54 protein-coding genes (1 of these 54 running past the window's edge) are annotated in these 57,671 nt (G+C 37.0%); 12 read left to right on the forward strand and 42 right to left on the reverse strand.

Features of this window, described 5'->3' with window-relative positions:
* The 7 genes from HND50_05180 to HND50_05210 all read right to left on the reverse strand — a co-directional run.
* A partial coding sequence (locus tag HND50_05180) for a hypothetical protein (protein ID NOG44600.1) occupies positions 1-140 on the reverse strand: 140 nt, incomplete at its 3' end.
* Positions 141-270: 130 nt separating this feature from the next.
* Positions 271-3,240, reverse strand: a complete 2,970-nt coding sequence (locus tag HND50_05185) for a T9SS type A sorting domain-containing protein (GenBank protein ID NOG44601.1) — start codon at positions 3,238-3,240, stop codon at positions 271-273.
* A gap of 7 nt (positions 3,241-3,247) precedes the next feature.
* Positions 3,248-3,511 (reverse strand): hypothetical protein, encoded by a 264-nt coding sequence (locus HND50_05190; protein ID NOG44602.1) that lies wholly within the window; start codon positions 3,509-3,511, stop codon positions 3,248-3,250.
* Positions 3,508-3,900 (reverse strand): group III truncated hemoglobin, encoded by a 393-nt coding sequence (locus tag HND50_05195; GenBank protein NOG44603.1) that lies wholly within the window; start codon positions 3,898-3,900, stop codon positions 3,508-3,510. The genes HND50_05190 and HND50_05195 overlap by 4 nt, the downstream gene beginning before the upstream one ends.
* Positions 3,901-3,912: 12 nt before the next feature.
* The gene (locus HND50_05200) at positions 3,913-5,166 is read right to left on the reverse strand and encodes a tetratricopeptide repeat protein (GenBank protein ID NOG44604.1); all 1,254 of its coding nucleotides are present in this window, start codon (positions 5,164-5,166) and stop codon (positions 3,913-3,915) included.
* Position 5,167: 1 nt separating this feature from the next.
* Positions 5,168-6,475 (reverse strand): AAA family ATPase, encoded by a 1,308-nt coding sequence (locus HND50_05205; protein ID NOG44605.1) that lies wholly within the window; start codon positions 6,473-6,475, stop codon positions 5,168-5,170.
* Between the two features lie 55 nt (positions 6,476-6,530).
* On the reverse strand, positions 6,531-7,013 hold the full coding sequence (locus tag HND50_05210; GenBank protein NOG44606.1) for a peptidylprolyl isomerase: 483 nt from the start codon (positions 7,011-7,013) through the stop codon (positions 6,531-6,533).
* Between the two features lie 179 nt (positions 7,014-7,192).
* On the opposite strand from HND50_05210, the gene HND50_05215 reads away from it, so the two are divergent.
* Together HND50_05215 and HND50_05220 are read left to right on the forward strand one after the other, a co-directional pair.
* Complete coding sequence (locus HND50_05215; protein NOG44607.1) at positions 7,193-7,450, forward strand: hypothetical protein; 258 nt, start codon at positions 7,193-7,195, stop codon at positions 7,448-7,450.
* Positions 7,447-7,833 (forward strand): type II toxin-antitoxin system VapC family toxin, encoded by a 387-nt coding sequence (locus HND50_05220; GenBank protein ID NOG44608.1) that lies wholly within the window; start codon positions 7,447-7,449, stop codon positions 7,831-7,833. The genes HND50_05215 and HND50_05220 overlap by 4 nt, the downstream gene beginning before the upstream one ends.
* On the opposite strand, the gene HND50_05225 is transcribed toward HND50_05220, so the two are convergent.
* The 5 genes from HND50_05225 to HND50_05245 form a co-directional block, all read right to left on the reverse strand.
* Positions 7,826-9,286 (reverse strand): aminotransferase class V-fold PLP-dependent enzyme, encoded by a 1,461-nt coding sequence (locus tag HND50_05225; GenBank protein NOG44609.1) that lies wholly within the window; start codon positions 9,284-9,286, stop codon positions 7,826-7,828. The two genes, HND50_05220 and HND50_05225, sit on opposite strands and share 8 nt — an antisense overlap.
* A gap of 167 nt (positions 9,287-9,453) precedes the next feature.
* Positions 9,454-9,765 (reverse strand): antibiotic biosynthesis monooxygenase, encoded by a 312-nt coding sequence (locus HND50_05230; GenBank protein NOG44610.1) that lies wholly within the window; start codon positions 9,763-9,765, stop codon positions 9,454-9,456.
* Complete coding sequence (locus HND50_05235; protein ID NOG44611.1) at positions 9,762-10,280, reverse strand: GNAT family N-acetyltransferase; 519 nt, start codon at positions 10,278-10,280, stop codon at positions 9,762-9,764. Before HND50_05235 ends, HND50_05230 begins: the two co-directional genes overlap by 4 nt.
* A gap of 9 nt (positions 10,281-10,289) precedes the next feature.
* Positions 10,290-10,589 carry a 4a-hydroxytetrahydrobiopterin dehydratase gene (locus HND50_05240; GenBank protein NOG44612.1) on the reverse strand — a complete coding sequence of 100 codons (300 nt, stop codon included), beginning with the start codon at positions 10,587-10,589 and terminating at the stop codon, positions 10,290-10,292.
* 12 nt (positions 10,590-10,601) lie between these two features.
* Positions 10,602-11,021 carry a VOC family protein gene (locus HND50_05245; protein NOG44613.1) on the reverse strand — a complete coding sequence of 140 codons (420 nt, stop codon included), beginning with the start codon at positions 11,019-11,021 and terminating at the stop codon, positions 10,602-10,604.
* Positions 11,022-11,246: 225 nt separating this feature from the next.
* Between HND50_05245 and HND50_05250 the strand changes: the two genes are divergently transcribed.
* Positions 11,247-11,582, forward strand: a complete 336-nt coding sequence (locus HND50_05250; protein NOG44614.1) for a hypothetical protein — start codon at positions 11,247-11,249, stop codon at positions 11,580-11,582.
* A gap of 386 nt (positions 11,583-11,968) precedes the next feature.
* Here the strand turns inward: HND50_05250 and HND50_05255 are convergent, their stop codons facing one another.
* From HND50_05255 to HND50_05285, 7 genes are all read right to left on the reverse strand, one after another.
* Positions 11,969-12,511: a hypothetical protein gene (locus tag HND50_05255; GenBank protein ID NOG44615.1), complete on the reverse strand. Its 543-nt coding sequence runs from the start codon at positions 12,509-12,511 to the stop codon at positions 11,969-11,971.
* Between the two features lie 63 nt (positions 12,512-12,574).
* Positions 12,575-13,762, reverse strand: a complete 1,188-nt coding sequence (locus tag HND50_05260) for a metallophosphoesterase (protein NOG44616.1) — start codon at positions 13,760-13,762, stop codon at positions 12,575-12,577.
* Positions 13,763-13,844: 82 nt separating this feature from the next.
* Complete coding sequence (locus tag HND50_05265; protein NOG44617.1) at positions 13,845-14,225, reverse strand: co-chaperone GroES; 381 nt, start codon at positions 14,223-14,225, stop codon at positions 13,845-13,847.
* A 107-nt stretch (positions 14,226-14,332) separates the two neighbouring features.
* Positions 14,333-16,105 (reverse strand): M14 family metallopeptidase, encoded by a 1,773-nt coding sequence (locus HND50_05270; protein NOG44618.1) that lies wholly within the window; start codon positions 16,103-16,105, stop codon positions 14,333-14,335.
* Between the two features lie 28 nt (positions 16,106-16,133).
* The gene (locus HND50_05275; GenBank protein ID NOG44619.1) at positions 16,134-18,029 is read right to left on the reverse strand and encodes an ATP-binding cassette domain-containing protein; all 1,896 of its coding nucleotides are present in this window, start codon (positions 18,027-18,029) and stop codon (positions 16,134-16,136) included.
* A 186-nt stretch (positions 18,030-18,215) separates the two neighbouring features.
* Positions 18,216-19,058: a hypothetical protein gene (locus HND50_05280; protein NOG44620.1), complete on the reverse strand. Its 843-nt coding sequence runs from the start codon at positions 19,056-19,058 to the stop codon at positions 18,216-18,218.
* A 10-nt stretch (positions 19,059-19,068) separates the two neighbouring features.
* Entirely contained in the window at positions 19,069-19,398 is a 330-nt protein-coding gene (locus HND50_05285) for a hypothetical protein (protein NOG44621.1), read from the reverse strand.
* Positions 19,399-19,596: 198 nt separating this feature from the next.
* Between HND50_05285 and HND50_05290 the strand changes: the two genes are divergently transcribed.
* The gene (locus tag HND50_05290) at positions 19,597-21,627 is read left to right on the forward strand and encodes a CBS domain-containing protein (GenBank protein ID NOG44622.1); all 2,031 of its coding nucleotides are present in this window, start codon (positions 19,597-19,599) and stop codon (positions 21,625-21,627) included.
* A gap of 51 nt (positions 21,628-21,678) precedes the next feature.
* Positions 21,679-23,241 (forward strand): sulfatase, encoded by a 1,563-nt coding sequence (locus HND50_05295; GenBank protein ID NOG44623.1) that lies wholly within the window; start codon positions 21,679-21,681, stop codon positions 23,239-23,241.
* 15 nt (positions 23,242-23,256) lie between these two features.
* On the opposite strand, the gene HND50_05300 is transcribed toward HND50_05295, so the two are convergent.
* The 6 genes from HND50_05300 to HND50_05325 form a co-directional block, all read right to left on the reverse strand.
* A complete protein-coding gene (locus tag HND50_05300; protein ID NOG44624.1) occupies positions 23,257-24,750 on the reverse strand; it encodes a TolC family protein in 1,494 nt (497 codons plus the stop codon).
* Between the two features lie 46 nt (positions 24,751-24,796).
* Positions 24,797-26,080, reverse strand: a complete 1,284-nt coding sequence (locus tag HND50_05305; GenBank protein ID NOG44625.1) for an FtsX-like permease family protein — start codon at positions 26,078-26,080, stop codon at positions 24,797-24,799.
* Positions 26,081-26,082: 2 nt separating this feature from the next.
* Positions 26,083-27,369 carry an HlyD family efflux transporter periplasmic adaptor subunit gene (locus HND50_05310; protein ID NOG44626.1) on the reverse strand — a complete coding sequence of 429 codons (1,287 nt, stop codon included), beginning with the start codon at positions 27,367-27,369 and terminating at the stop codon, positions 26,083-26,085.
* Positions 27,370-27,544: 175 nt separating this feature from the next.
* Positions 27,545-28,738, reverse strand: a complete 1,194-nt coding sequence (locus HND50_05315) for an HlyD family efflux transporter periplasmic adaptor subunit (GenBank protein NOG44627.1) — start codon at positions 28,736-28,738, stop codon at positions 27,545-27,547.
* Between the two features lie 363 nt (positions 28,739-29,101).
* Positions 29,102-30,526 (reverse strand): inorganic phosphate transporter, encoded by a 1,425-nt coding sequence (locus tag HND50_05320; protein NOG44628.1) that lies wholly within the window; start codon positions 30,524-30,526, stop codon positions 29,102-29,104.
* A gap of 39 nt (positions 30,527-30,565) precedes the next feature.
* Entirely contained in the window at positions 30,566-31,240 is a 675-nt protein-coding gene (locus HND50_05325; GenBank protein ID NOG44629.1) for a TIGR00153 family protein, read from the reverse strand.
* Positions 31,241-31,446: 206 nt separating this feature from the next.
* On the opposite strand from HND50_05325, the gene acs reads away from it, so the two are divergent.
* A complete protein-coding gene (gene acs, locus HND50_05330; GenBank protein NOG44630.1) occupies positions 31,447-33,342 on the forward strand; it encodes an acetate--CoA ligase in 1,896 nt (631 codons plus the stop codon).
* A 92-nt stretch (positions 33,343-33,434) separates the two neighbouring features.
* On the opposite strand, the gene HND50_05335 is transcribed toward acs, so the two are convergent.
* The 13 genes from HND50_05335 to HND50_05395 form a co-directional block, all read right to left on the reverse strand.
* A complete protein-coding gene (locus HND50_05335; GenBank protein NOG44631.1) occupies positions 33,435-33,893 on the reverse strand; it encodes a hypothetical protein in 459 nt (152 codons plus the stop codon).
* 191 nt (positions 33,894-34,084) lie between these two features.
* Positions 34,085-34,609, reverse strand: coding sequence for a hypothetical protein (locus tag HND50_05340; protein NOG44632.1), 525 nt, complete (start codon positions 34,607-34,609; stop codon positions 34,085-34,087).
* A 133-nt stretch (positions 34,610-34,742) separates the two neighbouring features.
* Positions 34,743-35,339 carry a hypothetical protein gene (locus HND50_05345; protein NOG44633.1) on the reverse strand — a complete coding sequence of 199 codons (597 nt, stop codon included), beginning with the start codon at positions 35,337-35,339 and terminating at the stop codon, positions 34,743-34,745.
* Positions 35,340-35,434: 95 nt separating this feature from the next.
* On the reverse strand, positions 35,435-35,944 hold the full coding sequence (locus HND50_05350; GenBank protein NOG44634.1) for a cupin domain-containing protein: 510 nt from the start codon (positions 35,942-35,944) through the stop codon (positions 35,435-35,437).
* A 60-nt stretch (positions 35,945-36,004) separates the two neighbouring features.
* Positions 36,005-36,979 carry a flippase-like domain-containing protein gene (locus HND50_05355; GenBank protein NOG44635.1) on the reverse strand — a complete coding sequence of 325 codons (975 nt, stop codon included), beginning with the start codon at positions 36,977-36,979 and terminating at the stop codon, positions 36,005-36,007.
* Positions 36,980-36,993: 14 nt separating this feature from the next.
* A complete protein-coding gene (locus HND50_05360; GenBank protein NOG44636.1) occupies positions 36,994-38,217 on the reverse strand; it encodes a DUF3667 domain-containing protein in 1,224 nt (407 codons plus the stop codon).
* A gap of 90 nt (positions 38,218-38,307) precedes the next feature.
* Entirely contained in the window at positions 38,308-38,820 is a 513-nt protein-coding gene (locus HND50_05365; protein NOG44637.1) for a DinB family protein, read from the reverse strand.
* The gene (locus HND50_05370) at positions 38,821-39,093 is read right to left on the reverse strand and encodes a hypothetical protein (protein NOG44638.1); all 273 of its coding nucleotides are present in this window, start codon (positions 39,091-39,093) and stop codon (positions 38,821-38,823) included. It lies immediately after the preceding gene.
* Positions 39,090-39,917 (reverse strand): esterase family protein, encoded by an 828-nt coding sequence (locus HND50_05375; GenBank protein NOG44639.1) that lies wholly within the window; start codon positions 39,915-39,917, stop codon positions 39,090-39,092. The genes HND50_05370 and HND50_05375 overlap by 4 nt, the downstream gene beginning before the upstream one ends.
* On the reverse strand, positions 39,901-41,670 hold the full coding sequence (locus tag HND50_05380; GenBank protein ID NOG44640.1) for a DUF2339 domain-containing protein: 1,770 nt from the start codon (positions 41,668-41,670) through the stop codon (positions 39,901-39,903). The genes HND50_05375 and HND50_05380 overlap by 17 nt, the downstream gene beginning before the upstream one ends.
* Before the next feature lie 20 nt (positions 41,671-41,690).
* Positions 41,691-42,077: a type II toxin-antitoxin system VapC family toxin gene (locus tag HND50_05385; GenBank protein ID NOG44641.1), complete on the reverse strand. Its 387-nt coding sequence runs from the start codon at positions 42,075-42,077 to the stop codon at positions 41,691-41,693.
* Complete coding sequence (locus HND50_05390) at positions 42,077-42,307, reverse strand: type II toxin-antitoxin system Phd/YefM family antitoxin (protein NOG44642.1); 231 nt, start codon at positions 42,305-42,307, stop codon at positions 42,077-42,079. Before HND50_05390 ends, HND50_05385 begins: the two co-directional genes overlap by 1 nt.
* Before the next feature lie 76 nt (positions 42,308-42,383).
* Positions 42,384-44,816 carry a SpoIIE family protein phosphatase gene (locus HND50_05395; protein ID NOG44643.1) on the reverse strand — a complete coding sequence of 811 codons (2,433 nt, stop codon included), beginning with the start codon at positions 44,814-44,816 and terminating at the stop codon, positions 42,384-42,386.
* 200 nt (positions 44,817-45,016) lie between these two features.
* Here HND50_05395 and HND50_05400 point away from each other — a divergent pair, with 200 nt between their 5' ends.
* Together HND50_05400 and HND50_05405 are read left to right on the forward strand one after the other, a co-directional pair.
* Positions 45,017-46,012: a hypothetical protein gene (locus HND50_05400; protein ID NOG44644.1), complete on the forward strand. Its 996-nt coding sequence runs from the start codon at positions 45,017-45,019 to the stop codon at positions 46,010-46,012.
* Between the two features lie 17 nt (positions 46,013-46,029).
* On the forward strand, positions 46,030-46,455 hold the full coding sequence (locus tag HND50_05405) for a GNAT family N-acetyltransferase (protein NOG44645.1): 426 nt from the start codon (positions 46,030-46,032) through the stop codon (positions 46,453-46,455).
* Positions 46,456-46,474: 19 nt separating this feature from the next.
* Here the strand turns inward: HND50_05405 and HND50_05410 are convergent, their stop codons facing one another.
* Positions 46,475-47,692, reverse strand: a complete 1,218-nt coding sequence (locus HND50_05410) for a DUF1343 domain-containing protein (protein ID NOG44646.1) — start codon at positions 47,690-47,692, stop codon at positions 46,475-46,477.
* A 63-nt stretch (positions 47,693-47,755) separates the two neighbouring features.
* Here HND50_05410 and HND50_05415 point away from each other — a divergent pair, with 63 nt between their 5' ends.
* Positions 47,756-48,901, forward strand: coding sequence for a phosphodiester glycosidase family protein (locus HND50_05415; protein NOG44647.1), 1,146 nt, complete (start codon positions 47,756-47,758; stop codon positions 48,899-48,901).
* 34 nt (positions 48,902-48,935) lie between these two features.
* Here HND50_05415 and HND50_05420 read toward each other — a convergent pair whose 3' ends face one another.
* Positions 48,936-49,943 carry an AraC family transcriptional regulator gene (locus HND50_05420; GenBank protein NOG44648.1) on the reverse strand — a complete coding sequence of 336 codons (1,008 nt, stop codon included), beginning with the start codon at positions 49,941-49,943 and terminating at the stop codon, positions 48,936-48,938.
* Between the two features lie 267 nt (positions 49,944-50,210).
* On the opposite strand from HND50_05420, the gene HND50_05425 reads away from it, so the two are divergent.
* Genes HND50_05425 through HND50_05435 form a run of 3 tightly spaced genes read left to right on the forward strand, consistent with a single transcriptional unit; the run spans position 50,211 to position 54,762 of the window.
* On the forward strand, positions 50,211-50,969 hold the full coding sequence (locus tag HND50_05425; GenBank protein NOG44649.1) for an outer membrane lipoprotein-sorting protein: 759 nt from the start codon (positions 50,211-50,213) through the stop codon (positions 50,967-50,969).
* A gap of 4 nt (positions 50,970-50,973) precedes the next feature.
* Positions 50,974-52,245 carry a hypothetical protein gene (locus tag HND50_05430; GenBank protein NOG44650.1) on the forward strand — a complete coding sequence of 424 codons (1,272 nt, stop codon included), beginning with the start codon at positions 50,974-50,976 and terminating at the stop codon, positions 52,243-52,245.
* Positions 52,246-52,272: 27 nt separating this feature from the next.
* On the forward strand, positions 52,273-54,762 hold the full coding sequence (locus HND50_05435; GenBank protein ID NOG44651.1) for an MMPL family transporter: 2,490 nt from the start codon (positions 52,273-52,275) through the stop codon (positions 54,760-54,762).
* Between the two features lie 87 nt (positions 54,763-54,849).
* Here the strand turns inward: HND50_05435 and HND50_05440 are convergent, their stop codons facing one another.
* Both HND50_05440 and HND50_05445 read right to left on the reverse strand, forming a co-directional pair.
* Entirely contained in the window at positions 54,850-57,117 is a 2,268-nt protein-coding gene (locus tag HND50_05440; protein ID NOG44652.1) for an aconitate hydratase, read from the reverse strand.
* 224 nt (positions 57,118-57,341) lie between these two features.
* Positions 57,342-57,671, reverse strand: partial view of a T9SS type A sorting domain-containing protein gene (locus tag HND50_05445; GenBank protein NOG44653.1) — the final stretch only. It continues 2,085 nt past the right edge of the window; 330 of the gene's 2,415 nt are visible here — the last part of the coding sequence; its start codon lies off the right edge, out of view; the stop codon is at positions 57,342-57,344.

The raw sequence follows: 57,671 nt of genomic DNA on the forward strand, positions 1-57,671 counted from the left end.
TGTTCTAAGAAATAGTTTTTAATCTGGTTAAAGTAAGCTTCAGCCAGTATCGGTGTAAGGTTGAAATCATGAGAAATATTATTAACAATAGCGTTTTTAACAGACTTGGAATGAAGCCTTTTGGTAAGGTTTTGATCCATAATGATACCTCCTTAGATTTTGGTTTAAAATACACAAAATTCATTAAGGTATCATTTGATACTAACTATAAGTGATAATTGAAAATTCTTCGACAGATTAAGAGGATAAATATCCTGTGGGCTTAATATTTTATTTTATTAATGCGGATTTAATTATTCGATGTTGTTGTTTGCCCGATAGATGAATGAAATATATCCCGGAGCTAATTTTTTCAGCATTCCACAAAAGAACATATTCACCGGGAGAATGATAGCTGTTTTCCAAAACTTCAACCAACCTGCCTTGAATATCATAAACTGATATTTTTATATGCTCTTTTTTCGCCACACTATATTTGATTTTTGTAATGGAATTAAAAGGATTTGGATAATTTTGCTGAAGTTGAAAAGTATATGGTTTTTTAATTCCCGGGTTCTCAATAATTCCGGTAATCACACTATTTTCTTTTCCGGGTGTTCCACCAACTAAAAGAGAAGCTTTCCAGTTATCGGCCAGGCTATTATTCAGCGCAGGATTAATAAGCTCCAAAGTAAATCCATCACCATCTGCTTTTTCGGGCCAGGGATCTGTGTCATCAAACTGAACAGAATCCATCAAAACACCATTTTTGTTGTATAAACGAAGTTGGTCTCCCTGGCTGCTTAAACCAAAGTCCATCCCGCCTATTACATTTGAAATAGCCGGATTTTGATTCTGGAATTTTGTCAAGTCTCTGCAAAGCACTAAATAACCATTTTTTTCCATGTGTACATCTTGAGGAAATATAAAAACATTACTGCTGTCATCATCTCTAACAGACCAGCCCGACAAATCTACATCAATAACTTTTGGATTATAAAATTCCACCCAATCACCCGAATCAAAATCTTTATATGAGTTATAATTTATTTCATTTATAACCAACTCCGGTATAGAATCAACTCTAAAAAAGATTTCAATTTCCAAACTATCACTGCTTGTAAGCTCAATATCTTCAGTGGTAAAACGATTTGCCCCCTGCTGCCAATAATCAAAAATATAACCTGGATTTGGTTTTGCTTTAAGATTCACTGGTATGCCAGAGAAATAGTCTCCCTGCCAATTGTTTTTGTTAATAGTTAACGAATTTATCTCGATTTTTCCCTGGTCCGGCTCAGCGATTTGCAGGTTGACTTTGATGGTATTACTAAGGTTAAATTTTTCTTTAATGTGTTCTTTTACAAATGCAGGTCTGGCATTTACATAGTTTCTTATAATATCAAGGTTATTATGCCAGTTACTAAGACTGTTTTTCTTCCACCTGCTAAATTGTTTTTCAACGTCCGGTTCAATTTTTGATGAGAAGCTATTTATAATTCTGACAATAATATCAGCTTTAAACGATGAGTTTAATAGGTCTGCAAAACGGTTAATGAAGTAATTTTTATAGGTTTCATTTTCCAATAAATTGCGGATAATTGCTGTATTTGCACCGCCTGCCGTTCTATCTCCAGACGTTGCTGTCGACCAGGCTAAAGAATTCCATTCGGGAAAACCATGATCCTGATGAGGAAGACCAAGCCCATGATCTACATCCCAAATTATCCATTTCCATTTATGGTCACCATCCTGCGGTTTAAAAAATTTCATGTTATTTGAAAGCCAGTCAAAATTGCCCAGATAAACTTCCAGAATCCAGTAAGTGGTAAACCCCTTAATATCCAATAAATCTTTTACATGCTCATATTTATCTTCTTGAGATAAGTCCTGATCTATTATAAATGTGCGCATTTCATCATATTGTTGCCAGGTTCCGTTAAGCGCATTGCGGTTACCCGGGAAACTAAAAGCACGCTCCAGCAAATCCAGTTTTCCCTCGTAAGGAAAATTTTCATCAATATAATATTCATCCTGGCGTTCACGCAGATTATAAATGCCCCAATATTCCCCATTTAGGTAAATATTTACCGGCTCAAAAGCTGCGATCCCATTTTGAGGATCTATATCAAAATAAAGCTGGTGGGCAATCAAATCCCGGATATGAGAACCATTCTCCTCTTGCAAGCCATCATTTCCACCATTTCTTAAAACAAGCCTTTTAAATTTATCAATGTCTTTTTGATTAAAAAATTGGTGCTCGAAATAGTTTTCACCAAAAATTGGATTTGCATAAATCCGAAAAGATTGTTGAACGCGGTTATCCGGTGAGTGAATTTTTATTCCTGCATTAGCTTTGAATCTTTCATTTTTCTGTTGATTGATAAATTCGAAACTGACCGGCTTTTCCCAATTTTTAAAGCGATTATTATAAATGCCATTTTTGCCCCACATATGAACACTGTCAGTAACAAGATATACAACAGGCAAATGAGGCTGGTCTTCAAAAATATATGAGCGTGACATAATCTCACTATCCAGATATCCGGCGCGTTTAGAGATAACCCGTAAGACTGTTGTTGAATTAATAATTAATGGCTCTACATATTTTTGTGTATTTGAGTCTAATGGCGTTTCAAAATTTAATGTATAGAAAATTTCTGTATCCGGCGCGTCTACAGAAATGTCTACACTAATGGGAGAGTTGAAAAAACCGCTTTCATGAGAAATTTGGGGCTTTTTACTTCTTTCAAGAATGGGATTAGTATCATTAGGCAAAGCGGGAGTTGGTTGATCAAAAAAAGACCATTCTTCAAAATTATCCAGTTGCCGGCCAAATGAGATATCTGAATATTGCTGACCAAATTCAATTTCATCTACTACAAGCGTATCTTTATTTGTCAGGATTATCTCTTCACCGGAACTTGAGAGTTTAAAGCCAACATGGCGTACACCTTGTTCAGGTTCTCCGTCTGCCCAGAGAATTAAAAACGAGTTTGGTAAAATTTCCAGTGAATCAGTGGAATCAGAAAATTGCCACTTTAACTTTTCATTGGAATCATCAGAAATATAAAAACCGGCTAAATTAACTAAACTATCTGTATTATTATAAATTTCGATCCAATCTTCATATTGGCCATAATCATCCTTACTGGATTTGCTGTTTATGGCCATAAACTCGTTTATGAACAGATCTTGTGCAAAAGTGTTGGATAAGCCAATAAATATTAAAATTAAAACTGATCGTGTATATGAAATTTTCATGAAATATTTAACAATAGTTAACCAATTCTTTGCCATCAACGCTTATAATTAAATCAAGGCGGATCTGAATGTCATTTTCCAGAATCAAAAACTCTGCGCCATCCTTGGTAATAATATCTTTTATCTTTGATTTGATGCAGTTTTGATCTCCGCTTTCAACTCTATGAATTATCTCAACAGAAGTTTGCCTAACTGCCAGAGATTCTAATTCATCATGAAAGGAACAACTAACAGGTTTATACGGAAGCGTTTTTGTTTTTATTATTTTCAAAGCTTGCTTTCTGGGTTTAATATTTTAACCTGCATTACCATAGCGATTGATTGAGCACGGTTTTTTGCAAAGTGAGCCTTCTCACCGGCAAATAGTTCATCAACGCTGTTTTTAAAATGAGCAAGCCAGGCATCAAAATGTTCTTTTTTTAATGGTGTTTGTTTATTTAATTCAAGATGTGGCTGCATTGCATTACGACGGTATGTATCTGATCCAAAAATAAGGTTTTCCCAAAAATCACTAATCAGCAAAATATGTGGTTCCAACTCAATCTTGGCTACGTCCGTAAAAATATAACTCAAGCTTTCGTCTGACAGCAGCTTTTCATAGAATATCCTAATCAGATTTTCAATATCATTACGATTCGTAATATCTTTTTTCTCTTTCAAACGACACGCTTCCTATACATTGTCTTCTTTAATCATTATAAAATTGGCAATTAATTGAAAGGCAATAAAACCCAAAAGAAAAATTGTTGCCCAACCACCGAAAAGAACTCCTGTGCTAAAAGCATTTGAAATAGCTAACAGGCCAACAATAAACATAACACCCGCATAAGCAGGTAGCGCATATTTATATCTTGATGATGCAAACATCACACTAAACGGAACCATCATTGCAAAACCAAAAACCGCAATACTTATCCACTTACTTTCACCCGAAAAGATATACAATGCCAAACCACCTAAAAATGCCAGAAAACTAAATCCCACAAAATTTGAACTTATAATTTCATCCTTATCCAGAAGGTGTTTTCCATATTTGTTTAACCGCAAAAATAAATTACTGATCGGCCTCATAACCCAGGTTGAAAAAGCTAAAACAGCCATCAAAATTAACACCGGGGTTAAAAATGGTTGCAGCGACTCATTGTTTTGAGAAATTTTATTTATAATTCTATAAGCAAAATAGAACCCAATAATTACACCCCATTGATATTTGGCTGTCAAGTTACTCATAAAAAACGAGTATTTTAAAAACAGCCTGTAAAAAATATATCGTGCTTTTAGGGCTTCAATCATCCCTCTTTGTGCAAACTCAAAATTCGGATCATTTTTTAATGCTTCGCTGAAATGCACAAGGGCTTTTTTGTGATCTCCCTTTTCCAATAAGTTCCAACCATAATTGGCATGAGTGTAGGCATTGTTGGGATCTTCTTTTAATGCATCCTCAATCGTCTCAAAAGATGCGTCTTTTTTATTAAGCTTTAACTGGGCTGTACTGCGGATATTTAGAGCGAGGATATTTTCTGAATCCAGCCCCAATGCATTGTTGGCCAAATCAAGAGCCGAATCAAATTGTTTTCGTTCCAGCTTAATTGATGCCCACATAGCAAAATAATCAGCATCCCCGGCATTTAGGTTAATGGCCACATTTAATGATTGTTCTGCTTCATCATATTTGTCCAAACGGAGCATCACCCGCCCTTTGATAAAATGTAAATAGTCTTCATCGGGCGCCTGGCTTATCGCATTATTAATAAGGTCTTGTGCCTTGTTATTTTTACCAAGCTCAAGGGCAACCTGGCTGCTCATTGCCAGCAAATGGAAATTATTAGGATCCTGGCCAATCAACTCCGAGAGAAGTTTATCGGCTTCATCAAACCTGTTTTGCTGGATTAAAATCTCGGCACGGCTGTAAAGTTGTTCATTCATATTATTTATCAATTTTTAAATAGCTAAGAATGTCATCATACAATCCTGAATTGTTCGCATACAAGGCAAAATTTTTAGCAGAAGAAAACCATTCTTTTGTGGTGGGTTTATGTTTTTTAATAGATTTTTGCAGATCCTTGGTTGTTATTGGTTTAGGAATCCCTTCTTTAATGGCTTGTTCTAATTTGCCTTCAATTGAAATATCAACCAAGGCTTCAATATCGGCACCTGAATATTCTTCTGTTTTTTTGGCCAATGCTGCATAATCAATTGCCTCGGAGGGCTTGCCTTCCAGTTTCAATTTTAAAATCAACTCTCTGGCCGATGCGTCTGGCGGAGGTACAAAAATAATACGGTCAAATCTGCCCGGGCGTCTAAATGCAGAATCCAGGTGCCACGGTGCATTGGTTGCACCTAAAATCAAAACACCTTCATTATCATTTTCCAGACCGTCCAATTCCTGTAAAAACTGGTTAATCAAATGTCTGCCCCCCGATTGTTTCATATCGCTGCGGCTGGCACCAAGGGCATCAATCTCATCAAAAAACAAAACGCATGGTGTGTTTTGGCGGGCAATCTCAAATATTTCATGCAGATTTTTTTCGCTGTTGCCAATCCACATATCCAGGATATCGTTTAAGCTTACACTAATAAAACGAGCATTTACCTGCCCGGCCGTCGCTTTTGCCAGATAGGTTTTACCACAACCCGGTGGTCCATAAAGCAAAATGCCACCACCTATTTTTTTGCCATAGGCTTTATAAATTTCCGGATGTTTAAGCGGCTGGATAATTTTTAAATCAATCTCTTTTTTGACATCATCCATTCCGCCAACATTATCAAAATTGATTGTAGGCTTTTGAATAAATGAGGGGTCATCTTCATCAATTTCCGAATCTTCATGCAAAGTTGCAGCTACTCGTAATTGCGCATCCAAATCTTCATCTGTAAAAGCTGGGTTGATTTCCAGAAGGCTTTTGTAAATCTCGATCGCCTGAGCTAACGAATTTTCTTTCACCAATGCCTTTGTATGTAAAAGTAAAACATCAAAATCTTGCGGATTAGATTGTACTAATTCTTCGAGGATAACATTGCATTTTGAATATTCACCTTTTGCGAAAAAAACCCTGGCCATTCCAAATTGGATATTTAAATCATTATCCAATGCCAGCAATTCCTGATATTCTTTTTCTGCTTCATCCAACCTGTTTAAACTTAACAGCGTTTCCGCCAGGTGCAATTTTAGAGGTACGTTATCCGGAGAATTTTTCAAGGCTTCTCTCAGCCTGTCAATTGTTGCATTATCCATATTTAGACTTTTTTTAGGGTTGTCCTTTCTTTGACAATCTTTCAATCGTCAATCCTTAGTGGTGATGTCCACCAGGACCGTGAACATGGCCATGCTCGAGTTCTTCAGCTGATGCATCGCGAACTTCCACAACCTCTACATCAAAATTCAATGTTTCATTTGCTAATGGATGATTGCCATCAAGAATTACCGTATCGCCAAAAACTTTGGAAACAACATATAGCTGCATTCCCTGTGGTCCCTGGGTTTGTACTTCCATACCAACCTGAATATTATCAACACCTTCAAACTGGTCCTTTTTTACCTGAAGCATATTTTTGTCATCTCTAATCCCATATCCCTTTTCAGGAGGTACAGAAACAGATAACTTATCTCCTTTTTCTTTTCCAAGAAGCTCTTCTTCCAGACCGGGGATAATATTACCAAAGCCATGCAGGTAATAAAGTGGATCTTTTCCTTCTGATGAATCAAGAGTTTCTCCATTTGAATTGGTGAGTTTGTAATTCATTCCAACAACTTTTTTATCTTCAATTTTCACTTAGTATCCTTTCTTTTTTTAGTGAAGGCAAATTTAGCAAATGACGCTGAATCAACCAAAATTTCTTTTACAAATTGACCTAATTTCAAATTATCTTTTACAGTTTTTTTTGCATTCGCCTATATGACATCATAATTTGATTTCAATATGAAGTCGTTTTGTGCAATCAGGAGCTAAAAATGAAAACAATTACTATCCGTGGTGTTGACCCAACTTTGGCAGACGCCCTTCAAAAAAAAGCGTTTCAGGAAAAAGAGAGCATCAATAAAACAATCTTGAAAATTATGAGAAAAGAGCTTGGCTTGCTTCAAGATTCATTTTATAAAAGGCACCATGATCTTGACCATTTAGCAGGAACCTGGAATGCAGAAGACGCTAAGGAGTTTGATAAGAACATTGAACCTTTTAACAAAATTGATGCAGAGATTTGGAAATGAGAAAAGTATTAATCGATACAAATATTTATTCTGCGTTTAAGCTAAACAACAAAGCGGTTATTGAGTCTTTCCAAAAGTTTGATTTAATTGGGATTGATGTAACTGTTATGGCTGAACTTTATTCCGGATTTAAATTAGGTAGCCGGGAAAAAATAAACCGGGAAGAATTTGAAGAGTTTTTAAATATTCCCCGGGTAAGGTTATTTGGACATGATGATTCTACTGCAGATTTTTATGGAAACATATTTACGGATCTTAGAGCAAACGGAAAACCAATTCCAACAAATGATATTTGGATTGCCGCAGTTGCCAAACAACAAGGGCTTGCACTTTATACCTTAGATAAACACTTTGAGAATATAAGTGGCCTAATCCTCATTTAAACCAATTGCTAACAAGTACTTCCTCTAAGTCCACACTGTTCTTATGATAGAATTCATTACTGTGCACATCATAAGTATAGTCCTTAGCCCAGGCTTTGTGGTTATTACACAAATCGGTAATGGCCTGAACTATAAAATGGACTTCCTCATCACTCATAACCGGGTTTATGGAAAGACGCACCCAACCAGGTTTTTCGGATAGATCACCATCATTTATTTTATCGGTAATTGATTTAGAACGGTGCTTATCAACATGCAGTAAAAAGTGGCCATATGTTCCGGCGCAGGAGCAACCACCACGAACCTGAATTCCAAAGCGATCATTGAGCAAACGTACTGCCAGGTTAAAATGCAGATCATCAACATAAAAAGAAATAACACCTAATCTTTCACGGATATGCCCGGCCAGAACATGCAGGTTTTCCAGCTTATCAAACCCGTCCCAAATTATTTTCAGCATCTCTTCTTCGCGCTGAAGCATTTTTTCAGATGTGATTTCCTCTTTCAGTTTTACACACAAACCAACTTTTATTGTTTGTAAAAAAGCCGGTGTGCCACCATCTTCGCGTGCTTCAATATCATCCACATATTTGTGGCCACCCCAAGGGTTTGTCCAGTCTACAGTGCCGCCGCCCGGATTGTCTGGAATTTTATTATCGTAAAGTGAGCTGCAAAAAACCAAAATACCGGTTGTACCCGGCCCGCCAAGAAATTTATGAGGAGAAAAGAAAATGGCGTCCAATTTTTGGGCATTGTTTTCAGGATGCATGTTTATTGGGATATATGGCGCAGAGCAGGCAAAATCGACAAAACATAAACCACCTGCTGCATGAATAATTTCTGAGATTTCAAGATAAGGTGTAATTATCCCGGTTACATTGGAACATGAAGTAACAGCAGCAATTTTATTTTTGCGGGTTTCATACTTTTTTAATAACTCAGAAAAACCTTCTAAATCAACCAAACCCAAATCATTATGTGGGATTATTTCCACATCAACCAAAGTTTCCAGCCAGGATGTTTGATTGGAATGATGCTCCATGTGTGTAATAAAAACGATTGGTTTTTCCTCTTCGATCAGCTTAATACAATCGCGGTGCTTTTCATGGATTTTCAATCCAAGGATTCTTTGAAATTTATTTACAACTCCTGTCATTCCCGAATTGGATGAAATGATAATATCCTCAGGACCAGCACCAACATGTTTTTTGATTATATGCAAAGCTTCATGATATGCGCGGGTCATTGTGGAGCCTGTTACAGATGTTTCAGTATGAGTATTGCCCACAAATGGAGCGATATTATTCATCAACTTTTCTTCGATTGGTTTATATAGCCGCCCACTTGCCGTCCAATCTGCATACAAAATTTTTTGTTTTCCAAAAGGTGTTTCAAAGTCCTGATCAACACCTATTACATTGTCCCGGTATTTTTTAAAATATTTTTCCAACATATTAAATCCGAATTTAATGATGACCTGCAAAGTTGCAAAAAAGTAAAATTGAAGGTCACTGTTTATTTTAATAAGGCTGACAAATATAGAAAAATTATCGGTGGGTTAAAATAGCAGTTTATTAAATTATTAAATTCATTTTGCTTTTATTCATTCAATAATTATTCTTAAAATGAGTACTCTTTTTCCACTTTACAAATCTTCACACTAAATGATTTATACCATTTATCACGACCGATTTTTCTTGCAATTTTATGCTCAGTATTTTCTTTCCATTTTTGAATTGAATCCAAATCTTTCCAATAGGAAACTGTTATGCCAACTTCTTCGCATGCAGAATCGTGCCCAAGATAACCAGATTGCTGACTGGCAAGTTCAGACATTTTAGTTGCCATCTCTGCATATCCCTCATTATTTTTTAAATCTGATGTAAAAATTACAGCATAATATGGGATATTAGAATTTAGATTTTTTTTCATTTCTCAACCTCAAAAATCATGACTACTCTGTCTTCCATCAGCAGTCCCTGTTCATGTTCCTGCAGAAAAAGCGTGTAAAGCTGTTTTGGCATTTCAGAAACTACAACCTCCTTAAAACCGAGCTTCTTATAAAAAGGAGCATTCCAGGAAATATTTTTATAAGTGGTTAAACTCACAGCAGAGTAGCTCTTTTCTTTGGCCCAGCTGTTTACTTTTTTTACAAGAGCTGTTCCAATACCCTTTCCGCCATATTCAGGCAAAACATCCAGCTCATCCAGGTGAACTCCGTGACCCATTATTTCCATGTAGGCAAAGCCGATCGGTTTGTCATTTTCATTTATCGCAACAAAAAGGTGGCCGTCTTCCTGGGCTTCTTCAAAGTCTTCAAATGTTGTTACATCTTTACCAACAGCCAAAAAGTATTTCGTTTCTTTGAATAAAGCACTTGCCTTTTTTTCAATTCCGGGTAATGTTGCCAAATCCTTTTTTTCAGCCAGCCTGATATTATAATACATTCTAACCTGCTATTTTAAAATAGCTTCAATCTTATTTGCCAACTCAAAATCAAATACACTAAGTCCACCAACATCATGAGTTGATAAATTTATCGTTACTTTATTATAAACATTCGACCATTCAGGATGATGGTTTGCTGACTCTGCTTCCAGCGCAACTTGTGTCATAAAGCCAAATGCCTTGACAAAATTATCAAAAACAAATTCTTTATATAGTTTATTATCTTCAATTTGCCAATTGCCAGATGCAACTTTGTTTAGTTTTTCAAGATTGGATTGAATCTCTGCTTCTGATAATTTTTTGGACATCCCATTTTCTTTCTATTTGTTTCCGTAAAACTCATCAAATACTTTATCAACAGGTTCCCACAACTCAATTTTATTTCCTTCAGGATCAAGCACCCAGCCAAATTTTCCATAATCTTCTTCTTGAATATCACCAATTACGGTAACACCCTGCTCTTTCAAATCTTCAAGCAATTCTTCTAAATTTTCAACACGATAGTTAATCATATATTTTTGTTTGGATGGCTCGAAATAATCACTTTTATCATCAAAGGGATTCCAAGCTGTGTAGCCGTTCATTTTGGGGTTTTCAGGTTTCCTCCAAACAAAAGGCATCCCATATTGATCAGCTGTCATACCAAAGTTATTGTTATACCAATCACGCATAGCGGCCGGATCTTTGCATTTAAAAAACACTCCGCCTATACCGGTAATCTTTCCTTTTTTCTTTTCCATGTTCTCCTCTTTATATAATTTTGGTTTAAAACTAAAAGCAAAGTTTATTATTTCCGGGACACAGATTAGAATCAAAATATAATTAAATTAGATGTATACAGGGTTTACTAAATTTGTATCCGGTGTTGTCATAGTTGCTAATCAAAACCACAATTATCGACCTTACTTAACTGGCACAATTCTTGTCAATATGATGGTAGCCTACATTGATTATGGAAAACCATCATGCAAAAACTATTTATTTTGGTTTTATTTTGTTGCAACTTTGCTTTTGTTTCTTGTTACACTGTTATAATAAATGAAACAGAAGCTGTAAATAATTCTGAACCCGAACAAGTAATAGTTATTATTGAACAGCCTGTTATCATTCATCCTCCACACAAGCCTCATCCCCGGCCTCCAAGACCGCCAATGCCAACACCAAGGCCTCCTATTTATAAGCCAGAAAAGAAAAAACCAGTCGCAACAAAACCTGAACGAAAAAAGCCGTCTACGCCGATTGCTCCTAGCCGCCCTGTGAGAAAGAAACCAAAAGAAAAAATAAAAAAAGCTCCTATGTGAAGTGATTAGTTTCGCATAATTAGACAATTATATCTGCTGTTTTACTATTAGTTATGTTTTGATAAGCATCTTCTTTTTGACAACTTAAACTAAAACGGCTCGACCTACCATTTGTATACGCCGATCAGAAATCAAATCCCCGCTAAACTAGTTAATCCGGTTTTAATAAATATTCGTCTGTTCATCTTCCATTTGTGTGATGTTATCGCATCTGTTTCATGAATGCTGTTCTATAATATTAAAAGTATTTATGTTTTTCTATAAACTTCCTAAATTTTAGAAGGAAAAATCACAGATTGTAAAATACTTAAACCCGCTTTTTCAAAGGATTAAGGAGAGCTACAAACGATTATTGAGTAGAATCAAAAGTTAAAAGTGTACAACTATTATTTAATCTCAATTTTATCGATATATCTTTGCTCTCCATTACCAATATCATTATCGCCCTGCTCAAAAAACAGCGTAACTGTTTGGCCGGCAAATTCTGAAATAGAAACGCTTTTATTAAGCCAGTCAAATTCATCGTCCAAGCCATCATTAGCAAGTTCCCAATCAATTAAAACAGTAGAAACCTGGTTTTCATCGATAAGACGCACTCTCAGTTCAGCATTTGCACCTATACGATTTTGGGCACTCGTAATAAAACTTAAGGTCGATACATCATCAGGAAGAATTATTTCTTTATAAATCCAGGAGTTTGGTTGATGGTCTGATGTCCCAAAATCGCTACCATCGAGTTTAACACAACCCAACGGTTCGCCTGCCCAATCAATCCATGTTATGCTATCCAGCTGTTTGCCAGATGTACCCGTGCTCCAGCCATCCAGCCCATCGGTGAAGTTATAAATAATTGAATTATCTTCACTTTGTGTACTGCAGGACAAAATGAAAACCAGAGTAAATATAAAAGATAATTTCTGTTTTGACATAATTCCTCCTGTTTGTTAAAAATCCTTTGAGTGGTTACGTTCAAATAGAAAAACAAGAAAGTTTTAAGAAATATTTCGGGGTTCTTTCTTCAAGGTAATAATTGGTGCTTCAAGCGGGCAATTAAGACGGAAAGGAAACCAATGTCCCATCCCGGCAGAAGTGTAAAGCCTGCAATTTTCCTTTTGATATGATCCCCAAAGGTAACCATTTTCATTAAAAATATCCCAGAAGCTGCGTCCGCCAAGACCAACCTGACCGGCATGAGTGTGTCCGGACAAAGTCAGATCAACACCATATTTTGGAGCCAGGTCCAGGGCACGCGGTCTATGGCTCATTAGTAATTTAAAATCTGTTTCAGATGCATCCTTAAAGGTTTTGTCAATAGCACGATCAAGAAAACCGGTTATATCAGAGCGCATTGTAACCGGATCATCTACTCCACCGATTGTAAATTGTGTGTTGTAAACATTAAAAGTATGATGCTGGTTTAACAAAAGAGGCACCGGCCCGGCATTCATTTTGCGAATCACTTCGCGGATCCCCCGGAAATGTTCATGATTACCGACGGCAGCAAATTTTGGAAATGGCGTTTTAAACTGATCAATTAAATTTAAAGCGCCCGGCAAAACAGACAAATCATCTGCAATATCGCCTGTTACAACAACCATGTGCGGCTGGTATTTTTCGGCATCCAAAAGTGTCTGTTCCAGATGTTCCAATCCAAAATAATAACCGAGATGCAAATCGCTTAAGTGAAGAATTTTGAACCCTTCCAAAGCATCAGGCAAGTTTGGATATTCCATGCTAACCTGTGGAAACTGTGTTTGAGAAAAAGATGAAGCAAGCCCGTTTCCAACCAGAGAAAGATCGATGATTGGAATTGAAGCAACCGCTGTTTTTAAAAACAGGCGACGTGAAGTATCAACTTCTGTGTTTGTTTTAGATTTTTTATGGCTTAACCATTCACCAATTTTAGCTACTCCGAATGCAATTGGCAGTGAAAATAAAAGAGTAACATTTAAAATTAATGAAATACTTGTTCCGGTTGCACCTATGTTTCGCATCCACATAATTTGCTGCCAGGTACCTAATCCCCAAAGCGGGGCAAAAAGAACAAAAGCAAAAGGCAATACTTTTGCACTGATTTGTACAATTTTAGAGTTCCAGATTTTTTGATTGGTTTTGGTCAACAACCAGCGATCAAAAAAAGCGGCAAAAATTAATAAAGTTAAAACAGTAATAAAAAACATAAACCTGAATCCTTGATGCTGGTTAAACACTCATTTTAATGATGTTCACCTACGCTAAATCAAAACTAAAAGTTCCAGGCAATTATTCTTCATCAGAAAAGGAAGTCAGGATATCATCACGGACAAGAAGCAGAATTGCAGCCTGAGGTACCAACAAATATTTTTCATTTTCAAATTCGATCTCAACCGCTGTCTTGCGCAGAAATAAAGCATAGTCACCTTCTTCTGCCTGAAGCGGTAAATATTTTGGTTCGGAGCGGTGCTTATCCCAGGGTTCTTCGGAAGCACCCGGATCGGGCAAAGGGTAACCCGGACCGACTTTAAAAACATAGCCGCTCTGTACATCTTCTTTTGTTTCTACGCCTTGTGGCAAGTAAAGCCCGGAACGTGTTTTATCCTTGGCGGTATCCGGCTTAATAAGAATCCGGTCACCAACTACAATTAATTGTTTTTTTGATTTCATTTTATCATCTCTATTTAATTGTTTATCGCTGAAGTCGCAAAGAACGCAGAGAAAAACATAAACACTTTATTATTTTCTGAGCCTATGCGTTAAAAATTTTGGTATGATTAATTAACTATTCTTTTCAAAACTTCCTTGTCAAAGATTTTGCCGACAGGATATTTATTTATCCTTTTATCCCAATAAGGTGATTGCCGGTAAAACCATTTGAGAATTTTTGATGGATCGGCAGCAAAAACTTTATCCTCTTTTAGTTTTTGCTCAAACTTGTTTTTCAAATTCTCGTCATTGGCCAGCATGATTCTGGCATATTCTTCCATCACATAGCTTTCGGCATATTCCTTTTGTTCAAAAACAGAATCGAAAAATCCCCAAAACAGAAAAGAGTCAGGTCCCTTAGGCTCCAAAATATGAGCAATAACTTTTGCCGTTCTTTGGTTCATTGGAATAACAATAGAGCCTTTTGGATATAATCTTTCCTCTTCAATTTTCTCTACATCAAAAGTTAGTGTGTGATGATTTTCGTAAGGTCTTTCGCTCCATTTTTCATTTGAGAATTTAAATGAACTGACCTTAATTTTATGCTCTTCATTCAATGTTTCAAAACGGATGCCATGTAACTTAATCCTGTCAATCACCTTTGTCCATTCAACAGGGACAATGTAGGCTTCCGGTAACTGGGCTGTGATATCGGGTTGATAATTATTAAACAATGGAATTTTCATTGTAACACTGTCTTTGGAAAACCTTTGCCAATCTCCACCACTCAGGTCGCTTTTTTCGATGGTGTATTCATATCCCAAAAAATCAATCAAAACAGAGTCTTCCATCTGTTTATATTTTAAAGGATAGGTTTTTTTCCTGAATTCATCTTTGCGTGTTTTAGCATCTGCCTGGGCAATCGCATCACGTAATTTTAGATAATCACGGTTAAGAATTTGTAACGAATGTTTTAATAACTGATAGGTGCCATCCACACGTGTTTTATAATCTTTGAACATGTGTGTTTCAATCAACAATCCGGGTCGGTTATGCAAGATTGTATAACCATTTGAGTAGCGCGGCCCGGCAATTCCAAGCCCAATGCCGCTTTTGGGGTCATGCACTTTTTTAAACCAGACATATTTTATCATCGGGAAACCGGATTTCTCCATAGCTGGCATTACCGAATCGAGATATCCATTCTTAACCCAATCACCAACCATTTTATGATGGGCATGTTTGAATTCGATCGAATAGGTGACTGCATATTGATAATCGGCACCATCGGTAACATGGCAATCTGCAAAAAATTCCGGCAGCCAAGTGTTGTACAATTTTAACCAAGATTGCATTTCCGGTGCATCGGCTTTTAAATAATCCCTGTTTAGATTGTAGTTTTGGGCTGTTACACGCCAACCCATTTCTTCAGGTCCATTTTGGTTAATACGATTGTACGCACCGAATCGTTCGTGGCCATCCACACTAAAAATTGGCATAAACAGAATCGTAACATGATCAAGCAGATCTTTGTTTTTTCCTTCAATTATCATATCCCGGATAAGCATAAACCCGGCATCTTTACCATCAATTTCGCCTGAATGAATCCCGGCCTGGATTAGAAAAACAACATTGTTTGTGCGCCTCACTTGTTCAGCCGTGGAGTTACCGTTTTTATCAATAATCAGCAGTGGCAAATCACGGCCTTGCGGGCTTACTCCAAATGTTGTGTACGTAATCATTGGAGACGCATCGGCCAACCGTTTGCAATATTCTATTGTCTCAGCATAATGCGGTGTTTCTTTAAACCCAGATTTTTCATAATAGGTTTTCCAATCATTATTCGAATCCTGTGCAAAAATAATAGTTGAAAAGAGAAAAAATAATAGTAATAATTTCATAAATAAATCCTGTTAAGTATTTTAGCCTTTATTCTTTAAGTGCTTCCAAAGATTCCCATTGTTCGTATAGAGTTTCGAGCTGATTTTCAATTTCTGTCAATTCTGCATTTAGCGCAACCACCTTTTCTTTATCTTTATAAAATTCCGGATCAGACATTTTTAAATGAATGGCTTCCTGTTTTTTTTCCAATTCTTCAATCAGCGAAGGAAGTTTTTCCAAATCTTTTTTCTGCTTATACGATAGTTTATTTTCTTCACTTCTTTTGGATTTTTTCTCTTGCTGATATTGTTTTTTCTTGTCAGTCTTTTTTACAGTTTTCACCTGTCGCGCTTTACCGGATTGCTCCAGCCAATCATCATATCCGCCAATATATTCTTTTACTCTCCCGCCTTTTTCAAAAACCCATGTGCTGGTTACTACATTGTTCAAAAGTGTTCGGTCATGAGAAATCAAAATTAGGGTTCCTTTAAAACTAACGATTAATTCTTCCAGCAATTCAAGTGTTTCGGCATCAAGATCGTTTGTTGGTTCATCGAGAAGCAAAAGGTTTGCTGGTTTTGAAAATAGGCGGGCAAGCAACAAACGGTTACGCTCTCCACCGGATAAATTTCTGATGGGCAATTTCGCCCTTTCCGGTGTGAATAGAAAATCTTGCAGATAAGAAATGATATGTTTGCTTCTCCCATCAATGGTCACGGTGTCGCCATTGGGGATAACATTTTCCCAGGCAGATTTTTCATCATCAAGCTGCTGCCTTAGCTGATCAAAATAAGTTATTTCAAGTTTAGTGCCGTGGTTAACGCTGCCAGATTGAAGCTGCAACTTTCCTGTTAACAATTTCAGCAATGTAGTTTTGCCACATCCGTTGGGTCCGATAATACCAATCTTATCGCCTCGTCCTACAATCGTACTAAAATTTTTGATTAGAGCCACATCATCATAATTGTAAGAGACATCTTTCGCTTCAATGACCAAAGCCCCGGATTTCCCGGCCTCCGCCAGGTTCATTTTTACACTCCCATCAGATTCTCTTCGCTGTTTTCGCTCATCACGCATTTTTTTTAATGCACGCACGCGGCCTTCATTACGTGTACGTCGTGCGCGAATCCCTTTGCGGATCCAAACTTCTTCCTGTGCCAGCTTTTTATCAAAGTTTTCCCATTCTTTTTGTTCCGCATTTAAAACGGCTTCTTTGCGTTGCAAAAATGTGTCATAATCGCAAGACCAGTCCACCAATTTTCCACGATCCAACTCAATGATTCGGGTAGCCAGCCGCCGTAAAAGCATCCGGTCGTGCGTTACAAACAAAAGTGTCGTTCCGCGTCTTTTGAGAAATTCTTCCATCCATTCTATCGAGCTGATATCCAGATGGTTTGTCGGCTCATCCAACAAAAGTAAATCTGGATTGGAAACCAATGCTGCTGCAAGGTTCACGCGTCTTTTCTGACCACCGGAAAGGTTTTCATATTGCCAATCTGCATCAAGTGACATACTGGAAATGATGATTTTTATTTCATCCATTGCCGGCCAGGCGTGATGCGTATCCAGTTGTTCATGCAAACGATTTAACGGCTCATGATCTGCTTGTGGGTTTTTGGAAATAAGCAGCTCAGCCTTGTGATAATCTGAAAGCAATTGTCCTTTTTTTCCTAAACCCATGGCCACAATATTAAAAACCGGTCCGGACAATTGTTGCGGGATTTCTTGCGAAAGATACGATATAGCGGCGCCTTGCTCATTTTGAACAAGGCCTTCATCTACCGAAAGCTGCCCTGCAATCAGCTTCATTAAAGTGGATTTTCCTGTGCCGTTGCGCCCCAGCAAACAAACACGCTGTTTCTTTTCGATTTGCAGGTTCAGTTCATCTAATATTTTTGGCCCACCAAAGTGGATGCTCACATTTTGGAGTGAGATTAACGGCATAATAGTCTCTTGTTAAATCGAATTGTTGGTCGGCAAAATTACAACAAGTTGGAATATTGTCAAAAAGGGAATGGCGTTTTAGTAAAGAAAAAATTATTTATAAACTAAATTTATCTTAGAAAAATTAATATGTAACAAAACTTATGCTGAATAGATTTATGGAGCCTTCACCTGTGGTTTTGATATTTAATTCCAGCTCCAGGCCACTCGTTTAAACATTGGTATCATAACTCCAACATCCAAACCATAAAAATCAAAAGATTCAAACCTATCAGACGGGACAAAATAAAAAAATGGAAGAAGTACATCATAGTGTCCTCGAATATAGAATCTTTTAAACCGAATTTCAGAACCAATATTGGCGTATGGTAACATAAAGTATAAAAATGTACCTGCCTCAGCACTTATATTAATTTTTGATGAATTAAATTCTGCAAGGTTATAAAGCTCTGACCAGCGATAGTTAAAACCAATTATCGGAAAAAAACTATCTCGACTATTTTCATAAAAAGAGGAATGCTGCCAGTTTGTAGCACGAAAGCGGTTAAAATAATTCGGTTTACGCGCAATTCTTGTTAAAGCCCATGTCCCCTTTTTATTTTTTATTGCTCTTTCACTTGCTTCACGGTATTCATCCATAAACAATGTATCGCATGGTAAATAAACAGCATAACCGTTTTCAAGATACGTTGTATTTATATTGCGGTCACCAAGTGGATACTTTCTAAACAGATGTCCGCATTGAATGGAGTTATCAGAGCAGCTATTTTTATATGAAGGGATGAATCCAGAAGTCCGCTTTTCTAATTGAATTCGGGCAAATTTAATAATATTTGCAGCCAATTCACTCCTTGCTGAATCCAAATCATTTATCGAAGGGACATTTAAATTGACCATCTTAATTTGCAGGCTGTCTTCGGTTAAAAACAGGTTTGCATCTAGGACTTCAATAATTTTCACTTCCCGTTCCTGGGCAAACAAATTTGTAAAACCAATCCACAAGAAAAAGAAAACTATTTTGTTTAACATATTGATTTACTCATTTATATTTCTCTATCACCTTGGGCCCTTTTACCCAGTAACCCGCCCAAAAAGTAAAAAGTGTAACAATGAAAAGAATTATAAAAAGCCGGGTCCATGGTTGCCCAAAAGAAATACGTCCCATAACCAACGTATAAGTGCTAATAGCCCAGGACAGTCCGCCCAAAAATACTGTTCCTTGTAAAAGGTGAATTACCCACATGCGTTTTACAAATAAAAGAAATGGTAATAAAACAGAAACCATTGCCAGAAGGTTATAACTGTTTCTGGAAAAATGTGCGCCTAAAAGAATCAGGGCAAGAATTATTGGGAAAAGTCGTTTGAACATTTTATAATCCGTGTTTTAGATAACGTTGTGTTAATTTACGAAACTTTTTTTCAAAAGAAGAAGAAAAACAAGCCAGCATTTGGTGAGATTAAATTCTTGTTGTGTAAATAATAAAAACGTATAATTTTGAATATGAAAAACGTATATAAAAACTCACTTCTCTTTCTGAAAAAATCCCAAAAAAAAATAACGGAAAAAATGCGTACTGCTTTTGGTGCTTTGCGCCGCGCTGAACATATTTTTATGGTTTTATCAGCCATTGTGATTGGAATTCTCGGAGCATTTGGAGCCATCCTTTTTCGCTTTATGATCAAATACTCGCAGGAACTTTTTTGGGGTACTTCTGATTTTAGTGCCGGTAATATTGAACAAATCCCATTTTGGTTGATTGCCCTTTTGCCGCTTATTGGCGGATTGCTTGTTGGCCCTCTTGTTCATTTTGTTGCTAAGGAAGTCCGCGGATCAGGGATTCCGGAAGTTATGGAATCCGTTGCCATTAAAGGTGGCAGTATCCGAACGCGGGTTGCTGTTATAAAATCTTTAGCTGCCGCTATAACTATTGGCTCCGGTGGTTCAGCAGGGCGTGAGGGCCCGATTGTTCAAATCGGTTCTGCCATTGGTTCATTATTTGGTCAGTTTATGGCTGTTTCCACAAGACGCCTGAGAACCTTTGTAGCTTGCGGTGCATCAGCAGGTATTGCAGCTACTTTTAATGCACCCATAGCGGGCGCCTTATTTGCCGTAGAAATTATTTTAGGTGAATATGCTGTTGCTCAATTTAGCCCAATCGTAATTTCATCTGTCGTGGCCACTGTAATTTCGCGCCATTATATTGGTGATTTTCCCGCCTTCCATGTACCGGATTATGAACTGGTCAGCGCCTATGAATTTATCCCGTATCTTGTTTTGGGGATTCTGGCTGGAATAATTGCTGTACTATTTATTAAAACAATCTATAAAACTCAGGATTGGTTCGACCTGTTTAAAATACCGGAATGGCTAAAACCTGCTGTGGGCGGCTTAATTGTCGGTTTAATTGCCATCAGCTTTCCACAAATTCTCGGTGTGGGTTATGAATCGATTAATGATGCTTTATGGGGAAAAGACTTATCCTGGCTGTTAATTGCACTTCTTTTCTTAAAGATTATTTCTACTTCTGCAACCCTCGGATCCGGTGGATCTGGTGGGATATTTGCGCCATCCCTTTTTATTGGTGCTATGTTGGGCAGTTTTATAGGTCTGCAAGCCGGAGCTTTATATCCGGAGCTTACAGCAAATCCAGGCGCTTATGCGCTGGTCGGGATGGGTGCCGTTGTTGCGGCATCAACCCATGCGCCAATCACAGCCATACTAATAATTTTTGAGTTGACCAATGATTATAAAATAATTCCGCCTTTAATGGTTTCTGTAATAATCGGTGTTTTAGTCGCCACATATCTCAAAAAAGAATCCATTTATTCAATGAAACTGATCCGGCGTGGTGTTAATATTTTTGAAGGTAAAGATCTAAATGTGATGCGCTCATTGTGGGTTAAAGATGTTATGTCGCATGATGTGATAACAATAAATACAAGTGATTCTTTTCAGGAACTGATTCAATTTATGGTGGCCAGCAATCATCATGAATATTTTATGGTTAATGATGAACGAAATCTTGTTGGTACTTTCTCAATAAATGAAATAAAGGAATTCTTAACAGATGAAGCCTATCTGTCTGGTTTAGTAATTGCGGCAGATATTGCCCATCCGCCGCCTGCTTTTCTTTTGCCGGATGACAACCTGGATTTGGTGATGCATAATTTTGGCCGTTACAATGTTGACGAACTTCCTGTGGTTGAAGATAAAGTTACCAAGAAATTTTTAGGCACGGTTCAACGTATGGATGTGATTGACGCTTACAACAGAGAGATTTTTAAAACGGATTTAGTTGGCGGCGTACACAGCATTGTTTCTGCAGTTAGCAGTGAACGGGATATTGAAATTAGCGAAGGCTATAAAATCTGCGAAGTTGACCCACCTGGACCATTTCTTGGAAAATCGTTAAAAGAAATAAACATCAGGGCTAAATATGGGGTTGAGGTAATTCTTATTAGAAAATCAGTTGATCAAAAAGATGGCCTTCAAAACCGTCCGGGAGCTATCCCGTCACCCGATTATGTTATTGAACAGGGTGACACGCTTTTGGTTTTGGGTGATGATGATGCCGTTCAAAAATTGCGAAAAAGCTAATAATTTATAGTAAATATTTTACAAATTTAATTGGGGAATAAAATGTTTTTTATGCGATTGGTTCTTTTCATCTCTTTATTTTTTTTAATTAATAGTAGCAGCAACATTTTAGCAAAAGAGAAGTCTCCAACAAAAGATCGTCCCAATATTATTTTTATTATGACGGATGATCATACCAAACAAGCCATGAGCTGCTATGGAAGCAAAATTAATAAAACCCCAAATATCGACCGGATTGCCCAAAATGGAATGCTTTTTAAAAACAGTTTTGTCACCAATTCCATTTGCGCTCCAAGCCGTGCAGTAGCTTTAACAGGGAAATACAGTCACATTAATGGTTTGCGGGATAATCGTGATAAATTTAATGGCGATCAGATGACATTTCCCAAGCTGTTGCAAAAGGCCGGTTATCAAACCGCGCTCATGGGAAAATGGCATTTAAAAAGTACTCCACAAGGTTTTGATACATGGAAAATTCTTCCGGGCCAAGGAGATTATTATAATCCCAGATTTATTGAAAATGGCGACACAACAAGGCATGAAGGATATGTGACCACATTAATCACAGATTTTACTCTGGAAACACTGGAAAATTTTGACAAAGAGAAACCATTTTGTCTTTTATATTTTCACAAAGCACCTCACCGCAACTGGATGCCGGACAGCAAACATTTGGCGATGTATGATAGTGTAAACATTCCTGTCCCCGAAACATTTTTTGATGATTATAAATCGCGCCAGGCTGCAAAAGAACAGGATATGCGCGTAGTAGATTTATACAATTCGTTTGATATGAAAATTCATTCGGATGAAGAAGAAAAGTATTCCGGGGGCCAGGAAAAATTTAAATTGAATGCCAAAAAAAGTTGGGAACGTCTTTATAACAATTTAACAGAGGAACAGAAAAAAGCCTGGGATGCAGCCTACGAGCCCAAAAACAAAGCTTTTCTTGAAGCGAATTTATCTGGAACAGAATTGGCGATCTGGAAATATCAGCGTTATATAAAAGATTATTTGCGTACCGTCCAATCCGTTGATGAAAATGTTGGACGTGTTCTTGATTATCTTGATGAAAAAGGATTGACTGAAAACACGCTGATTATTTACACATCAGACCAGGGTTTCTACCTTGGAGAGCATGGCTGGTATGATAAGCGTTTTATGTATGAAGAATCATTTGGAATGCCTTTGCTAATTCAATATCCAAAGGAGATTGCAGCAAATACAGTCAACAATGAAATGGCAATAAATCTTGACTTTTGTCCCACAATCCTTGATTATGCCGGCGTAGAAATTCCTGCAGATGTACAAGGGAAATCGATTCGCCCTTTATTAAAAAATGAAAAACCGGATCACTGGCGACAAGAAATTTACTACCACTATTATGAGTATCCCCACGGCTGGCATGATGTTAAAAAACATTATGGTGTACGCACTAAGAAATACAAATTACTCCAGTTTTATGATGAGCTGGAAGCAACGGAATTATACGATCTTGAGAAAGATCCGAATGAGTTGAAAAATGTAAACGGGGATCCACAATACGCTCAAATACAAAAAGATTTGGAAACCAAGCTGCAAGAATTAAGACTACAATATAAAGAAGTTGAATAATAATTATGGTTTAATCTAGCTTTCCGATTTTATTTCAAAGCCATTTACAAAATCATAAAATGTTTTTCGGGTTATGTCCTGTAATAACAATTTGTAGTCAATCAAAGCGGATAATCGCGATTGGTAGGCCGAGGAAAGCCTGTTTCTATCAAGCGCCAAAGACTGGCTGTTGATCTCTCCATTGGCAAAGCGGTTGCGGCTAATCTCAAAACTTCGCTCTGCAACTTTAATGTTTTTTTCCAACATTTTTAGGCGTTTTAAACTGCTTTTAATATTATTTACTGTGTTACGAATATCTTTTTCAACATTTATTTTTTCTTCATCGCTGGATAATTTTCTTTGCCTCAATCGTGCTTCTGCAGCCCGTACCTGAGCATTGTTTACACCCCAATCCCACAAGGGAATTCGGAGCTGAAGAGCCACACCTCTATTTCCTGGGCGCCGTTTTAATTCTTGCCAGGCACTTTGAAAATTTGTTTGCAAAGCAACAGATTTATCTTCTTCATTTACACCGATCAAATCATAAAAGGCCGAAATGTTTCCTGTGATTTGGCCATCCACTTTTGTACGTTCAATATTTATTTGGGCCTGCTCATAAGCAATTTCCCGTTCGCGGATCTCCAGCCTGTTTTTTAAACCAAACTGCAATGCCGTTTCCAAGTCTACATCCACCTGCTGGAAACTTAAATCAGACTCAAGAATGATTGAATCGGAAAGAGAAATTCCTAAAAGCTGTTTTAGATTATTGGCCTGGGCTGAGCTACGTTGCTGTGCAAGATCCCAATTATTTTTTGCCTCAACCAAATCTACTTCCATTTGCAAGGCTTCTACCTCGGCGATTACACCGGCTTTATATTTATTTTGGGCAAGGTTATTGGACTCTGTTTGCTGGTCAAGTGTTTGCTTTGCAATATTTTGAGTTTCAATGGCGCTTAAATAAAAATAATAGGCCTGGCTGGTTTGATAATTTAGATCGAGGCCCGTGCGGGTAAGTTGGCGATTGGTTAGTTCAAAGTTGAGTTCGGCATTTTTTAATGCACTGAGTATATTGTTATATGAATAAAAAGCTTCAATTGGCTGGTTAAATCCAATCCGGGTATTTAAGCGAAATGAATTTAGCTCATTGGAAATATCCTGGATATGAAAAATTCCTGATTGAATAAAAATATGCCCATCAGTTGGTAAGGGTTGAGAGATTGTTAAATCAGTTGAATAACGGCTTTGTTTGGTAGAGAAAAAAATTGTTCGCCCGGTCGTGTCATCAAAACTTGCAATGGTTTCGTTATATTCAGGCAAAGAAAAATTTAGATCAACCTGCGTTTTAAAGCGATTTGTAGCAGCAGTCAAATTAGCTTTGGCAACTTTATATTCTTCTGTTAAATGGCGTATACTAAAACTTTTTACTTTGGCAATGTCAATACATTCCTGTAAAGATAAATGATGTATTTCTTGTGCAGAAAGTAGATTTATGCCAAAAATTATTAATATGAATAGTCTGCTAAATTTCATTCTTTTTCCTGTTAAATAATTTTTTGTAAATCTGTTTTATGAAATATCACTCATAACGCAAGGCTTCTATCGGGTTTAAACTGGCGGCTTGCTTGGCAGGGTAATATCCAAAAACAATACCAACACCACTGCTAACACCAAACGAGATAATAACTGACCAGGCGCTTACCGCGGTGTCCCAGTCAGAATAAAAAGTAATCCCTATCGCCAGAGTATAGCCAACAACAATGCCAATTATTCCGCCAAACAAACTTAAGATTAATGCTTCGGTTAAAAACTGGTTTAACACATCTTTGCGTGTAGCACCCAGCGATCGGCGGATACCAATTTCACGGGTTCTCTCCAAAACAGACGCAAGCATAATGTTCATAATTCCGATGCCGCCAACCAAAAGGGAAATCCCCGCAATGGCGCCCATAACGATATTAAATATTTTCTGGGTTTCCTCACTTTGCTGTAAAAGTTGTTCCGGAACAATCATGGAATAATTTTTTACTTGATTGTGGCGCCGGTAAAGAATCTGATCTACCAGGTTTGAAGTAGCAACTACCGGGGCATCATTATTGAGTTGTAAAATAATTTGCTCTAACTCACTCTCGCCGTCTTCCCTGTCGTAGCGGATATTGACAGAGTTAATCGGCGCAAAAATATTGCTGTTTAAGTCCACTTCTTTTGTGCCGGCAATACTTTTAGGCTGATATTGCAGAACCCCAATAACAGTAAACCAGACATTCTCAATTTTTATTTTTTTCCCCAAAGGGTTTTCTACAAGAAAAAGATCTTTAGCAGCCTGCGATCCTAACACGCAAACCCGCTGATAGGTTTTATTTTCGTATTTTGAAAAAATACCACCAGAGGATATTTTCAAATTCATTAAGGAAAGATATTCGGGATAGGTGCCGGTTAAAACAATTTCGGCTATCCTGCTTTGATACGAAGCATCATAATCGCGTTCAACAACCGGGGCAATATTATTAATATTTGGAACAATCGCCGCTAACGCATCAACATCTGCAAGCGATAAAAGAGTCTGCCCATCATCATCATCAGCGTCATTTTCTTCCTGCTGCACAATTATGTTTTGTAACCCAAGCGATTGAATCTGAGACATGGTTTTGCGCCGGGCACCTTCTCCAATTGCCAACATGGATATAACAGCAGCAACACCAAAAATTATCCCCAAAATTGTAAGCAGCGATCGAAGCTTATGGTTTAAAACGCCTTCAATACTAATACGAAGCTGTTCTTCGTTTAAAAAAGTAAAACGCGATAACAGCTTGTTTTGCAGGATTTTTTCTACAAAAATATTCAAATAGTGTGATAGGTTCATAATCAGCCCATTATTATCACAGTTCCATTGGAGCCATTTTTATTTTTAGGTTTTCTCTTTTTCTTTGACTGATCTGATCCACCTGACTCTCCGGACAGCTGAATTTCATCACCATCTTCCAGACCATCTTCAACCACAATAAAATCTGAACTGGACTTCCCGGTTGTTATTTCAATGGGATCACCATCAGAATCATTAACCCAGGTTTTTTCATTTTCAACTGTAATGGCATCAATCGGAACGGACAACACATCCGGAATTTCATCGATAATAATTTGGGCATTTGCAGACATGCCGGGCTTCATTCTTTCGTCTTCTTCATTCAAATAAATCTCAACATCGAAAACATTTTTCTTTGTTTTCCGGTCACGATTTGCAAGCGCTGCGATTTCTTTTACCAGGCCGGTAAAAGTTGTATCCGGCACGGCATCCAGGGTAATATTTACCTTCTGCTCAACCGCAAGTTTGGCAATATCCACCTCGTTTATTTTAACGCTAACTTTCATTTTGTTGGCACCCGGGATTTCCATCAAAGCCTGTCCGCGCCAGGGAGACATCCCAACTTTCAGCTTAACCATCCCGCCGCCTTCCCAAAGTTCTTTATAAACTATAAGGCCATCCGCCGGCGAAACTATTCTCATCTTGCCCATATCATCCTGGGCACGCTTTACTTTTATTTCAGATTGCTCCACTTCCAGCTCTGCTTGTTTTAAAGCTGCTGCTTGTATTTTAATGGTCGATTGTTTTTTGTCAACCAATTGCTTGTAGCTGATCTCCGCTTTTTTTAGGCTAAATTCAATTTCTTTTCGCTTATTTTCAGATTCATAAACAGCATTTTTTGCCCGTAACCTGCTTTGCTCCAAAGAATAAGATTCCAGCTTTATATTACTTACTAAATCTGACATATTACTTTTGTTATTGGCCATGGTACTTGCAAGGTTGGCCTTAGCTTTTTCAAGATTATTTTGAGCTTCAAGTAATTTTTGCTGGAATTCTGCCGTATCAAACTGGATAAGAAAATCGCCTTCTTTAACAATACTTCCTTCCGGTGCCAGCCGTACAATACGCACGTTTCGCCAAATATTGGATGGGGCTTTTACAATGTGAGATTCCAGTGATTTTAATTCACCGTCAACAGGCAAATCTATTACAAATGGTTTTCTTTCAACTTTAAACAAAAGTGCTTCCGTACTGCTACTCATAGCACTTACTATTACAATGAGAACAAGAATCATCAAAATCGAAAGAACTATTTTATTTTTCTTGTAACGGTTAAAAAGTTTTAACATTTTTTCTCCACATTTACGGATATCAAAAACTATGTGTCTGTTATTCCTGTATGTTTTTACAAGAATCTAAATTTTGTTTTCATCAAAATACAACTAACAGAGGATGGATTCCCGATAATCTCGCCAAAGAGGGACAGGAATGACAAATGTTGGTTGAATACGATTTATTTACCGGCTAAAAGATCGCCCTCAGTTCCATGCCTACAGCAAGGTCTCCTTTTATATATGCCTTCCCATCACGAAGAGTATGGATTTTTACAGCGACTTCTCCATTGTCTTTCTCTCGTACATAAAACTTCTTGTCCCGCTCTTCAACACACCAGCTCGGTACCTCAAACATGTTTTTAGCAGAGTCAATTTCCACAACGGCAACTGCAGATAATCCTGGTTTGAGCCGATAATTTGTTCCTGGTAATAAATGAATTATCATTTCATAAGTTTTTAAATTATTGGCCCCATCAGCTTTTTCAACAATTTTTGAAATACTGTGGACTTCTCCACTAAACAATGAATCGGGATATGCTTCAATTGTAATATTTGCCTTTTGTCCTTCCATAACCAAAGGACGGTCAATCTCATTTAATTTTACTTTGACCTGCATTGCATCCAAATCGGGAATTGCCATAATAGGTGAACGTGGCCAAACAGAATCACCCACTTTAATTTTTTCACCGCCTCCGCTCATTCCTCTTTGTCTCTGATAAATAACCATACCGCCTTTTGGTGCGATAAGTATCATATCAGCCAGTTTATTTTTTGCACGTGAAATTCTAACTTCGGCCTGACGAATTTCCAGATGTACTAAATCTGCTTTCTTTTGATTGATTATTTTTGATGAGGCCAGGTTATCTTTCGTTTTTGAAAGATTCAGGATTGTTTTCTCAAGCTCCAGTTGTGCTTCTTTCAACCGGACATCAGACTCAAACTTTGCCTGTTCGACCCTGCTAAGATTTATTTTATATTGTAAGTTCAGTTGCTGCAGTTGGTTTTCCTTTTCTTTCAAACTCACTGCATTTTGTTCTAAAACTTCCCAATATTTTTCCTGCTGAATTTCGAGCTGAGCCAGTGCTTCATCCAATTCGGACTGTGCCGTTTCTGTATTAAAGTAAACAACCGTATCTCCTTGATGTACAAAACTTCCTTCTTTGGCAAGATGTGCAATTCGATACTCCATATTCCAATCGCTTGGCGAAAGAATAAATGTATTGTTTACAGATTCAAGCTGCCCGGATTCTGAAATTGTAATTACAGATGGCTTTTTAACTTTGAAAAGATTTTTTGATGATGTACCTGAATTTCCATCACATCCGGAGAAAATAAAAAAAAGGGTAAAAATACAAAGAGTAAAAAAAAATCTTTTTATACGCATAATGAAGATAACTGTAGGTGAATGGTCGGTTAAATTAGATAAAAAAAGTTTGCTGAACAAACCTATCACTCTGTTTTATTCTAAAAGTTCCATTAATGCAGATCTATTTAATAAGAATTAATTTCGTTGAAACTTTTGCCTTTGCAGTAGTAAGTGTTGCAAAGTAAACACCAATGGAAAAAGTCCTGTTTAATTCAGAAAAATGATAGCGAAAAAAAATGGTTTTTTGTTCATTTTTAAATGCCAACATAAAATTGAATAACAAGAAATTGTAACTGTGAATTAATAGGCTGTCAAATTATAAAAAAAAAGAGTGATGTTCAAATACCATCACTCTTTTTATAAGAAAACTTTTTATATCAATCATCCAAAAATTGCTTGTAATATATAGTAAAAAATAATTGCCCCAATAGCTCCAACCGGGATAGTTATTATCCATGAGATAAAGATGTTTGTGACAACTTTTAGGTTAAGTGCTTTAATACCACGCGCAAACCCTACACCCAAAACACCACCAACCAGCGTATGTGTTGTACTTACAGGGATACCTAGTTTGGAGGCCAACACGATTGTTATAGCGGCAGCAAATTCTGCAGCAAAACCACGTGATGGTGTAAGCTCAGTAATCTTTTTACCAATTGTCATCATTACACGCCATCCCCAGGTGGACAATCCAATAACAATCCCAAGACCACCTAATCCAAGAACCCAAATTGGAACAGCTGATTTAGCAGCAAAACTTCCTGTTGAAATAACTGTAATTACTGCAGCAAGGGGGCCAACAGCATTTGCAACATCATTAGCGCCATGTGCAAAGGCTACAAATCCGGCGCTTAGTATCTGTAGATAAACAAATATTTTTTCTACTGTTTTATAATCTGAGCTTTCTGTGCTGGTATCTAGTTTTCTGGACAGATCGTTATGTAATGTGCTAAGATCACCAACAACGTTTGACAACTCACTACCTAATTGCCCATCTGATTTTGCCAGCGCTTTTTGTAGATGTACAAGTGCTTTGTCTATTCTTTTGCCCACTGCCGCCGGTTGTTTTACATTAAGTTTTTCTTTTTGCTCAACATGTTTAATTCTTTTAACCAGAAATGAACTTATTATTGCTGCAACAACACCAACAATAATTGCTACCAAAAAGGCCTCACTAAAACCCAGATCAAGTTTCAAATTTTTCAATCCTTTGAATACCATTGCCAGGGTTAATACAAGAAAAACAAAAAAGACAAGATAAGGAGTCATTTTTTTTGCGATCCTTACAGGGTCATCGCTATAAAAAATCAGCCTGCGAATAAGCATAAAAATGAGATAACTGATTGTTCCTGAAAGCAGTGGGGAAATAACCCAACTGGCAGCAATGGAGCCAACTTTAGCCCAATCAGCCGCATGCATACCGCCGTACATAACACCAAATCCTAAAACAGCCCCAACGATTGAGTGCGTTGTGGAAACCGGCCAGCCAAAATAAGATGCTATTTGAAGCCACACGGCTGCTGCGAGTAAAGCCCCAATCATCCCAAAAACAAGATCAAACTCATTTCCTAAAAAGAGTTCCGGACTAATAATTCCTTTTCGTATCGTTTCTGAAACATGTGTTCCTACCAAAAAAGCACCGGCAAACTCCAAAACAGCAGCAATAATTACAGCTCTTTTAACCGTTAAGGCACCCGACCCAACTGACGTACCCATAGCATTTGCCACGTCGTTTGCACCAATACTCCAGGCCATGTAAAACCCAGCTCCCAGCGCTATTATCAATAAAATTGTGGTAACTTCCATTATTTCCTCTAAACCAATTAATAAGATTAGTTGTTAACTTTAATTTGTTTCTATCAGGCTGGATATTTTATAAGCCAGTTTTTCAGATAAATTGGATAATGATGAAACTGTTTGGATGATGTTTATCCAGAGATTAAAGCTGGCATAATCCAATTTGGTTTCCATATTATACAGTTTCTTTAATATTCCGCGTTGCATAATATCTACTTCATGTTCTAAAAACGCCACATCATTAACCATTTGCTTTACCCTCTTGGCTTCAGCACCGCCGAATGATGACTGTAAAAGACGTTCCAATTCATGAATAATTTGATGGACGCTTTCTACTGCTCCGGTATTCTTATCAAGAAAAGCTTTTAATTCTGCTTTAAGGCCTTTTATTGGCTCAATCTTTTTCAATGTCATTATAACAGCTACATCTTCTGCAGCATCGGCAATTGAATCCTGCAAAGAAAGAATTTGTAAAAGATCGGCACGGTTAATTGCTAAAAATAGTCCTCGCGGTAAATTTGAACGAATATCATTCTTTGTTAAATCTGCAGAGTGTTCCAGGTCAGATATTTCATCAGTAAGTTTTAAAAGGAGTTCGGAATCATTTTTAACAAATGCCTCATACAGGTCATCTAATTTATTCACACATTTTGCCACTTTTTCCATATGGGTTTGTAATGGTGTGAAAGGTGAACGGGAAAATAAATTTTCCATTAAACTCATAAAAAATTCCTCCGATTTTTTTTATTCTTGTAACTTCGATCTAAAAAAATTATAATAAGCATTTTACAATGACGCAAAACCTAATAAATCGAAAAGCTATCTTCTTATTATTTAAAAACGCAATCATTTAATTTAACACAATCTTAACAAAAATTTAATAAAAAAAATAAATTACTTGGAACTTTCACACCTTTTGGAGGACTAGAATGGGTTCAAAAATAGAAGGCGATGTTTATTATCCATCCAAAGAAGTTATAAAACAGGCCAATGTGCAGGATTATGACAAGATGTATAAACGGTCTATTGAAGATCGTGAAGGCTTTTGGGCAGAACAGGCGGAACAGCTTGAATGGTACAAAAAATGGGATAAGGTTCTCGATGACAGTAAAAAGCCTTTCTATAAATGGTTCACGGGCGGAAAAACCAACATCATTCAAAACGCTATAGACAGACACCTAAAAACTTGGCGCAGGAATAAACTGGCCCTTATTTGGGAAGGTGAACCGGGCGATCTTAAAACTTATTCTTATCATGCCTTAAACCGCGAGGTATCAAAGTTTGGAAATGTTCTCAAAAGCATGGGTGTACAAAAAGGTGATGTGGTTACAATCTACATGCCCCAGGTTCCGGAGTTAGTAATTGCCATGTTAGCATGTGCCAAGATTGGAGCTGCACATAGTGTGGTTTATGGCGGTTTTAGCGTGGAAGCCCTTGCTGAAAGAATTGAGGATGCTGAGAGCAGGGTTTTAATTACGGCTGACGGTGGATATCGTCGCGGTAAACCAACTCGTTTGAAAGACATAGCCGATGCAGCGATTAAACGTTCTCCCAGGATTGAAGTGTGTATTTGTGTAAAACGTACCGGTGAAGAATGTTATATGGAAAATGACCGTGATTTCTGGTATCATGATTTAATGGGATTGCCAATTGCCAATGCCAAATTAAAAACCGAACAGACCGATGCCGAAGATATGCTTTTTATCCTTTATACTTCCGGTACAACAGGCCGTCCCAAAGGACAGGTTCATACTCACGGCGGCTACAGCGTTTATACCTCAACAACACACAAAATGGTATTTGATGTAAAAGATGACGACCGTTGGTGGTGTGCTGCCGACCCTGGTTGGATTACAGGTCATAGCTATATTGTTTATGCACCTTTGATTAATGGATCCACTGTAATGATGTATGAAGGTGCGCCAAACCATCCATATCCGAGCCGCTGGTGGCAAATGGTTGAAAAATATGGAATCACGATTTTATATACATCACCAACAGCTATACGTGGCCTAATGAGATTTGGTGATGCATGGCCGGAAAGATATGATATTTCATCATTGAGATTACTTGGTTCGGTAGGAGAGCCGATCAACCCGGAAGCATGGAAATGGTATCACAAGGTTATTGGAAATGAGAAGTGCCCAATTATGGATACATGGTGGCAAACTGAAACAGGCGGATTTATGATTACGCCATTACCAATAACGCCACTCAAACCCGGCTCGGCAACCAAACCATTTTTTGGAAATGAAGTCGCCGTTGTCAGCGATGAAGGTAAAGAAGTAAAGGCCGGTGAAGAAGGTAAATTGGTTATTAAAAATCCATGGCCGGGAATGGCGCGAACCATTTTGAATGACGAAGAGCGTTATGTAAATACCTACTGGAAAAGCTATGAAAAACAGGGCTGGTATGAGGCCGGTGATTCTGCACGTATTGATAAAGATGGTTATGTCTGGGTTATTGGCCGGATTGATGATGTAATAAAAGTAAGTGGCTATCGTCTGGGAACAGCAGAAATTGAAAGCGCTCTTGTTAGTCACGCATCTGTTTCTGAAGCGGCGGCAATTGCCCTTCCTCATGAACTAAAAGGTAACGCAATTCATACTTTTGTAATTTTAAAGGCCGGAGAAGCAGAAAGCAAAGAACTAGCTGCTGATTTGCAAGATCATGTTGCATCGGAGATGGGCCCAATTGCTAAACCGGAAACAGTGAAATTTGTTGATGCATTACCCAAAACAAGAAGCGGGAAAATAATGCGTCGTGTTTTAAAAGCCAGGGCGCTGGGTCAGGATGAAGGCGATTTAAGTACTTTGGAAGAATAGTCGAAACATCATAAAATAAAAAGGCTCTGGTTTTCAACTGACCAGAGCCTTTTTATATTGATAATTCTAAAACACAGATAGTGTTATCTTTTTTAATAACAATCACAATCATCATCATGTTCTTCAGAGTCAGCATCCCAATAGTTCAAACTAATATCAAATGAATCATAGTCCGTGATGGACAAAGTTTGTTTTGAGGATGTCCCGTATCCCGATGGTAAAAGCGCCGCATAGTAAATACTAAAGCTTTCCACCTCATAACCTTTGTTATAAATTGAAACATTGCCCTTTACCTCAGCTGCACCATCATCCCCAACATTTTCAACAGTGGAATTAAGGACATATTTATAAACAGGAACAGTCGCCTCCCAGTGAGTCCCATTATAAAATCCTTGAACTGCGTCCGGTGGTAAACTATCACACAAAATAACCTGATACTCTCCTGTGTTTAAGCGTTGAATATTTTGTGAAGTAATTATAACATCCGGTTCCTGGATACACCCGGTAAAAAAAATAACTGCTAAAATTGAAAGTTGTAATCCTAATTTCATCTCATTTTCCTTATTTAGTTAAATCTATAAACAAGGAAATCAATTATCATGCCGCTTTTAAAAGGTGCGTTTTCAATGATAAAATTGGATTTTATTTAATTTCTGTAAACGGAATTATCTATTTATGTTAACATGATTTACAAATAGTGAAAAAGTTTAGTGTTATTGAGTTGTACTCATTTTTAAAATTTTTAATCTCCTGAGTGTATTTTCCTGTTGGAATACTTCTGAGCTAAGTTTGAGTCACTAATAATTTCATTTAAAATATCAACTTTTTCATTATGTGTTTTTTGTACAAAACTATAAAACTCATCCTGTCCTAGTCCTGACCCAATAGCCCCACCAAAAAGACCGCCTAATAAAGAGCCAAATAAAAGACCTGTAACCTTCTCCATGGCATTTCCCACGTCAGTAAACAAACCGTTTCCTTTATTATTCCCACTAATACTTGCCCCAAGTATTGCCCCGCTTGTTACACCGATTAAAATTCCAGTACCTGTGTATGATTCCCGCTCTCGCCTAAGTGTTGCAATTGAATCCACTGGAATTTTATAAATCTTATCAAATACTTTTACTTGCAAAGAGTCTTTTACCAATGTATCTAAAACAACTTTGGAATACGGCTGATTTGAATAAGTTAATATATCCCAGGTTTTTGCCTGCCCATGGATATTGCCAAATATCAAGAATGGGACAAAAAATAATAAAATGCGCATATTAAACCCTCTTTCTAAAAAATTGTTTAGTAAAAATATTATTTTAGTCAAAAGGATTGTCAAACTGATGCAATTAGTTTGTCAATTTTATGTAAGAAAGAAGTTTATTCAAAAGGGAAGGTAAAAATAGCTGTTAAAAAATTAAAACCCCATTATCCTTCAACAGCTTTTTTAAATCCGGAGGTAAGCCAAAAAATTCATCAATAAAACCATTCATCTCATCGATAGTTTTATCGGAAAGCAGCATCATTACATCATCCATAGCTGCACCACCAATCATAAAAGGCATTTGCGAAACAGCCATTTTATTTCCAACAAATTGAGCACCGATTTGGTATTCTGTTAGTTCTTTCACCGATGTGCCCTTTATAACACAGTTGGAAATCCACTCATCTATTTCAAAAGTACCGTCTTCCAGTTTTTCCACTAAGCCTTCGCGCATTTCATCAAAATGGGCATTTTCTATAAAATAGTTTTGAATATTACTTAATGATTCGCTGGAATAAACACTCATAAATTTTTGGTGACAATTTAAACAAATTGCGTATTCAAAAATGGTGTCAGTGCTGGAATAGTCTTTATATCGTTTTATAGCTTTTTCAATAATATACTGTGTATGATTATCAAGCAGGTTGCACTCACAATTAAGGCATTTCATAAAAGGTGCATTGGTTTCATCAGAATAAAATGCCTGTGGAATATCCACTAAAATTGGTTTTTTATCTTGCATGATCATGAGTTTTGTGTTGGTGTCTGTTTAAAATATATAAAATCTTTATCCGTTTCAAACATATTGAGGATTGGAATTTAAAACCATTTAGAGGATTATTTATCGCGGGTAAGTTTGCGGATTATATCTTGATGTTGCGGAAATTGCATTGACAACTCTTCACGATCAGGCATTTTAAAATCATCAAAGTCAAAACCGGGAGAAACTGTACATCCAACCAAAGAAAATGATTCTTCGAGGTTTACAGTTGCGCCAAATAACCAACCGGATTTAACAACAATTTGTAAGCTTTCTTTTTCAGAAATTTCTTTGCCCAGATTCAAAGTAAAATATTTTCCATTCGGATCAATTACGTGAATGGTCAATGACGAGCCATCATAAAAATGCCAAATCTCATCTTGCTTTATGCGATGAAATGCGGAGAACTCACTTGATGTCAGCAAGAAATAAATAGCGGTTGAAAATGAGCGGTCACCTGTAAAACGATCCGGCAGGCTTTCAGTTAAAACTATCTCTGATGAGCGATATGTTTCTTTGAACCAGCCTCCTTCAGGATGTTTAATAAGACCGAGTTCCTTAATCCAACTTTCAGCTGATCTTGACATTTTATCTTTTCTTCCCTGGCCACGTATACCAAGACCGGGCCAATAGTATTTCTTCAGTTTTTAATTTTTATTCTTCAATCTTGTTTCTTCGCTCTTTTTTCCATTAAAACGTTTCTTGCCTTGCTGATAAACATTCTTTGTCATTCTTTTAATTTCGCCGCCGGCTTCTTTAATATCGTGGCGTCGTTTCATAATTGTAAAAATGCCAATAATGGCTGGAATAATGGCGTTGATAAAAAATACAAGCAAAGAGATTCCAACTGCCGCAGCCCCCGGAACGCTGTATTGCGCAAGGAAAAAAACAGCCAGGTTTTCCCGCACACCTAACCCGGAAACTGAAATCGGAATTAACCCTGCACCCCAGATGAAAACAGTTACGATCCCCGTTTGAAAAAGTGTAACATCAAAAGACTGGTTAAGCAGGTAAAAATATTGCAAAGTAATACAGGCAAAAATTGGCAGGGAATGAATCAATGAAGTAAAAAAGATTTTTGGATATGCAACTTCCTTTTCCTGAAATTTTTGAAAACGTTCTTTTTTTAAAAAAATGGGGGAAAGAAAAAATCCGACAATTATTAAGGCACCAACAATCCAAAGTAAATTATAATCCGGGAAAACGATGGATAAAGCAAAAGAAACTAAAACAACTTTCAGGGCTGTCTGGAAAATTTTTTCAACACCAAAAGCGATAACTTTACCACGTTTTCTACCCTGCAATAAAAAAACTTTTGTCACTTCGGCATGACCTCCGGGAATCATCAAGCGGAGAGCAAATCCTGCAAAAAAAGAAGGAAGCAGATCTTTAATCCTGTAATGATGAGAATGGCTTTCAATCAGATATTTCCATAAACGAAATTGAAGCGATAGATTAATCAGTGCAAAAAGTAGTACAATTATTATAGTTTCGATTTGAAGGTTAAGTAAGGTTTCAACCATCTTTTGACGGTCTACCTTATACAAAATCCAGCCTAAAAGAATTAGGCCAATAAAATACTTCAGGCTGAAAACAAAACGTTCTTTTATTATTTCACGCACAAATTACTTTCGGTTTAAACTGACCAGACGGCCAGCATTGATAATAGAATAAATGCAAAGATATTTACGAAAGAATAAATCAGCAAAATTGAATTTAATTTAAAAAAAGTTAGAATTTTTCCCTGCCGGTAAACATTTTTAAATGCCAAAAATGTATGTACCCAAATGGCTAAAATGCTCCCAGCGATCACCCATCCATTTGGAATTAGAATTGCAATAATCAGGTACATAAAAAGAAGTGAATGGACGTGCAGAGCAAATATCAGGTGATTAAAATAAAATATTTTCTGCCGGATATAAAACAGTTTAAGAAGCAGTGCAAACAAAGGTAAAACAAGGAACATAATTTTAGGGATTTGCCGAATCAGTTCACTCCAAAAAATGGCTATGCCTTTGCTCCCTTGAGAAAACATATATTCAGCTTTTTTTTCCAATTCCCTTAAGAAGCCAACAGAGGCTGTGTCCTCGCCGGAAAATGTTATATTTACATTTTGACTTTTCCAAACTGTTTTTCGATAAATATAACCTGTATCAATCCTGCTAAAAAATAAGTCCTTCGATTCCTGCGAATAATTCACTTCATCCAACAACTTTTCCATAAGCTTCTTATCGGCTGGTTTCGAAACCCGACCATTACGTTTAAAAAATTTGAATACGGAATAAATTTTTGTTGAATAATAACTTGATAAAGTATCATTAATCTGAGGATTTGCATATTCGAGATACTCTTTTATACTATCAACAAAACTGCTTGTAAAGTCACGTTTTTCTTTTTTTTCAAGTTTATAATTTATGCCTAAATCGAGCACTAATTTTTCACGAATATCTTCAGGGATATCTTGTTTATATGAGCCTAAAAATTGCCGCAGGCTGTCAGCAGTGACATTATGTTTTTGCTGTTCTTCAATTTGAAAAGGATCAACTTTACTGCTTAGAGAAAGAATTAGAAAAAAAAGAAAGGTTGTAAATATATACAACCGCAAGGGTAAGATATAGGTATTTCTTCTACCTGAAACGTACTCTGTTGTTAAGTGACCGGGTTTACCAACAAGCGGCCAAATACTTCTAAAAAACTTACTGTCAAAAGTAAAATAATCACCCAGTAAATCTTTTAAAATTTGAGCTAAATGTATTTGTTTATGCGAATTGATTTGTCCACAATTTGGGCAATAATTATTATCACCGATATGCGTTTTACAATTATGGCAAATATCGTTTTTTAAGAATTTCTTCGGCATTATTTTTTTTAAGTGAGTTGAACGGTAAGATTAAAGATTTAAGAGAAAAGAAACAAGAGTTTGAAAGGCTTGTTTGTCATATTTAAAAGTTTACCACTTACCTGCATAGTCAAGTTTTATCGGGCTTGTTTTGTATAAAAGGTAAGCATAATTTGTTGCTGTAATTTGGCGAATGTGCAGCAAATCATGAGCAATCCAGTTTGCCAGCAATTGTTCTGCACTCACCTCGCCTGCTTTTGGATGCAGATAACAGACCTGCCAATTTGGATTACTAAGATTATAAAGCCACTCTATTGATTTCTTTCTTTCGGCTAAGAACTGGTTCAGGGTTTCATCAAAATTTTTGCCGCTATAATTGCGTGATCTTACCCAACCCTGTGGATCAATCGCCGGCCAGGCCTCTCCCGGGTTGTTCAAAGTAAAGTCAATTCTTTGACGGAAGTCTTCTTTTTCTTCATCGAGCAGGTGGCAAACAATTTCCAGCATTGACCACTTATTTTCATTAGCCTTCCAGGAAATTTGTTCTTCTGTGATGTTTTTAAAAAGACTCTCAAAAACGAGACCGTTCTTTTCCAGCTTAAGGATTATATCTTTACTTTCCATTTAACAAACCTTTCCATCACCATCCAAATAACAAGAATCACTTTGAAATTTTTGCCATTGTGTCATCAGCTGTTTTGTATCATTTAGAAAAGCTGTAATTGCGCTTTTACCGCTAATCCGCTTTTCATTCTCTATAATCAGAGGTAAGTTTCCTTGCTCCTCTTTTGTAAGATCGAGAGTATTGCCAATTTTATATGCTAAAACTATTTCTCTAAAACCGGCTTCAATTTCATCACAAAAAGCACAATCTTTCTTTTTATACAAAGTGATCACTTTGCTTCACCATTTTCAAAATGTTCATTAAAAAAGAGGATATGATACTTTAGAACCCGTGTCCAGTAATCCCAGCTATGGCCACCGGGGCGTTCCACATAATCATGGTCAATATTGGCATCTAATAGTAGTTTGTGCAAATTACGGTTGTCATTTGCGAAATAATCATCTACACCGCAATCAATTAAAATAGCAAGCTTTGCCGAACGAATTTGTTCAATCATATTTACAATGGAGTTTTCTTTCCAACGCTCCGGATATTCTTCGAATGAACCCAATTTTACAGCCAGCTCTTTCTTAACCGAAGAATTTGGTAAATCAACAACTCCGCTCATATTTCCTGCTGCTGAAAATAAATCCGGATGCCGGATTGCCAGGTACAATGCCCCATGTCCACCCATACTTAATCCGGTTATTACTCTTTTGTTTTTAGATTTTATTGTCGGGTATTTTGAATCAATAAAAGTGACCAGTTCACTGGCCACAAAAGTTTCATACTGGCTTTCTTTCACTTCCGGGCTGTCTAGGTACCAACTTGCTTTAGAACCATCCGGGCAGATAATAATACATTGATATTGCTCAGCCAGAGGTTTTAAATCCATGTGTGACGACCAATCTTTATGGCTGCCACCATAGCCATGCAGAAGATATACTGATGGAAATTTTTGGACATTTCCATTTTCAGGAATCACAACAACTGTAAAAATTTCTTTCTCCATTTTGGGGCTATAAACCAAAACTGTATCAACTGTTGCAGATTGGCAAAATCCAATCAACAATAAAAAAAGGATAGAAAACAGAGCACATTTACTTCTCAGGTTCATTTGTTTCCTTTGGTTTAGAAATTAATTTACTAAGATAATTACTTACAATAAGCAGTAATCCGCCAAAACCTATAAATAAAATAATCCGCCAAATTGTTTCAAGTTCGGAGAGGTCAACAATAAAAAGCTTTCCGACCACAATAAAAATTGTAGCCGATCCAAGATAACGTAACTCCACTTTAGAATTACGCAGCCCGAATACAAAAACTATTAAGGCCAAAATACCCCAACCAGTTGTAACCAACGCCTGCCCATTATCGAAACCTTGCAATTCCCTTAAAAGCCAACCCATAATACCAATGTGCATAAAAGCAAAATTCAATATAGATTGTTGATGATTTCTTATTAGGTATGCAGAATGGCCAAGCATTAAGATAAAACCTAAGTCCGTTAGAGAACGCCTATTAAAAATAAACGGAGAACTTGCACTTAGTGTAAATAATCTTATTAGAAGTACAAATCCCATCACACTGATAAAAACTTTAGATAACGTTCTAAGTTTTGAATCGTTGGTTCTTTCAGCAATTAAAAATAGAATCCAGGACTCTGTAGCTAAAACAAAAAACTGTGTGTTTCCATCAAAAATAAGTAAAAAAGACCAGGTTAAAAGTAAGGTTGCGGTTAATCCATGTAAATAAAACAGATTTTTTAATTGATCATGCAGACGGTATTTTATAAATAACCAAAAATAAACCAGGCTTAAGGCCATTATAATCCATCCGGTAGTTTCCTTAGAAAAACTCCAGATTATAGGAACCAAAACCATTCCGACGATTGGTGTACTTAAAGAAAGAAAATAAAGATGGCGACGGACGAAATCGGCAAACTGCCTGGAAACCCTGTTATCAAGTGTATCAAGATTAGGATTTGGCCACTTCTCGGGATTAGCAAGATGCAAAAACTCTCGATAAACCGGCAAAGCCCAAAGCGAAAGCCAGGTTATTATTATCCCGATTTGAACACTCCATTTTTCAAGTAAATATCCAAACTCGGAAGCAGGCAAATTATAAACAGAAATTGACCACACAATCCATCCACCCCAGGATGTGACCCAAAGTAAAGCCCGCCATCCACGCTTCATATAAGTAACACTGGATCCGATGATTAATAGCGATGTATAACTTGCCAATCCAGGAATATTGCTTTCTCCAGTGTACAATAGAAATGGAGTCAGCAGTCCGCCAATAATCCCAATAAGCGACAAAACGGGTTCATCCTGGCGCAGCGCTAAAAGAAAGGCGGAAATTGTCACCAGGATCATAAAGGCAAAAGCCATTCCATGTGAAATAAGACCATACAGCTGAAAGGCGGAAAATATCGTAATGTAATAAGTGGCAATTCCGCCACCTAGGAGAAGACGGCTTAGCATTTTATTTCGATCGTACAAGCGTAAGCCAAAAATAAACAAAATAATTCCAAGCCCGATACCAAATAAAACGCGGACAAGCGGTGTTATCCAGCCTTGATCAATTGAATATTTGAACAGAAAAACGGCCCCGAATAAAAGCAGGCCAATACCTAAACGCCCAAGCCATTTTTCACTGCTTTGGGTTTGATCTTTCTTAACCTTAGCTTTTATTTCTTTTTTTAGATTATTTATTGGCGGTGAGATAAATGGATTTTCTGTTTTTTTTACCGGAGTAGGCGGTTGTGGTTCTTGCCTTTTTTCCGGTGAAAGTTTTGCAACAACTTTTTTAAGATCGGCAAGTTGTTGTTCCAGGTCTTTAACACGTTGCTCGAGGGGATTTTCCATAATACCAGGTTCCTATAAAATCACCATATTGTATCAAGTTTTGAATATTGAAGAAGTTTTTTATCGGCTGTAATTAAAGGTATAGAGTTAACAATTGAAGTTGCTGCGATTATCCTGTCTGCAGGATCTTTATGTAAGTCATCGAATTGAACTGATTGAACAAGAATGTCGAGAGACAAATCTAACAACAAAAGCCTTTGATCTTTTCTTGTTAATGATATCCAACGAATTATATCAATCTCCAGTTTAACTCTTTTCTTTTTTACTAACTGGGCCAGCTCCCAACCCGAAATTGGGCTTATAGCAAGTGATTTTTCATTATTAATTGCGTCTAAGGCTGGTTTCGATAGATGCTGAAATTGTTTTGTATAATAAAAAACCCAAACATGAGTATCCAATAGAAGCATTACAAATCCCACTCATCTTCAGCTACAGGTTCTGTAGGATCTTTATAAAAACTGACCGATCCTTCTAATTCTTTTTGAGCTTTTTCCCATTCTGTTTTAGGGGAATAAGGAACTATCTTCGCAACGACCTTATTATGCTTTTTAACAAGAAGCTCATTTCCATCCTGTTCAATTTTATTTATATAAAATGACAATTTTGACTTTAGTTCTTTAATGGCAATTGCATCCATAATAATGCTCTCTTTTTTATAACCATAAAAAAGTAGTCATTTTTTGCCGATATGTCAAATAATACAGATGGAAAACCTAAAATGCTTTTAACACCACCATAGTCATGTCATCATGCTGCAAAGCATCCCCGGCAAAATTGCGGATTTCTGTGACAGCTTTATTGACCAAATCTTTGGCAGAACCATTGTCGTTTTCGTTTAAGAATTTTAAAAAACGTTCTTCACCATATTCTTCTTCGCGCTCATTCATTGCTTCTGTAAAACCATCCGTATAAAAGATAAGTGTATTGCCTTTTTCAAGCTGAAGCTCCCCTTCAACCAGGGTTTTGGTAAAGATTTCGCCAATTTCCAATCCCAAACCAATTCCATCCGGCTGCAGCCATTGCGGGTCTTTTTTATTCTGGTTTAAAACAATTGCCGGATTATGCCCTGCCCGGGAAAAAATTAGCTTTCGGCTAACCGGATCGATCACAGCGTAAAACATGCTTACATACCAAGATCGGTCGATGGTGCGGTACATGAGATTATTAACTTTTGAAAGCACTGTTTTGGGCGACAGAGTGGATTCCGCATGCGATTGCAAAATGCCTTTTGTTAGTGTCATATAAATGGCCGCGGGAACTCCTTTACCGGAAACATCTGCAATAGCAATTCCCAGCTTCCCATCTTTTAAGTGAATAAAATCAAAATAATCTCCGCCAACTTCCAACGCAGGGATGCAGACGCCGGCAATATCATATCCTTTTAAAGAAGGTTGTTCCTTGGGAAGTAAGCCAAGTTGCACTTTCTTGGCAATTTCCAGCTCCTGCTGCATGCGTGTTCTATCTTTGATTCTTCTAATATGTGGCGGTTCCATCTCAACAGTATATTTGAATGATTTTCCTTTTAACAACCCGATAATCCCAATAACCAGCATGATTACAAAAACACTTAATATCAAGATTCCATCAAACATATAGCCGGATACACCTGAGGCAAATAAGAAGCGCACACCTTGCAGGGTAATAAAAAATGAACCCGATGTTATTGATGCCAATAATCCATACTGAAGAAAAATCCAGCCCTGAATAATACCTAAAACAAAATATGGGATAAGCGTGTAATACGATGGCCAGAATTCAAACAGGTTTCCAAAAAACACATTGACAAAAGCATAACCAATTGCAGAGATTAATAATCCATAAAAAGTAGACCTGGTTTTGTTTTTAAAATAAACCAGTAAAAATTTCCTGAAAAATATTTCATCAAAAAGAGCAAAATAAATGACAGAAGTTGCCAATGTCAGACTTGGGAAATAGTTGGAAAAATAAGACAAATTTCCTTTTACTTCAGCTTGTGCACCAAAAATATTTATCATTGAATAATTAACAAGTTGCAAAAATCCAAAAAGAATAGCGCCATAAGCCAATCCGATTGGAACTTCAAATCCTATATTTTTTGTAATAAAGTTTCTGTTTAAAATGCTGTCAATCCCACTCAAATATTTTGATTGCCGCCCCTGAAGTTCAAAATCTCCATTTGCCCAGGCAGTGAATGTATTTGTAAATAAAAATATATATGTTATAGTCATTTGAACACCAAGAAGAACAAACTTCATATATAGGCGACCAAGACTAGCAATATTTGTCCCAAAAGCCCATAAATCCCAAGTGTTGATGGCCATAATTACCAAAACAAAATAAGTGCCAATCCCAGCCCAAACGGCCTTTTTAACACTAATTTTACCATCATGATAACGTTGAAGAAAAAGTACTAGACTTAGCAGTGTTAATCCCAGGTATACGAAAATAGCAATTATATTAAACAAAACATTTGCGCCTCCAAAAGAGTCGGCATTTGCTTCCTGAGGTTCATTAAAATAGTGGTTGACACTGTTTACTTTTTTTCCGATTAAACTTACCGCAATAATATCTTTTGCTTCAGTTTGGGCTACATTTTTCTCATACTGAAGGCGGGTTTCAGAACGGTTTTCCTTTTCCTGGTGTCTTGTGTCTTCAACAGAATAGTTTTCTAAGGATAGGTCATCAATGCTTTCAATAAACTGTTCAGCAATTTGCGCAGCCTGCTCTGCATTTACAAACTCAGCTTTTTGTGAATCGGGTGGTGAGTGAAAGAAGGATACGAATTTCCCGGAAGGTGATATACGGACACGCATATAATCTTCATCAATATTTTTGGGCACATTTTTATAATACTCAAACTGCCAGAAACTTAAGGGTAGCTCTTCATTTTGGGCGATTTCGTTATACTTTTGCGCACCAAGTTCGGAAACCAAATAATCTGATCCTGTTCCATCAAAACTAAAGTAGCCAAATTCATAATATTGGCTATAATCAAATCCATAATTATCAAGAATTTCGTGGACTTTTTCAACAGCTTCACTTTTTGAAATTTTTGGAACACCAGCCAGATTTGGTGTAGTGTAATCGCTAAAATAAAAACCGAAATAAATTGAAGTTATGGCAACTATAGTAAATAAAGCTATTCTGGTTGATAAATTGGATCTCATTTCGCGCATCCCTTTATAAAATTTTCAAATTAGCAATACGGAGGTTATCAATAAAAGATACTTCTTGCAATAAATTTTAACCAACTTTTTGCAATGAAACCAAGGCAACATCAAACAGCATTATGTAAAAAACCGTTGTTTGGAGATGTTAACAAATTAGTCTAAATTGCAGTGCCATTTAACAAAAGAAAGGCTTCACTATGAAAATTTTTCTTTCTATCTCCATCACTGCCGCTTTTATTTTTTGCCAGTCTCCACAAGATCGAAATTTAAAACACGCCAGTCTAACTGCATCTACAAATATTGTTTTTGCTGATTCAAACCTTGCTGCAAAAATTGTCTCTACGGAAGATGATTTTTTAAAGGTGGTTAGTGCCTGGGACAGGTCTTCTTCTATGCAATCTTCTACACCTGTTTCAAGAGAAACTTATATAGAACATTTAGCTAAGAATGTAATAGAATGGCCAGATAGTGAAGTCCATAAAATTTCAACATTTTCTAAAAAAGTAGGGCCACGGTTAGAAGAGCTAAATCTAAACCTGCCAAAAGATATCATCATGATTAAAACAACTTCCAATGAAATTGGTGGTGCAAGAACTGCATACACCCGCCAAAATGCAATAATGATAACCGCGCCAATGATAGAAAACACTCCTGATAGTGTTGTATACAAAATGTTTATTCATGAAATCGCCCATGTGTATTCACGCCACAATAAAATAAAAAGAGAAGAATTATATAACATCTTTGGATTTAAACAAACAAATGAAATTGACCTTCCTCAAGAATGGGATGATCGCCGCTTAAGCAACCCGGATGCTCCGGACTTAAACACAATTATAGATGTGGAAATAGAAGGAAAACCCACAACCTTGACACCTTTGATTTATTCTCGGGCACCAGTTTATGATGAAAGCAAACCGGGCGGAATTTTTCAAAGTTTTGGTTTTCAGTTAATGCAGGTGGAAAAAAAAGAAAACATTTGGCAGCCTGTTTTTTTTGATGGAAATCCAGTTTTACATAATCCAAGTCCCAAAACGCTGCCTGATTTTTGGAAGCAAATTGGAAAGAATACAAATTACATAATGCATCCGGAAGAAATTATGGCCTCGAATTTTGTTTTTCTGGTAAACAAAAAAACGGGCTTACCCAATCCTGAGATTCTCAAAAAAATGGAAGCAATTGTAAAAAATTAAATTTGGGAAAATTGCATATGCAAATTTTCGAAATAAAAGAGTACTCTATTGATATTTTAAACGCCCTAAATAAGTTACTCCCGCAACTTTCTGAAAGTGCGAAACCTCTTTCAAAAAACAGGTTAAAAAGTATCATAGATTCCGAGAGCTCATTTTTATTTGTAGCTGAAGACAAAATGAAAATATGCGGGATGCTCACTCTGGTTATTGTAAAAATCCCAACCAGTACCAAAGCTGTGATTGAAGATGTAGTTGTAGATAAAGAATCTTTAGGTAAAGGTGTTGGAAAAAAATTGACCCTGCATGCAATTGATTTTGCAAAAGAAAATGGAGTGTCCACGGTGAACCTGACTAGCTCACCGTGGCGTACCGCCGCTAATTCACTTTATAAAAAACTTGGTTTTGAAAAACGCGATACCAATGTTTATAAACTGGATATTTAAAAATCTCCAGATTAAGAGACTAATACAATAAGTTTTTTTCTCTTTTTTGCTTAAAAGAATCCAATCCTAAAGATATTAAAGTTTTTAATTCTTCTTTAGACGATCCACCCAGAATTGCACGCCTGATTTTTGATGAACCCGCCAACCGATCAAAATGTTTTCGTTTAAACTCTAACTGCCCTGGATACAGCTGGTACAAAGCATTGATTAAGAATACGCCCGTCTGATAAGATTTATACTTTTCTCTGTCATCAACAATTACCTTTAAACCATTGCATTTTTTATTTTCAAATTTGGGGCGAACAGCTTTTCCGGGAATTGTAACAGGGATAAAAGTGGTGTCTGTAAAACTAACTCCATCAAATTGCAACGATTCAAGATGATTTCTGAGATTTTTACTATCAATCCAGGGTGCGCCAAATATTATAAAAGGTTTGTCTGTTCCCCGCCCTTCTGAAAGGTTTGTCCCCTCGAGCAAACACATGCCGGGATAAACAGTTGCTGTTTCAAGATTGGGCATATTTGGTGACGGAGCTGTAAATGTTAATTCGGTTTGATCAAACCAATATTCACGTTTCCAGTTTTGTAAAGGAACAATGGTTAAATCTAAATTTGAAGATATCCAACTCTCCCCTTTAAATAATTTTGCAAGCTCACCAATCGTCATTCCATGCCGGACTGGAATTGGAAAGCGGCCAACGAAAGTTGATGTATCAGCACAGTTTCCTTCAACTATTTTACATGTAATTGGATTTGGCCTGTCAAGAACCACAAGCGGAATATTATTTTCTTCAGCGGCATCCATCACGTAACTCATAGTCCAAACATATGTATAAAAGCGGGCACCAATGTCCTGGATATCAAAAACCAATAAGTCCACATTTTTCAACATCTCACTATTTGGTTTTTTGGTTTTCCCGTACAAACTGTAAACCGGTATTTCAGCTTCAGTTTCTGATTCGATTTTTTGACCGTCCGCTGCATTACCTCGCACGCCGTGTTCCGGGCCAAATAGTGCTGCAACCGTAACATTTTTCATATCTTTAAAAACATCCGTTATATGTTGGCCTTTTGCATTAAGAGCAGTATGATTTGTTACGATCCCAAGTCGCTTTCCTTCAAATAAATGATAATAACTGCCAACCCGATCTAAACCGGTTTTAACAGTTTGAGCAGATGTAGACAATAAACTTATCAGTAGAAAAAAACAGATCCATTTAATAATTCTGACTTGCATAATATTTCCTGTATATTCAACTTTGGTACACAATTTTATTTAAAACAATTAGCCCGGTGAAAAATGAAAATCACATTTAAAACTATCCTTTTTATAGCTTTAGCAAACATACTTTTTGCACAATCGTTTCAACTAGAAACGGTTGATCACAATGAACCCGTCAAAGGCGTAATCTACAAAAAACTTCTTGATTCCAACAAACCTTTGTTAATAAACTTTCTTGAGATAGATCTTAACAGTCCCAAACTCGACATTATTGCTATAACCGCCTATGATTCTGTTGCCGGCAATGAAACGGTCAGTTCTATGGTAGCCAGAGAAACCAATCAAAACCAAAAAATAATTGCAGCAATTAATGCAGATTTTTACGAAAAAGGCGGTTATTCCACAAACGCATTTGTGACAAATGGTGAGCTTGTTAGCATGCCGGGTAAAACATTCACAACAATAGGGTTTGATGAATCAGACCTTCCTTTTATTAATAAGATCAATTTTTCCGCCAATTTATTTACTAAAAAGAAAGTTGTAAAAATTGACGGGGTAAATAAACCCAGAGAAACAAACCAGCTTATTATTTATAATGGTTTTTTTGGGCCTTCCAGCACTACAAACCAATGGGGCACTGAAATCGATTTACGTTTGCTAAACAAAGCCTCTGTAAATGACACACTTTATTTTGTTGCTGAAGAACTGCAGAAAGGCAAAGGTAACATGAGAATCCGGCCGGGTCACTATGTTTTGAGCGGCCATGATGCCGGCGCGGAACTTATAAAAAGCTCTATTGAAAAAGGCGACACCATAAAGGTTTATATTTCACTGGAAAACATGCCATCAAAACTGGCTAATCTCGTTGGTGGATTTACTCAGCTTGTAACAAAAGGTAAAAATAGCGCTATCGAAAGTTATGACAAAGTAGGAAAAAACCGCAGCCATTTTCTGTTCGGAAATCATCCTAGGACGGCAATTGCTTATAATAAAGATAAGACCCGGTTATACTTGGTTACCATCGATGGCAGGCAAGCATCCAGCATTGGAATTAGTTTACCGGATTTAGCAAATTTAATGATTCAATTTGGAGCTTATGATGCTTTAAATCTTGATGGCGGAGGATCGACAACCATGGTTGTTAGTGATAAAATTGTAAATTCACCCTCAGATGTAAGCGGCGAGCGGGCTGTTTCCAACGCGCTGATGATAAAACTTAAATAAGACCTTTGGTAAAGAAGCCAATACTTTATATAATTTAGGCCAGTGCTCTTTGCCGAAAATCGCCAGGTGTTTGACCTGTCCACTTTTTAAATGAACGATGAAAAATACTTGGTTCAGAAAACCCTAGCAAATACGATATTTCGGAGATTGGGATTGTTGAATTTTGTAACTGCCGTTCTGCCATCTCCTTCCTTACTTTCTTTAAAACTTCGTTAAACGTGTTACCTTCAAGTTTTAACTGTCGTTGAAGAGTTCTGATACCAACAGCCATCCTATTCGCTACAATTTCTAAGGTTGCATTGTTCGTTGGTAATAATTCGATAAGGGTTTTTGAAACAGCTTGTGTTATCAGGTTCCTTGTGCCTATATTTTCCAAGGTATCTTCTGCATATTTTTGAAACATAATAAAAAGATCCGGGTTCGCATGCGAAATTGGTTCATCCATTATTGAAACTGGAAAAAAAATACAATTTCGTTCTTGATCAAACATAACATCACATTTAAAGAAATCCAGATATGGTTGCAAATTCTTTGGTTCTGAATGTTGAAAATGAACTTTGACCGGATTGATATCTTTGCCGATTACCTGCCTTTTAAGGGTTGCAACCTGCGCAGTACATGCCTCAGCGCAATACCTTTTATAGGGCTCAAGTTCCGGTGCAGTTACATCAACATAGTTTATAATATATTCTTCAGTTTCTTCAAAACTAAACTTCATACCATCGCCAACAATTTGGTCAAACCGGGCACCGAAGTTATAAGCAGCACGCATGTTTGGCGCATTTGAGATTAGATATCCAAGTATATTTAAATTGCCCGGTTCAAAATTTCTCCCACATTCTATTGGGAAATGGGAGAGACCTGTTTTTTGAACAACCAATTCAAGTAATTTTCCATGGACAGAACACGGGATATAATTTTCTGATTTTTGTAAAACATCATTATCAATGCCCAGTTGTTTTATAAGAAGATTTTTATCAAGACCCAATTGATCTGCGGTTCTTAAAACTAAATTTACAATACTGACTGTTACCTGTGCCATCTATTCTCCATACTACATTTTAAAGAACTGGTATGTACCTCTTTTATTTTAAGATTGTTTCATGCCCAAATTAATAAGGGAAAAGGGATGCATAATTTTCAATTTGTCGTAATAAGTCAACTCTTTTTCATGATTTATCAATACGACGCATTTTTTACCCATTATATTTCTTCTCAAAAAAAACATCTAATTGGATTTATTCTGCATAATCTATAGTTGTAGAAAACAAAAAAATATTTAACAACTAATTAATTGAGAGGAAGAGAGATGGATAAATTAATAATTCTTTTAATTTTAAGCACGGGTCTGTTTGCCCAAAGCGGGCGTGAAATTGCTGAAAAGGCTAATGCTACCCAACGCGGTTTTGTAGATGAAGTTGTTGAAACAACCATGTACCTGGTTAATGCAAAAAATGATTCAGTAGTTCGTCATTTAAAAAATATGACTTTTGAACGCGAAAATTCTGAAGATTATTCAATCATTCGTTTCCTTAATCCACCGGATGTACGGGGAACAGGTTTACTAACTTACCAAAATCCTGCAGGTGATGATCAACAATGGTTATACCTGCCAGAGTTAAGACGTGTAAAAAGAATTTCATCCAAAAATAAATCCGGTGCTTTTATGGGATCAGAGTTTGCCTATGAAGATATTTCTGGCAATACGCTGGATCGTTTTGAGTACAAATATCTTGGTGAAGATAAATTAGGTGATGTCGATTGTTATTTGGTTGACCGTATTCCCACATATAAAAACAGCGGTTATTTAAGAATAAAAACATGGTACGATAAAAATACACATCTCATGTTACGAAACGAATTTATTGACCGTAAAAACAGCTTGTTAAAAGTGCTCACTTTTAAAAATTGGGAGCAATTTAGTACAGGTGCCTGGCGTGCTGGCAAAATGACAATGGAAAACCTGCAAAATGGAAAAACCAGTATTTTAATATTTAAAAATCGTAAACATAAAGTTGGCTTAAAAGAAAAAGATTTTACTAAACGAAGCCTCCAACGAAATAAATAACCATATGAAAACTATTATTCTTTTATTGTTCAGTTTAGGCTTTTGTTTTTCGGTAGTCAATGCACAAAGTATTCAACTATCAGAACAAACATCGATTTTTTACTCCGGAGAAATTGGTGCCGAAACCTGGTATTTTCCAAAAAAAGCACCGGTTGCTTCATTTCCGAAAAATGTAAACACTATTAAAGGCAAACTAAATTTAACCTTTTTGTTTGATGCTCCTTTGGAAATTCGTTTTACACCACGTTTTCAATTTGATGCAGATGATGAAAATCGCAACCGGTTGGAGATTGAAGATCTGTTTATAGATTATTTTACAGATAACTTTGAAATACGTGCCGGGTTGCAAATTTTTAGTTGGAAAACCGTTGAAAGTATTTCTCATGCAGATTTTTTAAATCAAACAGACCTGGAAAGTGATTTCCTTGATGCTCAAAAATTTTCGGAATTGGCTGTTCGGTTTCGATACATACCCGATACAGATATTGAACAGCTTTTTGAGATTTATTACCTGCCATATATGCGCGGCACTCGTTTCCCGGTTGAGAATAACCGCTTTAGCTTTGGGTTAAATATTTCCAATAATTCAAAAGATCATATTTACCAGGATGAGAATAAAGAATGGCGGCCACAATTTGCCCTCAGTTATTCGCGCACATTTTGGGAAAGCTTGGATACGCGTTTTTTTTACTTTAACGGCTACAACCGCTTTCCGGGATTTGTACCTACCGATCTTTCATTTTCTAATTTTGTCCATCAATACCGGCTTATTCAAAAAGGCGGATTAGCTTTTCAGGGTGTGATCGAGTCCTGGCTGGTTAAGGGAGAAATGGCCCAAACCACTTATACAAAAAAGGTACAGAACCAATTAGGCCAATTAATAAAACCGTCCTTTTTTGCTTATACCGTAGGGTTTGAATACAGTTTTTATTCGCCCTTTATAGAGAACCATGATCTTGGAACAATAGTTGAGGTTATTGGCGATACAGACAGTGGAAAAGATGCTTCCGAATTGGAAAGCTTTCGTCCATTTCAAAACCATTTATTTGGCGGGCTTCGGTACACGTTTAATAACACGAGTGATCGTAGTTTTTTGGCCGGTGGTTTTTATAATTACAAAGATGGTGATTTAATCATGAGCCTGGAGTATTCAGAAAGATTCTTTGAAAATTTTACAGCTAAACTCAGTTATTTGAGTTTAACCTCAGATACAGATCCCTTAAAGAATTTCGAACACACAGACCGCCTTATCTTTGAGCTATTATTTAATTTTTAATAAACAATCTTACTTGAAAGGAAAAGTATGTTTGGAAATAATCCCCGCAAAATTGGTGAATTTGTACTTAAATACAGATGGCCTATTATAATTATAAATTTTGTTTTTTTAGCGATTTTAATGTTTGGAATGCAGGAGAGGGCCAACGTTTTTAACCAGCATCTTGAATATATGCAAACCATTCAAAACAACCCACTGGCGAAAGATGAGAACCATGTACCTGCACCACCCATTTTCGATGGCGACTATCATGTTTGGTTTGATGATGACAACCCGGAAATGCTGGCGTATGATGAATTTCAACAAGTTTTCTCCAAAGAAGAAAACCTGATAATTGTAACCGTGGCAAAAAATGGTGATGTTTTTACAAATGAAAATTTAGCCAGTTTAATGCTTTTAACCGATCAATCCTGGCAAATACCTTATGTAAGCCGTGTGGACGGTTTAACAAACTTTAACTACACCTATGTTGAAGATGATGACCTTTTGGTGGAAGACTTTGTATCGGAATTATCACTTTCGGCTGATCAATTGGCAGAAAAGAAAAAACTGGCTTTGGAAGACCCGTTAATGCCCAATTTCCTAATCTCACAAAAAGGTGATATAACCCAAATCCAAATGCGCGTAATAATTCCACAGGATTTTCCTACAGGTTATGCAGAAGCGCGCCAGGCTGTTGAACAGCTTACAGCAAAAATCACCTCGCCTAAAATAAATGATGAAAATGGCCAGGAAATTGACAATCCAAACTATAACCCGAACCTGGAAATAAAATTGGGTGGAACGGTGATGTTAAATACCGCATTCCAAAAATTTGCTGAAGACGATATTAAAACGTTAATGCCCATGATGTTCTTGTTTATCATTATTATTTTAACCCTTACTATTCGTGCATTTTGGGGAACGTTTTTTCCGATTGGACTTCTGGCTACTTCTGTTTTTGTAACAGTAGCTTTATTTGTCGGGCTCCTTGATTTTTCCCTTACTAATGCCACGGTAAATGTGGTACAAATGTTAATCGCTGTGGCCGTAGCAGATTCTGTTCATGTAATGGCTGTATTTTACAGAGGGCTAAGAAATGGTCTTGATAAAAAAGGTTCTGTAATTTATACCATCGAGAAAAATTTTATTCCCTGCTTAATTACTTCGGTAACAACTGCGATTGGTTTTTACAGTTTAATAACTCAGGCTATTCCACCTTTTAAAGATTTGGGTTTATTTGCAGGAACAGGAACGTTGTTTGCATTTTATGCATCATTATTTACACTCCCGGCATTTTTATCACTGATTCCATTTAAGAAACGTGAAGTTAATGAAGAACAAATCAAACAAAAAGAACAAACCGGGTATGAAGGTTTGGCGAACTTTGTAACCAAATTCCAAAAGCCAATCCGCTGGTCAGCTTTAGTAACAACCGTTTTTGCAATCTATTTTATTTTCCAAGTTAAAATTGATAACACCGCTGTAAAATATTTTGCCCCGGAAACAGATTTCCGGCAGGCTACCGATTATATTGATAATAATATTATTGGTGTCAATCCGGTTGAATATCGTTTCGACTCCGGGGAAAAAAATGGCATTTATGATCCGGCATATCTAAAAAAAATTGAGCAATTCCAAAATTTTATAAACTCCCGCCCGGAATACGGAATGACTTACGTTTCAAGCATTGTAGATATTATAAAACGTATTAATAAAACCATGCATGGCAACGATGAATCCTTTTACAGAATCCCTGAGAATAACGAGATTACTGCCGAGGGTGACACGATAAACGCCAAACGTTTAATAGCCCAATATATGCTTCTTTACCAGATGAGTTTACCGCAGGGCATGGAGCTAACCAATCAAATTGATATTCAAAACAGGACAACGAGGGTTACAGCATTTGCAAAATCTTATTCCTCCTTCGAGCTTTTAAAAAACATTGATGAGATTTCTGCCTGGATGCAAGAAAACACACCTTCTATACATGCCACTGCTGTTGGCGTTCCAGTTATGTTTGGTGAGCTATTTGTGATTGCTATTCCGGGAATTTTAAGAAGCATAGGGATTTCTTTACTTTTGATTACCATCGTTTTAATGATCACTTTTAAATCAGTCAGGATTGGTTTATTTAGCATGATCCCCAATGTTTGGCCTATTTTAATTGTTTTCGGAATTATCGGATTTTTTCAGATTCCTGTAAACATGTCCGTTGCCATTGTTGGGATGATTACTCTTGGGATTGCTGTTGATGATACAGTGCATTATTTAACCAAGTATCTAAGAGGAACTCATGATGGTCTTTCCAAAAATGAGGCAATTTTATATGCATTTCGACAAGTTGGAGCGCCGTTAATATTTACTTCAATTATTTTGGTATCAGGTTTTGGCGCATTAACCCAATCAAAATTTGCACTTAACTCAGACATGGCATTATACAGTTCTATTGTAATTGCTTTTGCCTTGTTTGCAGATTTTGTAATCCTTCCTGCGACGATTCTTAAATTTGAAAAAGGGAAGATTTTAGATTAGAAGACAAAAAAAATAAATACAAAGGTTGTCTCATTTGGGGCAGTCTGATCAAAAAAAAAGGCGGGACAAAGCCCGCCTTTATATATACTATTGCAGATTTTGTTTACGAATCAGGTTCAATGCTGAGCCGGCTTTAAACCATTCAATTTGCGCTTCATTATAAGAATGATTTGCTTTAATTGTGTCTTCACTTCCATCAGCATGACGGAAAACAAAAGTCAACTGTTTTCCTTCTGAAAAATCCACCAAATCTATCAAATCAATCGTATCGTCTTCCTGAATTTTTCCATAATCTGCCGGGTTTGCAAAAGTACAGGCAACCATGCCTTGTTTCTTTAGATTTGTTTCATGGATTCGCGCAAAGGAACGTGTTATAACAACTTTTACACCCAAATAGCGCGGTTGCATTGCGGCATGTTCGCGTGATGAACCTTCACCATAATTTTCATCGCCCACAACAATTGAAGGAATTCCTGCTGCCTGATAAGCACGCTGAACAGTCGGAACAGATCCATATTCGCCACTAAGCTGGTTTTTAACTTTATCTGTTTCGCCATTAAATTCATTCACTGCGCCGGTCAATGTATTTGCAGATAGATTTTCCAGATGGCCTCTATAGAATAACCAATGGCCTGCTGGAGAAATATGGTCTGTTGTACATTTTCCTTTTGCTTTAACAAGAATTTTCATTCCTGAAACATTTTTTCCATCCCACTCAGCAAAAGGCTCAAAAACCTGCAAACGCTTTGATCCTTCCGGAATGATCACATCAACTTTACTGCCATCTTCTGCAGGCGCCTGGTATCCAGGATCAACAACATCAAAACCTTTTGGCGGCATTTCCAAACCATTTGGCTCGGCCAGTTTAACCTGATCACCATTTTCATTTGTCAATGTATCTGTGATTGGGTTAAAAGTCATATCACCTGCAATTGTCAATGCAGTAACCATTTCCGGCGAAGCGACAAAACTATGCGTGTTTGGGTTACCGTCATTTCTCTTGGAGAAGTTTCTGTTAAAGGATGTAATTATGGAGTTTTTCTCTTTCTTATCTGCTCCATGGCGCTTCCACTGCCCGATACAAGGACCGCAGGCATTAGCCAAAACCATTCCGCCAATTTTATCAAAGTCATCTAAAAATCCATCACGTTCTGTGGTATAACGTACCATTTCAGAGCCGGGAGTGATTGTAAATTCTGCTTTAACCTTTAGATTTTTTTCAACAGCCTGGCGTGCAACAGATGCTGCCCGGGAAATATCTTCATAAGATGAGTTTGTGCAGGAACCAATTAAACCAACTTCAAGAGTTTCCGGCCAATCATTGTCTTTAACAGCTTTTGCAAATTGAGAAATTGGTGTGGCCAAATCCGGTGTAAACGGTCCGTTTATATGTGGCTCCAATTCTGATAGATTTATTTCCAATACTTTATCAAAATATTTTTCAGGATTAGCATAAACCTCTGCATCGCCTGTAAGATGTTCAGCAATCTGATCAGCCAATTCTGCAACTTCTGCACGGCCTGTTCCACTTAAGTAAGTTGCCATACTTTTATCATAACCAAAGGTTGATGTTGTTGCGCCAATTTCTGCTCCCATATTGCAAATTGTCCCTTTTCCTGTGCAGGACATAGAAACGGCACCTTCACCAAAATATTCCACGATGTAACCTGTACCACCTTTGGCAGTTAACAAACCTGCAACTTTCAGGATTACATCTTTGGGAGAAGTCCAGCCATTTAGTTTCCCGGTTAATTTTACACCAATAAGCTGTGGCATTTTTAATTCCCAGGGGCTGTCAGTTATAACATCAACAACATCTGCACCGCCCACACCTACTGCTACCATACCTAAACCACCGGCATTTACAGTATGCGAGTCAGATCCAATCATTAATCCGCCAGGGAAAGCATAGTTTTCTAAAACAACCTGGTGAATAATTCCGGCACCGGCTTTCCAGAAATCAATACCAAACTTGCTGGCACCGGATGCCATAAATTCATACACTTCTTTATTAAAATTATTGGCATGCTCAAGATCTTTTTTAGCACCCACTTCTGCTTCAATTAAGTGATCTGCATGAATTGATGATGGAACTGCTGCCGTTTTTTTGCCGGAGAGCATAAACTGTAATAAAACCATTTGGGCTGTGGCATCTTGCATACACGTTCTGTCCGGGCCAAAATCAACGTAGTCATCTCCCCGGCTAAAAGCCTTATAAGCTGCACCATTATAAATGTGCGTGTAAAGAATTTTTTCTGTAAAAGTTAATGGACGGTTTAAAACCTTACGAGCTGCTTCCACTCTTTCAGGATAACGTGCATACACTTTTTTTATCATATCGAGATTGAAAACCATTTAAGAACTCCTTTTTAAATTTTTGTTTGCAAGTTCAAATAATAAAATATTAAATATCTTAAAATAATTTCGGAATTTAATAAAAAAATCGTAGTGAATTAAATATATTTTTAGAATAGATATATAATTTTACACGCATTTTAAAATAACAGACAAAAAAAGACCGGTATAAGAAAACCGGTCTTCAAAATAAATCAGGCCATATTTGTAAATTTTGTTTGTTATTAGCGCAATAGCACCATCTTTTTACTTTGAACAAATTGGCCTGATTCGAAAACTAAGTAATAAACTCCCGATGAGAAATCTGCTGCATTCCATTTTATTGTGTGTTGTCCGCTACTTATTATCCCATCAACCATAGTTTCAACAATTTGCCCAATATTGTTAAATATCCTCACCTTAATCCGGGTATCACCATTTTTTAATGGCACATCAAACCGAATGGTTGTCTCGGGATTAAATGGATTTGGATAATTGCTATAGAGCATAAAATTCTCAATCGTTTGCGAGGATGCCAAACCAATATCTGTTATCACAAAGGAAGCATCTATTGT

The organism is Calditrichota bacterium (genome assembly GCA_013112635.1).
Taxonomy (GTDB): domain Bacteria; phylum Calditrichota; class Calditrichia; order Calditrichales; family J004; genus JABFGF01.

Excerpts from the sequence above, each read along its gene's own strand:
- HND50_05410 (NOG44646.1), bottom strand. The coding sequence starts at position 47,692 with ATGCAAGTCAGAATTATTAAATGGATCTGTTTTTTTCTACTGATAAGT.
- acs (NOG44630.1), top strand. The coding sequence starts at position 31,447 with ATGGGTTCAAAAATAGAAGGCGATGTTTATTATCCATCCAAAGAAGTT.
- HND50_05200 (NOG44604.1), bottom strand. The coding sequence starts at position 5,166 with ATGAATGAACAACTTTACAGCCGTGCCGAGATTTTAATCCAGCAAAAC.
- HND50_05360 (NOG44636.1), bottom strand. The coding sequence starts at position 38,217 with ATGCCGAAGAAATTCTTAAAAAACGATATTTGCCATAATTGTAAAACG.
- HND50_05415 (NOG44647.1), top strand. The coding sequence starts at position 47,756 with ATGAAAATCACATTTAAAACTATCCTTTTTATAGCTTTAGCAAACATA.
- HND50_05185 (NOG44601.1), bottom strand. The coding sequence starts at position 3,240 with ATGAAAATTTCATATACACGATCAGTTTTAATTTTAATATTTATTGGC.
- HND50_05250 (NOG44614.1), top strand. The coding sequence starts at position 11,247 with ATGCAAAAACTATTTATTTTGGTTTTATTTTGTTGCAACTTTGCTTTT.
- HND50_05275 (NOG44619.1), bottom strand. The coding sequence starts at position 18,029 with ATGCCGTTAATCTCACTCCAAAATGTGAGCATCCACTTTGGTGGGCCA.
- HND50_05365 (NOG44637.1), bottom strand. The coding sequence starts at position 38,820 with ATGGAAAGTAAAGATATAATCCTTAAGCTGGAAAAGAACGGTCTCGTT.
- HND50_05420 (NOG44648.1), bottom strand. The coding sequence starts at position 49,943 with ATGGCACAGGTAACAGTCAGTATTGTAAATTTAGTTTTAAGAACCGCA.
- HND50_05395 (NOG44643.1), bottom strand. The coding sequence starts at position 44,816 with ATGAGATCCAATTTATCAACCAGAATAGCTTTATTTACTATAGTTGCC.
- HND50_05255 (NOG44615.1), bottom strand. The coding sequence starts at position 12,511 with ATGTCAAAACAGAAATTATCTTTTATATTTACTCTGGTTTTCATTTTG.
- HND50_05430 (NOG44650.1), top strand. The coding sequence starts at position 50,974 with ATGAAAACTATTATTCTTTTATTGTTCAGTTTAGGCTTTTGTTTTTCG.
- HND50_05300 (NOG44624.1), bottom strand. The coding sequence starts at position 24,750 with ATGAAATTTAGCAGACTATTCATATTAATAATTTTTGGCATAAATCTA.
- HND50_05220 (NOG44608.1), top strand. The coding sequence starts at position 7,447 with ATGAGAAAAGTATTAATCGATACAAATATTTATTCTGCGTTTAAGCTA.
- HND50_05440 (NOG44652.1), bottom strand. The coding sequence starts at position 57,117 with ATGGTTTTCAATCTCGATATGATAAAAAAAGTGTATGCACGTTATCCT.
- HND50_05400 (NOG44644.1), top strand. The coding sequence starts at position 45,017 with ATGAAAATTTTTCTTTCTATCTCCATCACTGCCGCTTTTATTTTTTGC.
- HND50_05320 (NOG44628.1), bottom strand. The coding sequence starts at position 30,526 with ATGGAAGTTACCACAATTTTATTGATAATAGCGCTGGGAGCTGGGTTT.
- HND50_05225 (NOG44609.1), bottom strand. The coding sequence starts at position 9,286 with ATGTTGGAAAAATATTTTAAAAAATACCGGGACAATGTAATAGGTGTT.
- HND50_05350 (NOG44634.1), bottom strand. The coding sequence starts at position 35,944 with ATGTCAAGATCAGCTGAAAGTTGGATTAAGGAACTCGGTCTTATTAAA.
- HND50_05240 (NOG44612.1), bottom strand. The coding sequence starts at position 10,589 with ATGTCCAAAAAATTATCAGAAGCAGAGATTCAATCCAATCTTGAAAAA.
- HND50_05340 (NOG44632.1), bottom strand. The coding sequence starts at position 34,609 with ATGCGCATTTTATTATTTTTTGTCCCATTCTTGATATTTGGCAATATC.
- HND50_05235 (NOG44611.1), bottom strand. The coding sequence starts at position 10,280 with ATGTATTATAATATCAGGCTGGCTGAAAAAAAGGATTTGGCAACATTA.
- HND50_05245 (NOG44613.1), bottom strand. The coding sequence starts at position 11,021 with ATGGAAAAGAAAAAAGGAAAGATTACCGGTATAGGCGGAGTGTTTTTT.
- HND50_05310 (NOG44626.1), bottom strand. The coding sequence starts at position 27,369 with ATGTTAAAACTTTTTAACCGTTACAAGAAAAATAAAATAGTTCTTTCG.
- HND50_05260 (NOG44616.1), bottom strand. The coding sequence starts at position 13,762 with ATGTTTTTTATTACTGTTTTAACTTTATTAATTTTTGCCGCTTTTTTT.
- HND50_05295 (NOG44623.1), top strand. The coding sequence starts at position 21,679 with ATGCGATTGGTTCTTTTCATCTCTTTATTTTTTTTAATTAATAGTAGC.
- HND50_05270 (NOG44618.1), bottom strand. The coding sequence starts at position 16,105 with ATGAAATTATTACTATTATTTTTTCTCTTTTCAACTATTATTTTTGCA.
- HND50_05405 (NOG44645.1), top strand. The coding sequence starts at position 46,030 with ATGCAAATTTTCGAAATAAAAGAGTACTCTATTGATATTTTAAACGCC.
- HND50_05435 (NOG44651.1), top strand. The coding sequence starts at position 52,273 with ATGTTTGGAAATAATCCCCGCAAAATTGGTGAATTTGTACTTAAATAC.
- HND50_05385 (NOG44641.1), bottom strand. The coding sequence starts at position 42,077 with ATGCTTCTATTGGATACTCATGTTTGGGTTTTTTATTATACAAAACAA.
- HND50_05380 (NOG44640.1), bottom strand. The coding sequence starts at position 41,670 with ATGGAAAATCCCCTCGAGCAACGTGTTAAAGACCTGGAACAACAACTT.
- HND50_05325 (NOG44629.1), bottom strand. The coding sequence starts at position 31,240 with ATGAGTTTAATGGAAAATTTATTTTCCCGTTCACCTTTCACACCATTA.
- HND50_05315 (NOG44627.1), bottom strand. The coding sequence starts at position 28,738 with ATGCGTATAAAAAGATTTTTTTTTACTCTTTGTATTTTTACCCTTTTT.
- HND50_05280 (NOG44620.1), bottom strand. The coding sequence starts at position 19,058 with ATGTTAAACAAAATAGTTTTCTTTTTCTTGTGGATTGGTTTTACAAAT.
- HND50_05305 (NOG44625.1), bottom strand. The coding sequence starts at position 26,080 with ATGAACCTATCACACTATTTGAATATTTTTGTAGAAAAAATCCTGCAA.
- HND50_05215 (NOG44607.1), top strand. The coding sequence starts at position 7,193 with ATGAAAACAATTACTATCCGTGGTGTTGACCCAACTTTGGCAGACGCC.
- HND50_05285 (NOG44621.1), bottom strand. The coding sequence starts at position 19,398 with ATGTTCAAACGACTTTTCCCAATAATTCTTGCCCTGATTCTTTTAGGC.
- HND50_05230 (NOG44610.1), bottom strand. The coding sequence starts at position 9,765 with ATGAAAAAAAATCTAAATTCTAATATCCCATATTATGCTGTAATTTTT.
- HND50_05335 (NOG44631.1), bottom strand. The coding sequence starts at position 33,893 with ATGAAATTAGGATTACAACTTTCAATTTTAGCAGTTATTTTTTTTACC.
- HND50_05390 (NOG44642.1), bottom strand. The coding sequence starts at position 42,307 with ATGGATGCAATTGCCATTAAAGAACTAAAGTCAAAATTGTCATTTTAT.
- HND50_05265 (NOG44617.1), bottom strand. The coding sequence starts at position 14,225 with ATGAAATCAAAAAAACAATTAATTGTAGTTGGTGACCGGATTCTTATT.
- HND50_05205 (NOG44605.1), bottom strand. The coding sequence starts at position 6,475 with ATGGATAATGCAACAATTGACAGGCTGAGAGAAGCCTTGAAAAATTCT.
- HND50_05290 (NOG44622.1), top strand. The coding sequence starts at position 19,597 with ATGCGTACTGCTTTTGGTGCTTTGCGCCGCGCTGAACATATTTTTATG.
- HND50_05425 (NOG44649.1), top strand. The coding sequence starts at position 50,211 with ATGGATAAATTAATAATTCTTTTAATTTTAAGCACGGGTCTGTTTGCC.
- HND50_05375 (NOG44639.1), bottom strand. The coding sequence starts at position 39,917 with ATGAACCTGAGAAGTAAATGTGCTCTGTTTTCTATCCTTTTTTTATTG.
- HND50_05345 (NOG44633.1), bottom strand. The coding sequence starts at position 35,339 with ATGCAAGATAAAAAACCAATTTTAGTGGATATTCCACAGGCATTTTAT.